This is a genomic window from Desulfosoma caldarium, assembly GCF_003751385.1.
Classification (GTDB): Bacteria; Desulfobacterota; Syntrophobacteria; order Syntrophobacterales; family DSM-9756; genus Desulfosoma; species Desulfosoma caldarium.
Window position 1 is genome coordinate 1 of sequence record NZ_RJVA01000014.1, and the last position, 56091, is coordinate 56091.

The window sequence follows — 56091 nt, forward strand, 5'->3', positions numbered from 1 at the left end:
ACCCCGGCAAAGGAGGAGAGCATGGAATGGAGGGCGCTGAACGAGAAACGACGCTCGGTCAATTACTTTGATCCGTCCGTGACGATCACGGTCTCGGATCTGCAAAAGATTTATGAAGCAGCCAAACTGGCTCCGTCATCCTTTAATCTGCAACCTTGGAAAGTGGTAGCCGTGCTTTCCAAAGAGGAAAAAGAAAAGCTGCGTGCCGTGGCCATGAATCAGCCCAAAGTGACAGAAGCGTCGGCCGTGCTGGTTCTTTTTGGAAATACGCGACAATTCTTGGAAAGCCAAGATGTTTTTGATGATCGAGTCGCCAAGGGGTACATGAAAGCCGAGGAGGTGCCACGGGCCGTGGCCATGGCGGAACGCCTTTACGCAGGGGATCGCGCCGTGGGCTACGCTTCCCGAAATGTCGGCCTCTTTGCCATGAACCTCATGTTCGCAGCCTTGGATCAAGGCTGGGACACGCACCCCATGGACGGGTTTGACGTCGAAGGAGTTCAAAAACTTTTCGGGCTGGACCCTAAATATGTGCCGGTCATGCTGCTGGCCATCGGCAAGAAACGCCCCGACGCGGCGCTGCTACCGCGAGGCATGCGCCGCTCATTTGATGAGGTGTTCATTCTTCGCTAGGAGTTTCTTCGGCGCTCCAAAGAGCGACGAAAAAAGCCTCTGCCCCATCAAGGACAGCTACAGCCCGCTTGGAAAGTGTGCTTGACAGCAACGCCCTCATGCCTATACTCAACGCTTTACTCGTGACCGAAAGAGGCGAGGATGAAAATTCGAGTGGACGAAATTCCAGACTCAGGGCGTTTGGTTCACGTTCATTGGACCCAGGATCGTTTAGAACGCCTTCTACCGCCTAACGATCCCCAAGGGTTTTCCTTGGCTCGTCCACTGAACGTGGATCTGGAAATCCACAAGAAGCCTGACCACATCGAGGTCACGGGCACCCTTGAGGGGCAGCTGACCCTGCGGTGCGATCGTTGCCTTGAGGAATACGCTTCGGTTTTGAAGCGCTCCGTGCGGGTGCTCCTTTTCCACGAAGTCCGCGGCCCTAAAGAGGAGGAGGTGGAACTGGAGCCGGATGAGCTGGAGTATGAATTTTTTGATGGGGAAATCATTGAAGTGGACCGCATGATCGCTGAAGAAGTGTTCTTAGAACTTCCCATGCGATGCTTGTGTTCCGAGACCTGTCGAGGATTATGTGCGGGCTGCGGGGCCAACCTCAACAGGGAAACGTGTACGTGTCAAAAAACCAGGGCCTCCTCGCCCTTTGATGTGCTTAAAAGCCTCACATTTTCCAATCCCTGAAGCGATGTCACAAGGAGATACACATCATGGCCGTACCCAAGCGAAGAACTTCCAAATCGAGACGAGACAAACGGCGGAGCCATCTGCACCTGACGGCTCCTTCCCTTACCACATGCCCCCAGTGCCATGAACCCGTCATGCCGCACCGCATCTGCCCCTCATGCGGGTCTTACAAGGGCAGGCCGGTTTTGGTCACGGAAGAAGTCTAGAGCGGGGGCGTTGACCTTTGAATGGCTGGGCCGATGGTCATCGCCGTAGATGCCATGGGGGGGGATGCGGCCCCCGATGCCGTAGTGCGGGGCGCGCTGCAAGCCTCGGCCCGCACCAACGCGCGTATACTTCTCGTTGGTGACGAGAAGCGTCTTCATCGGTGCCTAACCTCCGAGAGGCACTCACCGGCCATCGACGTCCTCCATGCCCCTGAAACCGTGGATATGGGGGACATTGGTCCCTTGGCCCTTCGAAAAAAAAGGCTTTCTTCCCTCTACGTGGCCATGGATCAATTGCAGCGCGGCACCGCTGATGCGGTGGTGAGTGCGGGCAACAGCGCGGCCATCGTGGCCACCGCATCGCACCATCTGGGGCTCATTCCCGGACTCAAACGTCCGGCCCTGGGCGTTCTTTTGCCTTCCTTCGGCCCTGACATCCTGTTAGCCGATGCCGGCGCTCACAGTGAATCCGGAAGCATTCATCTGGCGCAGACGGTTTTCTTGGCGATCTCTTTTTTAAAGCATTCGTGCGGCCGTCCTCATCCCAGCATCGGCATTCTCAACATCGGGCATGAACCCACCAAGGGCCCTCGCGCCATTCAAGGCGCCATGAAGCTCCTTGCCGAGTCTTTCACCCCCGCCCTGCGCTATGTGGAACCTCACACCCTTTTCCACGGCACGGTGGACGGCGTGGTGTGCGACGGTTTTGTGGGCAACGCCTTGGTCAAGCTTTTGGAAGGCGTTTCGGATGCCGCTCGCCAGTGCTTGGGGACTCTCGGAGGCGACAAGCTCGAACCCTCTGCGCACCGAAAAGCCCCTCCGCCCGAACAATGGTTGCACCGACTGGCCTCTAAGGAACTGGGGGCAGCTCCATTGCTGGGTGTGCGCAAGACCGTGCTCATTGCCCATGGGCGCTCTCAGGCCCGGGAAATCGCCAACGCCATACTGGACGCTGTAGGATACGTTCGGCAGGAACTCTACCCGCGCATGGAAAAGGATGGGGAACTTTTGGAGCACCTGGCGGCCGTTCGAAGCCACTACACGCGATGGATGCTTGCAGGACTCAAGGGCCCATGGCGACTCAGCACCAAGAAGCCGGAATCCGATAAAGGAGGACAGCCTTGAATTACTTTTTGACCGACGAGCAGAAGATGATTCAGGAATTGGCCGAACAAATTGCACGGGAAAAAATTCGGCCCATGAGAGCTCAGTTAGACGAGGCCGAAGAGTTCCCCACGGACATTTTAAAGACCCTGGCTCAGTCGGACTTGTTCGGTGTATATATTCCTGAAGAATACGGCGGTCTAGGTGGCGGCATTTTGGAAAACTGCCTGGCCGTCGAGCAACTGGCTCGAGCCTGCATCGGCGTGGCCACTTCCTTTGCCGCCAGCGGCTTGGGAGCATATCCCATATTGCTGTACGGTTCCGAAGCCCAAAAAGCCGCCTACCTTCCGGACATTGCGGCGGGAAAAAGGCTTGCCGCCTTTGCGGTCACCGAATCGGGCGCCGGAAGCGATGTGACGGCCATTCGCACCACGGCGATCAAAGACGGCAATTTTTACGTTTTGAACGGCACCAAGCAGTGGATCACCAATGGCGGAGAAGCAGACATCTACAGTGTGTTGGCGGTGACGGACAAGACCAAGGGGCCTCGAGGGGCCAGCTTTTTCATCGTGGAAAAGGGGGATCCCGGATTTTCTTTTGGAAAGAAAGAAAAAAAACTGGGCATTCGCGCCTCGGCGACGCGGGAACTGGTGTTTCAGGACTGCCGCATTCCCAAGGACCGCCTCATCGGCCGTGAAGGGATGGGGTTCATCATTGCCATGAAAACCTTTGACAAATCCAGACCGGGTATCGGAGCCTTAGGGGTGGGGCTGGCGCAAGGCGCTTTGGATATTGCTGTAGAATATGCACGAAAGCGCATTCAATTCGGCAAACCCATCATCACCTTTCAGGCGATTCAGCACAAGTTGGCGGACATGGCCATCAAAACGGAAGCCGCCCGCGCTTTGATTTATTGCGCGGCGCGCCATCTGGATACGGACCCGCCTGACGCCGGCAAGGTGGCCGCCATGTGCAAGGTGTTCGCCAGCGATACGGCCATGGAAGTGACTACGGAAGCCGTCCAAATCCTTGGAGGCTACGGATACATGCGCGACTACCCCGTGGAAAAGATGTTTCGCGACGCCAAGATTCTTCAGATCTACGAAGGCACCAACGAAATCCAACGAAACATTATCGGCCAGGAACTCAACAAGGAATACGCTCGCTTAAAGGAAAGCTTTATCTAAGGCCTCGAGCACGGCAAGCTGTGAAAGTGGCGCAGACAGCCACATGCCGTCGCGCCGTGCGGCGCTTCTTACTGAAGAGAGACGTGAGCCAGCGGATGGAGCCATGAAAATCGTTGTCTGCATCAAGCAAGTTCCCGATGCCAAGAACGTGCGCATCGACCCGAACACCCACACCTTGGTGCGCCAGGGGGTGGAGTCCATTATCAATCCTTTTGACCTTTTTGCCGTGGAAGCCGCGCTTCGCCTCAAAGACCAACATGGCGCCCATGTCACCGCACTCACCATGGGCCCCCCTCAAGCCGAAGAAGCTCTGCGGGAAGTGCTTTCCCGGGGGGTGGATGATGCGGTGCTGTTGAGTGACCGCGCCTTTGCCGGAGCGGACACCTGGGCGACAGCTACGGTTTTGGCGGCCGCCATTCGCAAAATCCAGGACGTCTCGCTGATTTTTTGCGGCAAACAGGCCATCGACGGGGACACAGCGCAGGTGGGCCCTGAATTGGCCACCTTGTTGGACATGCCTTATGCCACCTTCGTCAAGGGCTTGGAACTTCAAGGCGACGGTCACCTTCACGTGGTGCGCAAGACCGATGAAGGCATCGAGGAATGGCGGCTTCCCTTGCCCGCTTTGCTCACGGTCCTTCGCGATGTGGGCGATCCCAGACTTCCATCGCTGAAGCACAAGATGCGAGCCCGAAAGGCTGTCATTCCCGTGTGGGGCCTTGAGGATGTGGGGCTTTCGGAAGATCGCGTGGGTCTTCGAGGCTCCTTTACGCAGGTGGTGCGCGTGTTCAGTCCGCCGAAACGTTCGGACCGATGGATGCTGGAAGGTTCGGTGGCCGAGCAAGTGGAAAAACTTTACCAGTACCTAAAGGAAGCCAAGGTTCCCGGTCTATGAAAGCGTTGGTCGATTTACAAAAATGCACCGCCTGTGGCGTGTGCCAGGATGTGTGCCCCGTGGGGGCCATCACGGTTTCGGAAACCCATGCCGTGGTGTCCGACGACTGCACCCTGTGCGGCATGTGCGTGGACACCTGTGAGTTTCAGGCTATCACCCTTCCCGAAGTGGGCTCCGGAGCTCCAACCGATGCGGCCTCCTACCGTGGTGTCTGGGCCTTTGCCGAATGGCGGCACGGCCGGGTGCATGCTGTCAGTTACGAGCTCCTCAGCGCGGCGCGGCGCCTTGCCGACAAGAAAGGAGTTTCATGCGCCGCCGTGCTCTTGGGAGAAAACCTGAGGGATCGCGCCTCGGAACTTTTGCGTTACGGGGCCGATGTGGTCTATGTGGTGGACCACCCCGCCTTGCGACACTTTACGGATGAAGCCTACAGCCGATGCCTTGTGGAACTGGTGCGACGCCATAAACCCGAAATTCTTCTCGCCGGCGCCACGTCCATCGGCCGATCCTTCATTCCTCGCGTTGCCGCCATGCTGCAGACGGGGCTCACCGCCGATTGCACCGATTTGGACATCAGCGATGAGGGTTTGCTCCTGCAGACGCGTCCCGCTTTTGGCGGTAATGTCATGGCCACCATCATCTGCCCCTACGGTCGCCCTCAAATGGCCACGGTACGCCCTCGAGTCATGCGCCCTGTGCTGGACCCGCGCAACGGGCGCGTGGAATCGGTCACCTTGCCCGAAGAAGTGTTTCGCACCCGCGTGCAGGTGCTCCAGGTGATTCCCGAAGAGGATACCACGGCGAAACTTTCCGAAGCCGAGGTCATCATTTCCGGTGGGCGCGGCTTGCAGAAGGCGGAAAATTTTCGAATGGTCGAAGAACTGGCGCGGCTTTTCAAAGGAGCCGTCGGGGCATCGCGCAGCGTCGTGGAAGAGGGCTGGGTTCCGGTTTCCCATCAGGTGGGCCAGACGGGCCAGACGGTCTCTCCGACGCTGTACATGGCCATTGGCATCTCGGGCGCCATTCAGCACATTGTGGGCATGCAGGGATCCAAGATCGTCGTGGCCGTGAACAAAGACCCGGAAGCTCCCATCTTTGACGTGGCCTCCTGCGGCGTGGTGGCCGATTTGTTTGAATTCGTGCCGGCGTTTATCGAACGCATTCGACGAGGCGAATCTTAGAAAACTGAAACCGAGCGCGCCTTTGCGGGCTCACGCAGAGGGCCTTGACCTGGGCGAGCTCGGCAGGTTGCATGGCAAAGGGAGGTTCCCATGGCACAGGCCAAAGTGGTTGTGGTCACCGGCGCCAGTCGTGGTATCGGCCGAGCGGTCGCCTTGGCTTTTGCCGAACCCGGCACCACGGTGGTGGTCAATTACCGATCAGGACGTGAGGCTGCGGAAGAAACTGGGCGTGCCATCACGGAGCGAGGCGCCCAGGCAGTTCTCAGCCCCTTTGATGTGGCAGACCCGGAAGCCGTCAAAGCGGCGTTCAAAAACCTTACCGACACTCTGGGCCGCCTGGACGTCCTGGTCAACAATGCCGGCATCACCCGGGACAACATTTTCCCTCGCCTCAAAGAATCCGATTGGGATGAGGTCCTCAACGTGAATCTGAAAGGCGTGTTCTTGTGCTGCCAGGCCGCCATGCGCCCCATGCTCAAACAGCGCTATGGGCGCATCATCAACATCACTTCCGTTGTGGGCTTTACAGGAAACGCCGGCCAGTGCAATTATGCCGCTGCCAAGGCCGGCATCGTGGGTCTGACGCGCTCCCTTGCCCGTGAGGTCGTTTCCCGAAACATCACCGTCAACGCTGTGGCTCCCGGCTACATTGAAACGGAAATGACCCAGGCCCTTGGAGAAGAGGCCCGACAGGCTCTTTTGTCTCAGATTCCTGCGGGGCGCACGGGATCGCCCGAGGAGGTGGCCGCCGCCGTGCGCTTCCTAGCCTCCGACGCTGCAGGATACATCACAGGCCAGGTTCTCCACGTCAACGGCGGCATGTTCATGGGATAAGTAGCTGAGACAACACGCACCAATTTCTTGGCAGACATTGACGAGGGCATCATGGTAGAAGGCGCAAAGCGAAGGGTTGTGGTCACAGGATTGGGACTGGTCACACCTTTGGGGGTCGGCGTGGAACAGAATTGGACCAATGTGATCAACGGCGTTTCAGGCATCGCCCCCATCACCCGGTTTAACACGGAAGGCTTCGCCACGCGCATCGCCGGCGAAGTCAAAGGATTTCAGCCGGAAGAGTTTATCCCCAAAAAAGATTTGCGTAAAATGGACATCTTTCTCACCTACGCCATCGCCGCCGCACAATTGGCCGTTCAAGACGCCTCCCTGACCATCGATCCCTCAGAAAGTCCTCGAGCGGGCGTGGTCATGGGCTGTGGACTGGGAGGCCTCACCACTATTGAAGAATGTCATAAGACCCTCTTGCAGTCTGGGCCTCGTAAGATCAGTCCTTTTTTTATTCCCATGCTCATCGCCAATATGGCTCCGGGACTCATCTCCATTCAGCACGGAGCCAAGGGACCCAATCTGTCCTTTCAGACTGCCTGCGCGGCGGGAACCCATGCCATCGGCCACGCCTTTCACTTGATTCGAGACGGGGCCGCCGACATCATGATCACGGGTGGTGTGGAATCCACCATCACACCCCTTTGTGTGGGCGGTTTCAATGCCATGCGGGCTTTATCCACGCGCAACGACGAACCCGAAAGAGCTTCCCGACCTTTTGACAAGGACCGGGACGGGTTCGTTTTGGGCGAAGGCAGTGCGGTACTCATTTTGGAAGAGGCGGAACGGGCCAGGAAACGAGGAGTGCGCATCTACGCGGAGGTGATCGGATTCGGCGCTTCCGGAGATGCCTACCACATGACGGCGCCGCCGCCCGATGCCGAAGGCGCCGCCCTGTGCATGCGCGCGGCTTTAAACGATGCGGGCATCGACCCTCACGAAGTGGACTACATCAATGCTCACGGCACGTCCACAGATCTTAACGATCGCCTCGAAACCTTGGCCATCAAGACCGTTTTCGGGGATCATGTTAAGAAACTGGCCGTTAGTTCCACCAAGTCCATGACGGGCCATCTGCTAGGGGCCGCTGGAGGCGTGGAAGGGGCCTACACGGTGCTCACCCTCTATCACGACGTCATTCCGCCCACCATCAACTACGAAACGCCCGATCCAGACTGTGACCTGGACTACGTGCCCAACGTCGCCCGCAGAGCTTCGGTGCACGTGGCCCTGTCCAACTCCTTTGGATTCGGCGGAACCAACGGAACCCTGGTTTTCAAAAAATGGACCGAATAGGCCAAGGGCACGCTATGGGTTTGTTGACATGAAAATCATGATCGGCGCCGATCACGCAGGCTTTGAACTTAAGGAACACATCGTGGCCCATTTGCGCCTCAAAGGCCATCACGTGGAGGACATCGGGACCCACAGCTCGGATTCCGTGGACTACCCGGATTACGCCTTTACGGTGGCGCGCGCCGTGGCTCAGGGCATGGTGGATCGAGGCATTCTCCTGTGCGGCAGCGGCATCGGCATGTCGATGGCGGCCAATCGCGTTCCCGGAGTGCGGGCGGTCCTGGCTTCGGAACCCTATGCTGCCAAGATGAGCCGGCGCCACAACGACAGCAATGTATTGTGCCTCGGTGGGCGCTTCATCGGTCCGGATCTGGCTCGGGAAATCGTGGACGTGTGGCTGGCCGAAACCTTTGAAGGGGGCCGTCACTGTCGTCGCTTGGATTTGCTGGACAATCCTTCTTCGTGGAGAAACTTTCGATGAACACGAGCTCACTGGAAAGAACGGACCCGGCCATGGCCAAGGTCCTTCGAGACGAAGAAATACGGCAGCGCACCAAACTGGAACTGATCGCCTCCGAAAACTTCGTCAGCGACGCCGTGCGAATCGCTCAAGGATCCGTCCTGACCAACAAATACGCCGAGGGCTATCCCGGACGGCGCTACTACGGTGGGTGCGAACATGTGGATGTTGCCGAATCCTTGGCGCAAGAAAGGGCCAAGGCCCTTTTTCAATGCCGCTACGCCAACGTGCAGCCCCACTCAGGATCCCAGGCCAACATGGCCGTCTATTTCGCCTTGTTGCAGCCGGGCGACACCATCATGGGTATGGACCTGCGCCAAGGCGGGCATCTCACCCACGGCAGTCCCGTGAGCTTTTCCGGAAGGCTGTTTCGCGTGGTCTCTTACGGGGTGCATCCGGACACGGAAACCATCGACTTCGACCAGATGATACGACTGGCTCAAGAACACCGGCCCAAACTCATTATCGCCGGGGCCAGCGCCTATCCGCGCCTCATTGATTTTGCACGATTTCGCCATATCTGTGACGAAATTGGGGCTTATCTCATGGTGGACATGGCCCACATCGCGGGGCTGGTCGCCGCAGGCCTTCACCCCAACCCGCTCCCCCACGCCCATGCGGTGACCTCCACCACCCACAAGACGCTGCGGGGGCCTCGAGGGGGCCTGATTCTTTCCGACAACCTAGAATTGGGCAAGAAACTAGACAGCCAAATCTTTCCCGGCATTCAAGGTGGCCCGCTCATGCACGTCATCGCCGCCAAAGCCGTCGCCTTTCACGAAGCCTTGCAGCCGGCCTTCAAAGAATACCAGCAGCGCATTGTGGATAATTGCAAAGCCCTGGCCTCGGCCTTGATGAACCTGGGCTACCGCCTGGTTTCCGGAGGCACCGACAACCACCTTATGCTCGTGGACCTGAGAAACAAGGGCATTACGGGAAAGGCGGCCGAAGAGGCGCTGGATCGGGCGGGAATCACGGTGAACAAGAATTCCATTCCTTTTGATCCGCAAAAACCCAACATCGCCAGCGGCATTCGCATCGGCACGGCCGCTGTCACCACGCGCGGCATGGAACCGTCGCACATGCTGCTCATTGCGGATTTTATTCATCAGGCCTTGAACGCCGTGGACAACGAGAGCCGCCTGGCCGAACTCAAAAGGCATGTGGCGGCCTTTTGCCATCAGTTTCCGTTGAACGCCTGGGCAGGCGATGGCGCCCATGACCGGAATGCAGCGCCGGCGGCGGACGTGTCGTCAAAGGCTGGCGCGTGTTTGTAGGAAGCCACAGCGAAAACTCTCCTCGAGGCCTGCGCCACGCCAACGGGCGGCTTTGTGGGAAGGGCTTCTTTGGCCATGCGACGGCCATGCCCGACAAAAAAGGCGATTCGCCATGGTCAAAGGATGGCGCTTGGCCGCGATGGTTCCGCATCCATAGAAACCAATGACGTCATGATGGACCTCATGCCCCAGGACGAACATTTTATGCGGCGAGCCATTCGCCTGGCCCTGAAGGGACGCGGGCACACAAGCCCCAATCCCATCGTCGGGGCCGTGGTGGTTCGGGACGGACGCATCGTGGGCGAAGGTTTTCATCAACAATTGGGGGGGCCTCACGCAGAAGTGCATGCCTTGCGCCGCGCCGGAACCTCGGCGCAAGGGGCTACACTTTACGTCACCTTGGAGCCCTGCAACCATCACGGGCGCACACCACCCTGTACGGAAGCGGTGCTCCATGCGGGCATCACTCGAGTGGTCATCGGCATGGCCGATCCCAATCCCCGAGTGACAGGGGGTGGGGCGGATCGCCTGCGCCAGGCAGGCCTCTCGGTCACGGTGGGGGTGCTGGAGAAGGAATGCCGCGCCCTGAACCAGCCTTTCATCAAGTGGGTCACGACGGGCCGTCCCCATGTAACGCTCAAATGCGCCGCGACCTTGGATGGGCGCACGGCCACGCGCACAGGCGATTCCCGTTGGGTCAGCGGGGAAGATTCGCGTCGGCTCGTCCACAAACTGCGCGCCACCTTGGACGCCGTGCTCGTGGGTATTGGCACAGCCCTGACCGACGATCCGTTACTCACCGCGCGCCTCAGTAGGGCCAAAACCTTTCGACAGCCCCTGCGGGTCGTCCTGGACACTCAGGCACGATTGCCCCTGGCCTCGCAGCTGGTCCAAACGGCTCAACACAGCCCTGTTCTCTTAGCCTGCGGTGAAAGTGCACCAAAGCCTGTCCGCGAGCGCCTGGAAGCTCAAGGCGTTCAGGTGGTTGTGCTGCCGTCGCAAGAATCGGGCGGCGTGGATCTTCAAGTCCTTTTGGAAGAATTGGGGCGGCGTTCCATCACCAGCGTCCTGGTGGAAGGGGGAGCGCGCATTCACGGAGCGTTTCTGGATCACGGACTGGCCGACGATTTCTATTTATTTTTTGCTCCAAAAATTCTGGGCGATGCGTCCGGCGTGCCCATGTTTCAAGGCCAATGCCGACTCGCTCTGCGCGAAGCGGTTCCTCTTTATGCCTGTCAGTCGCGCCGCGTGGGCCAGGACATTTTGATACACGGACGTTTTTCGCCGCACTTGTACTAGGGCATTTCCAACAAGGCTCTCGGAAATCTATTTTGGGCCTAGGAGTTTTTTCCCAGATCGTGTCGTGATGAAGAGAGCCTGTTTGATATAGCCACGTGTTCAAGCCTCGCAAGCTCCCAATCATCGGCGCGCTTTGTGGGGCTCTCAGACAAGAACTCATAAGAAAACGGCTGCGGCGGGTCCGTGGCCACGTTTGAGGTTTTTCGATGTTTACGGGACTTGTGGAGTGCCGAGGAACCGTGCTCCGCTTGGAACGGCATGGCGTGGATGCCCGTATGATCCTTCGGTCGGAATCGGTTTTTTCCCACACGAGCCTTGGCGAAAGCGTGGCCGTGGACGGCGTATGCCTCACTGTGGTGTTTTTCGATGGCGCCGTCTTTGCCGTGGATATTTCCGCGGAAACCCTATCGAAAACCACTCTGGGAAGCAAGAACCCCGGGGCTATGGTCAATTTGGAACGGGCTTTGCGGCTTGGCGATCGGCTAGGAGGACACCTCGTGCAAGGCCATGTGGACGCCGTGGGCACGCTCAGCCAAAAGAGAATGGCGGGGCGTTCCTGGCGTTTTTATTTCACCGTTCCGGAAGAACTTTCTCCGTTTATCGTCCCTAAGGGGTCCATTGCCGTCAACGGTGTCAGTCTCACCGTGAACGGGTGCGCCTTGGGGCGCTTTGATGTGAATGTCATTCCACACACCGCCGAAGTCACCACGCTGGGCATGCTCTCTCCGGGCGATCCTGTGAATATCGAAACGGACATCATCGCTAAATACGTGTACAACATGTTGCGGGCGTGGAAGGCGGCGCCCTCGGATAACCCAAAGGTGCGAGCGGCAGGAGTCGACGAGGATTTTCTCAAACGCCACGGCTTTCTTTGAAACAACCCGTCTTGAGTCTCCACGGGCACCATGTTATAGGTCACGCGTTCCGGCGCCCGGTGCTGTCGAGTGCCTTTCCTGAGGGGTGAAAAACCACGGATCCCCTCGATTCCTTGTGTGAAGGGAGTTTTGTCATGCCGCTGGCAACCATTCCTGAAGCCCTGGAAGATATTCGTCAGGGCAAGATGGTTATTCTGGTCGACGATGAAGACCGTGAAAACGAAGGCGATCTGTGCATTGCCGCCGAAAAGGTGACTCCGGAAGCCATCAATTTCATGGCCAAATACGGCCGAGGGCTCATCTGCCTCGCCCTCACTCCAGAATGGGTGGATCGACTGCAACTGCCCATGATGGTGCAGAACAATAAATCGCCTTTTGGAACCGCCTTTACCGTTTCCATTGAAGCCCGCACCGGGGTCACCACGGGGATCAGTGCGGCCGATCGAGCCCACACCATTTTGACGGCCGTGGCCGATGACGCTCGCCCGGAAGATCTGGTCAGCCCCGGCCATGTGTTCCCTCTGCGGGCGAAAAAGGGTGGCGTTCTGGTGCGCACGGGCCAAACGGAAGGTTCCGTGGATCTGGCGAGGCTTGCTGGCTTAAAACCGGCGGGCGTGATCTGCGAAATCATGAAGGACGACGGCACCATGGCCCGCATGCCAGACCTGGAAAAATTCGCCGCCGAACACGACCTCAAGATCGTCACCATCGCCGACCTCATCGAATACCGCATGCGCACCGAAAGTTTCGTGCAGCGTGCTGCGGAAGCCCAATTGCCCAGCAAGTATGGCCAAGACTTTCGCGTGATCGTCTACACCAATACCATCGACGAATTCGTTCACCTGGCTTTGGTCAAAGGATCCTTTGGGCCTGACGACGAGGTGCTTGTCCGCGTCCACTCCGAATGCCTCACCGGCGATGTGCTCGGATCTTTGCGATGCGATTGCGGCGATCAGCTGCACGCGGCCATGAAGCAAATCGATCGGGAAGGTCGCGGTGTGCTGCTGTACATGAGAAACCATGAAGGGCGAGGCATCGGGCTCGTGAACAAGATCAAGGCCTACGCCCTTCAGGAACAGGGCTATGATACTGTGGAAGCCAACGAAGCCTTGGGGTTCAAGGCGGATCTTCGAGACTACGGAATCGGCGCGCAGATTCTCGTGGACCTGGGCGTGCGCAAGATGCGCCTCATGACCAATAACCCCAAGAAAATCGTCGGCCTTCAGGGCTACGGTATCACGGTCACCGACAGGGTGCCCATCGAAGTCGAACCCAACGCATGCAACGTCCATTACCTGAAAACCAAATGCAAAAAAATGGGACACGTGCTCCAGTGGTTCACGCCAGAAGGGGTCCAAAATGAAAGTGCATGAAGGAGAACTGCGCTCCGAAGGATTGTCGTTTGGCATCGTGGTCAGCCGCTTCAACGATTTCATCTGCGAACGTCTTTTAGGCGGAGCTCTGGATGCCTTGAAGAGGACGGGAGCCAGCGAGGAGCAGATCGAAGTCTTTCGAGTGCCCGGAGCGTATGAGATTCCGCTGGCCGCAAAGAAGCTGGCCTGCAGCGGCCGATTTGATGCCGTCATCTGTCTGGGGGCCGTTATTCGCGGCGCGACACCCCATTTCGACTATGTGGCCAATGAAGTGGCCAAGGGCATCGCCACGGTAAGCCTGGAAACCTCGGTGCCGGTCACCTTTGGAGTCCTCACCACGGACACCCTAGAACAGGCCATTGAAAGGGCAGGTTCCAAGGCCGGCAACAAGGGCTTTGATGCGGCCATGGCCGCGGTGGAAATGGCCAATTTAATGAAAAGCATGTAAAAGGCCTTATGGGAACACGTCGTCAAGCCCGAGAAATGGCGCTTCAGGTGCTCTACCAGATGGACCTCAACTGCATGGCTCCGGATCGGGCCTTTGAGTTGGTCTGTGCCTGCCTTGAACCACCTCAGGAACCCAGAGCTTTTGCCAAGCTTCTGGTGGACGGGGTCAAGGCCCATCAGCCTGATATCGACCGGCACCTGGCAGCCGCTTCCGAACATTGGCGGGTCGATCGCATGTCGCCGGTAGACCGAAACATTTTGCGTATCGCCCTTTACGAAATGCTGTATCAGGACGACATTCCACCGCGCGTGTCCATCAACGAAGCCATTGAACTGGCCAAGCGCTTTGGCTCCCAGGATTCCAGCGCTTTCGTCAACGGGATCCTGGATAAAATTTACCATGAAAGTACGGCCTTTGGGGACTGCGCCACCGACGGTTGAGCGGCACCAGAGGCCTTAACGGACCGTCCTGTGGGGCACGTGCCGCACGAACCTCGTCAAGGAACGGCCTTCACCTGTTCGAAAGGGTCACACCGTTGTTTGCGGGCTGGAGCGCTGCACGCCGCATCAACGCCAAGGACCATTTCTCTGCGCCCTTGGTCCTTCGTCTGGACGACCACGATGGGTTGTCAGTGCTGGTGTGACGTATTAAAAGGGCTGTGCAGTGCCCAAATGCTATTCTGTTCCATGGTGCAGGGAGGATAAACCCGTGAAGATTGCAGTCAGCGGCAAGGGTGGAGTGGGCAAGACAACGCTTTCAGCGTTTCTGGCACGTTGGTTTGCCGAACAAGGCACATCGGTCCTGGCCATCGATGCCGACCCCGACGCCAACCTGGGCCATGCCTTGGGCGTGGCTGATGCGGCGGCCATCACCCCCCTGTCTCAAATGAAAGCCTTGATCGCCGAACGGACCGAATCCGTGCCCGGAAGTTTTGGCGGCTTTTTCAAGATGAACCCAAAGGTGGATGACCTGCCAGAGAAGATCGCGGTCCCGTGCGCCCCCGGCCTTCGTCTCATGGTTATGGGTGGTGTCAAGAAAGGGGGCACGGGCTGCGTGTGCCCGGAGAGCGTGCTTTTGAAAAACCTCGTGCATCACTTAATCCTCAGGCGGGACGAAGTGGTCATCATGGACATGGAAGCCGGCATCGAACATCTGGGCCGCGGCACGTCCAAAGCCGTTCATGCCTTGATCATTGTGGTGGAACCGGGGCGACGCAGCATCGAAACGGCCTTGAAGATCCAACAGCTCGCCGCCGATATCGGCATTGCCAACATGACCGTGGTGGGCAATAAGATTCGAAACGAGAAAGACCGGGCTTTTTTGCAAAGCAGCTTGAACGGATTGTCGTTTCTGGGCTTTATTCCCTTTGATGAAGGCCTCATTGAGGCGGACTGCGCGGGGGTTTTTGCGGACCACATCGATGAAGCCACGCAAAAGGCCTTGGAAGCCATCGCCGAAAATCTCCGTCGGCTTCAACCCAAGTCCGAATAAAACCGTGTGACCATGATCGACGTCCAAAGTCTTATCGATCACCGAAACATTCACGTGGATAAGGTGGGGGTGAAAAACATACGCTATCCCCTCACCGTCATGGACAAGAAAAACGGGGTGCAGCACACCGTGGCCAGCATCAACATGTATGTCAATCTGCCACGGGAATTCAAGGGCACCCACATGAGCCGCTTTGTGGAAATCCTCAACGAGTTCTACGGTCATCTGGACATTCGTGAGTTTTCCAAGATTCTGGAAGCCATGCAATCCCGCCTCAACGCGCAGTCGGCTCACTTGGAAATCAGTTTTCCCTATTTCATCGAGAAATTGTCCCCTGTCACGGGCACCTCGGGGCTCATGGAGTATTTGTGTCGCGTGAGCGGGTCCTTGAACAACCAGAATGGCTTTGACCTGGTGGTAGAGGTGAATGTGCCCATTACCACAGTGTGCCCGTGTTCGCGCGAAATCTCAGAACACGGCGCCCATAACCAAAGGGGCATGGCTCGACTTGCCGTTCGTTTCAAGAAGTTTATATGGATCGAAGATCTCATTCGCATCGTAGAAGAAGCGGCATCTTGCGAAGTCTATTCCCTGCTCAAAAGGCCGGACGAGAAATTCGTCACGGAAAAGGGTTATGATAACCCCAAATTCGTGGAAGATGTGGTGCGGGATGTGGCCTATCGGCTGAAAAAAAATCCCCACATTCTTTGGTTTCAGGTGGATGTGGAAAACTTTGAATCCATTCACAACCACAGCGCTTATGCCTTTATCGAACGCGCTTTGTAAGGCGCCGTTCAGCCCATGAGGATACTGCTCCCATGGAAGACGCCATGGCGGCCTTTGAAACGGTGTGCCGCGCTTTTGCTGACCCCACCTTTTACCCTCACCCAGTGACCTCCGTTCATAGAATCGATACCCACATTTCGGCCGTCTTTCTCACGGGCCTTTGGGTCTACAAGCTGAAAAAACCTGTCAATTTCGGTTTTCTCGACTTCAGCCGTCTGGAGCTTCGTTGTCATTATTGTCACCGCGAAGTCCTGCTTAATCAACGATTTAGCCGAGGCGTTTATGCCAAGGTGGTAACCATTCGACGAGGCCCTTTCGGCACCCTGTCCTTGGACGGGCCCGGATCATTGGTGGAATGCGCTGTGGTCATGCGCCAGCTTCCTTTGCACCTAAGCCTTGAAGCCCTCTTGGCTCAAGGCACCTTGAAAGCCGAACATTGGCAAAAGCTCGGAGAGCGGCTGGCCGATCTCTACGCCCAAGCCGAAAGAAACGATGAAATTCGCCACTTCGGCACCCTCTCCGTGATTTCACAAAACGTCTTGGAAAATTTTGACCAGACCGCGCCTTTTGTAGGCGACCTTTTGGATGCGGAAAAGTGGCATCTCATTTACAATGTGAACGACGCCTTCGTGGAAAGCCATAGCGACCTGTTCGATACTCGGCTCAAAGAAGACCGCATCTGCGACGGTCATGGTGACTTGCGATCGGATCACATCTATTTCGCGGACGACGGCATTCAGATCATCGATGCCATCGAATTCAACGACCGATTTCGTTTCGGCGATGTGGCCGCCGACCTGGCGTTTCTTCACATGGATCTGGATCATCGAGGCGCCTTTTCCCAGAGCCTTATGGTGCTTCACGCCTATGCGCGCCGGGCTCACGACCCTTCCTTGTACCGTGTTTTGGATTTTTATGCGTGCTATCGAGCCATGGTGAGGGTGAAAGTGTCCTGCCTGAGGTTTCGGGAACTGGTGGAAGACGAAGGCCGAGATTTTCAGGATGCGGAAGCGACGGCCAGCCGACATGACGCGGCCAGATTCCTCGATCTCGCTTACATCTACGCGGCCACCATGACCCGCCCCACGCTGTACGTGTTTTGCGGCTTGCCGGCATCCGGAAAATCGTTCCATGCGCGACGTCTGGCCGAAGCATTTCAACTTTCTTATGTGGCGTCAGATGTTTTACGGCGGGAGCTGTTTCGGGAATTCCAGGAGGACTTACCGGAAAAGACGGCTTACGGCGCCGGTCTTTACCATAAGGATCGGCGCCGCGTGGTCTACGCCCATCTTCTCAACCGAGCCCACGAGCAGCTCAAGCACAGGCGCTCCGTGATCCTGGACGCCACGTTCAGCGAGCGCAAGTGGAGGGAAGAAGCCCTGCGATTGGCTCGGGACCAGGACGCCAACGTCATCTTGGTGGAATGCCGATGTTCTGAAAACACTTTAGCACGTCGCCTGGCCACACGCGATCACATGCCGGGCCTTTCTGACGCTCGAATCCACCATCTTCCTCATTTTATTCAAGAATTCGAGCCTCTGACCGAACCCGTACCTTCCCACAGCCATCTGGTGTGCGATACGGAGGGCAACCCGAACGACGTCTTTTATCAGCTTCTGTCCGATCTCTATGCCTTTCAATGCGCCCAATCCCGAATCCGCCTGGCGCAGTGACCCCCATTCCATTCACCCCGTACAGACACCCTATGCTGTGCAACCATTCCGAACGCGCCGTTGGATCCGTTCATCTTCAACCCGGTGAAGCCGAAGCGCGCCACCGCGATGCGGCGCGCGCCGTCTCGTCTACCGATCACAGCTTGGGCATGGTGCCGAACCGCCTTCGTCAGAAGAAGCGGGGGCCGAGCCGTTCTCGTCCTTTCCGAATTTCTTGACGATTTCGGCAATTTCTTTCAACCGGTCGTCGGCTCGACGAAAGATGGTCCCTTCCGGATACGTGCCGTCGGGCTGGAGTTCGCCGGCCGCCACACCGGTCAGAATCTCGATGCCCTCCTCGATACGGCTCACGGGCCAAATGTGGAACTTGCCTTCCTTCACCGCATCCAATACCGCTTGCTTGAGCATAAGATTGCGTACGTTCTTCTCGGGAATGATCACCCCTTGGTCACCGGTCAGGCCCTTATGGGCACAAATGTCAAAGAAGGCTTCGATTTTTTGGGTCACGCCCCCCACCGGCTGGATCTCCCCCTTTTGGCTGACCGAGCCCGTCACCGCGATGCCCTGCTTGATGGGCACGCCGGAAAGAGCGCTCAGAATGGCATAGAGTTCCGTGCTGGAGGCGCTGTCCCCTTCCACCATGCCGTAGCTTTGTTCAAAACAAAGGGTGGCGGTGAGGGAAATGGGCTTGTTGTGCGCGAATCGCTCCTTGAGGAAACTCGCTAGGATCATCACACCTTTGGTGTGAATATTCCCGCTGAGCTTGGATTCTCGTTCGATGGCCACCACGCCCTCTCGGCCCACCGACACCGTGGCCGTGATACGGTTGGGCTTGCCGAACTCGTGGTCTCCGGTCATCAGAACGGAAAGCCCGTTGACCTGGCCCACCTTGGCTCCCGTGGTCTCCACCCAGAAAATGTCTTTCTTAACCAGTTCCTTGACCCGCTCCTCAATGAGGTTGGCCCGATAGATGCGCTTTTGCACGGCCTGATGCACATGCTCTCGGCTAATGAATTCGGCCTTGTCCAAAGCGGCAAAGTAATTGGCTTCTCGAAGCAGGTCGCTGATATCGCCCAGCTCCAGGCTCAGCTTTTCCCGATCTCCCGTCACCTCCATGCTGTATTCCAACACGCGGGCCACACCCGTGCGGTCCAAATGGCGAATCTTGTTTTCCTCGCAAAACCGACTGATCATGCGAGCACACTGAAAGACGGTGTCTTCCTTACGGTCCATTTGGTCGTCCAGGTGGGCCTTGACCTTGAACAGCTTCTGGAATCGGTCATCGTAAATGTACATCAGGTGATAGAGGTAGGGATCGCCCGTGAGCACGATCTTCACATCCATGGGAATGGGTTCCGGGCGGATGGTGCGCGTGCTGAAAATGCCATACAATTCCCCAAGATCCTCGATCTTGATGACGCCGTCGCGCAGCGCCCGCTTGATAGCTTCCCAGGAAAGGTACCACTTCAAAAGGTCCAAGGCCTTCATGACCAGGTAGCCGCCATTGGCACGGTGCAGCGCTCCCGGTTTGATCATGGTAAAATCTGTAAACAGGGCGCCGAACCAGGCCTGACGCTCGATGCTTCCAAAGAGGTTAGGGTACGCCGGATTCGATTCAATGACCACCGGAGCCCCTTGAGTTTCGGAGTTGTCAATGAGCACGTTGACATCGTAGCGGCGCATGGCCGCTTCTCGAGGCGGCATGGGGAAAGGTCCCATCTGCTGCTGGCCTTCTGGCTTTTTCTTGAATTCCTCAATGTTTTCCAGAACGTCTTCTTGAACCGCCTTCAAATACTCCAGCACTTGCGGTTCATCCTCATATTTTTCCAGGTAGTGCTCAAGGAGTTGGCCGACCACAAACATGGCGATTTCGCTGTCGAGTTTGGCCTGCTTTTCCTTGAATTCGGCCTCGGCCTGGCGAATGCGCTTGATGGCCGCCTTCATCTTTTCCTGAAGCTCATCGCTTTTTTCCCGCAACGCCTTCTTTTCCTCGTCGCTGAGCTCACTGAGCTCCTCCTGGCTCATGGGTTGGCCTTCTTTGTTGGCCGGAATGATCACCATGCCTACTTGAGAAAACTGCAAAATGAAGCCTTCATTGCGAGCTATCTCAGACAGCTCGTCAATGATCTGCCTTCGACGCCGCTCAAAGCCCTGATGCACCTCCGCTTCCTTGGCACGATAGTCGTCGCTGTCAAACACCTCGGGAATCTTGGCCTGAAGCGTTTGAATAAATGATTCCATGTCCTTTTTGAGTTCCTTGCCGCGGCCGGGCGACAAGCGAAGACTTTTGGGCTCATCGGGTTGCTTGAAGTTGTAGACGTAACACCAATCGGGCGGAGTCGGTTCCTTTTTGGCCTGCTCTTCCAAAAAGGTGCGGGCGATGTAGGTGAGCCCTGCTTTGGCGGGGCCGGCAATGAAGATGTTGTAGCCCTTTTCCTTCATTCCCATACCAAACTTGATGGCGTCGATGGCCCGCTCCTGGCCTACAACACCCTCTTCCAGTGGGGTGAGAACCCCCGTGTGTTCAAAAGGAAAAGCGTTCGAATCCACGCTTGCTCGAAGCTCTTCCACCGTCAATTCCCTGAAACGTGTGGTCATGTCCTCTCCTCCGCATCCTTACAAAGGGTTTGCTGCTGCTCCACCCTGCGCGCCTTCAGCCGAGAACTTCCAAACGGCATTTTTTACCCACGCTGCTCGCTGCAAGCTGCACCACCGTCCTCAATGCCTCTATGGTCTTGCCGCTTCTGCCGATCACCTTCCCCATATCCTCCGGAGCCACGGACAGTTCAAAGAGCACTGCGTCACCGCTGGCTTTTTCTTCCAGAACCACCTTGTCCGGATGATCCACCAAAGCTTTTGCAAGATAATACACAAGTTCTCGCATGTCTTCTCCACCCCGATGCGTCATGGCGATGTACCTTTCAGTTTTTCCAGAACAGAATGCACTTTATCCGTTGGCGTGCTCACCCGATCACGGCGATCGTCGATCTTGATCTGCGTCAGGACCCTTTGCACGCCCCTTTGAAAACAACTTTCGTGCATAGCTCGAACGGTTTCCAGGATCTTGTCCAAATCTCCATAGATGATGGTTCCCATGGCTGTCAATTCGTAAGGAAGGCCGCTCGCCCGCAAAATCGCCACCGCGCTGGCCACTTCATCGCTCAGGCTCGTCTTTGCCGTACCCAACGGAACCACACTGACTTCCACAATGGCCATGCCGCCCTCCTGTGTTCACGGTATTGGCTCATGTCATCTTGAGGAGCGATGCACGCCGCACCACACCATCGCCCCTCCCACGGTGCTAAGGCAGAAATCATCCCCGAAAACCTAGACGGATCTCGAAAAGCTATCCCCAAACACATCTAAACGACCCATGTGCCGGGAAGGACTTTGTCCAGATTGACCAAGGTTTTCAGAAGATGCTCCCTGGTGTGAGGTTCCACCGTTAGTAGGGGTCTTCGTCCTTTGCGCATCAGGGTTTCAAAGAGATACGCAAAATCGATCGTCCCCATGCCTACGGGTAGATGGGCGTCCCGAGTTCCGTCGTTGTCGTGCAAATGCACTTCCATGAGGTGCCCGCTCAAAACCTCCAACCATTCCCTGAGGCTCGTTCGCGAAAACGCGTGCTGATGCCCCACATCTAAACAGAATCCGAAAACCGGCGAATCAAGCCGTGAAAAGATTTCTTCGTGAAGGGACGGATCTTCTTCCCAAACATTTTCCAGGCACAAACGCACATTCTGCCGTTGCGCGCGATTCACCAAAGGCTCCCACAACGCCAAAGCTCTTTGAATCCACGCCCCCCTTTGTTCCCGATGGTGGCGAGGATCATAGCCCGTGTGGCAAACAATCTGTATGGGTTGCACTCGAGCCGCCACATCAAACATCTGATGCCACCGTAGAAGGCTCACCTGGCGAATTAGGGCGTCGCAGCTTCCGGCACACAACTCCCAGAAAGGGCCGTGAAGCGTCAATCGACACCCCCAGGATTTCAGCAAAGCCACAGTGCCGTCTAGGGCCTTCCAATCCAAACGGTCCAGATCTTCTCCCGTAAAACCCAGTTCCAGATGAAACCGCTCCTCGCGAATGACATCCAGATACTTGGGCACCATGGTCCACGGCATGTTCACGTGCACCTGACGAACACTTTGAGGCGTCTGCGTGCCGAAAAACCGGCCCATGACTCCTTTTCCTTTCTTGCAGCCAATGCCAGCATGAAAAATGAATTTAGGCCCAAAGTTCAACCTTTATGGCCTGGAAGTGAGGTGAAGCAATGCCCTTGGGCTTTTTGTGGACCACCGAAGCCGCGGGTTTCGACCCTCCTAAAAGACGGGCGTTAACACCTCTGGTCGCGGCTTTCGCCGCTCCTAAAGCGTTGGTATCCTTGAAAGCTTTCTCGCCGAAACCCACGTTTCGCACTTCCACCTCTTTTCGGACCGGCAGGAGCCGGTCCCTTCGTCTGCTTGATGCATCATGCTTTTGCAGGATGGCGTTCCCTGCTCGCACCTTGTGCTTGCCGAGCCCACGAAAAACGTTTTTAATGAAGGGCGTCGTACCTCAACGCCCTCTCCTTCTGAACTCTATCTTACGGCACGGAGCGTGAACTATGAAAATTCAATCGTACAAGGATATTCCGGGCACCTTTTTTGACAACGAGGCCGCTCGAGGCGTCACGGGCCGCGTCCTCATTGGATCACGGGACGGCGCCCAGCGCTTTTGCATGCGCCTCTTCGAAATCCGTCCCGGCGGCCACACGCCTCGGCACTCCCACGACTGGGAACACGAGATTTTCATCCACGAAGGCCACGGCTCCGCCTACAAGGACGGCCGGTGGGTGCCCATCACTCAGGGCGACGCCCTCTTTATTCCTCCCAACGAAGAACACCAAATCAAGAACACTTCCGACAAGCCCCTGCGCTTCATCTGCCTTATCCCCTCAGGTCCTCCGGAACTCTAGGGCCCTCGGATGTTTGAAACGATTAACTTTTGTTCACATGGAAAATCTGCTAGTATAAGAACGTGTTTCCATTCGTGGCCGTCGATGCTCGTTTTCTTCCGCTCAAGCCTCAGAAACTCATCCCGCTCCTCCTCTTCAACGGATGGCATGCGGATGGAAGGCATGCAAAGGCATTCCAAGATGGACCACATTGACAAAAAACGGAGGCTTTCATGAGTCGACTGTTATGGCAACCTAGCGAGGAACGCATCCGCGGCACGAACATGTTTCATTTTTTGCAACATGTGAACGAAAAGCACGGTAAGGCATTTCGCACCTATGACGACTTGTACCGGTGGTCCATTGACCACATTCCCACCTTCTGGGCGACGCTGTGGGACTATGCAGACTTTTGCGTCCATCGCGGCTACGATCAGGTGGTGGACGACGTGCACAAGATGCCGGGAGCCCGCTGGTTTGAGGGAGCGCAGCTCAATTTTGCCGAAAACCTGCTGCGCTACCGGGACGATCGCATCGCGCTGAGTTTCAAAGGCGAAGGACGGCCTACGGTGCACACGACCTATGCGGAGCTCTACGATCGCGTGGCTCGGTTGGCCGCATCCTTAAGGGCCATGGGGATTCAGCCCGGGGATCGCATCGCAGGCTTTGTGCCCAACATGACGGAGACGGTGGTGGCCATGTTGGCCGCCACCAGTGTGGGTGCCGTGTGGTCCTCCTGCTCTCCCGATTTTGGCATTAAGGGCGTTTTGGACCGGTTCGGGCAGATTCAGCCTCGAGTGCTCTTCACGGCCGATGGATACCAGTACAACGGCAAGACTTTTGACTCGCTGGAACGCATCAGCGAAATCCTCAAGGAACTTCCCACCATCGAAAAGGTTGTGATCATGCCCTACATGCACGCCGAACCCGATCCAGGGCGCGTGCGCAACGGCATTCTGCTTGAGGACTTCATGGCCAAGGAATCGGGCCTCGACGTGGATTTTCAGCAGGTCCCCGCGAATCATCCCCTCTACATCCTATACTCGTCGGGCACCACGGGCATTCCCAAATGCATCGTGCACGGCACCGTGGGCACCCTCATTCAACATTACAAGGAACTCAAACTCCATACGGACGTCACCCGAGATGACACCATTTTCTATTTTACGACCTGCGGGTGGATGATGTGGAACTGGCTGGTGAGCTCTCTCATGCTGGGCGCTCGCGTGCTCCTTTACGACGGCTCGCCCTTTTACCCCCACCCTGGAGCCATGTGGCAAATGGCTCAGGATGAGAAAATCACCATCTTCGGCACCAGCGCCAAGTACTTGGCGGCGGTGGAAAAGGCCGGCGTCAAACCCAGGGAATCCTACGACTTAAGCCCGCTCAAGGCCGTTTTGTCCACGGGTTCGCCTTTGGCCATTGAAAGTTTTGAGTACGTTTACCGGGACATCAAGTCGGATCTGTGCCTGTCATCCATTTCCGGAGGCACGGACATCATTTCCTGCTTTGCACTGGGCAACCCCATGGGGCCGGTCTACGCCGGGGAACTGCAGTGTCGGGGCCTGGGCATGAAGGTGGAAGCGTGGAATGAAGACGGAAAACCGGTCATCGGGGAAAAGGGCGAACTGGTTTGCACGGCGGCGGCGCCTTCCATGCCCATCTATTTCTGGAACGACCCCGATGGGCAAAAATACCGGGATGCGTATTTTTCCGTATTTCCCGGCGTGTGGCACCACGGTGATTTCATTGAAATTACGGAACACGGCGGGGTGATCATCTACGGCCGCTCCGATGCCACCCTTAATCCGGGCGGTGTGCGCATCGGCACGGCAGAGATCTATCGGCAGGTGGAAACCCTTCCCGAGATTTTGGACAGCCTTGTGGTGGGGCAGGACTGGGACAATGACGTGCGCGTGATTCTGTTCGTGAAACTCCGCGACGGATGTGTTCTGGATGAAGCCTTGATCCAACGCATCAAGACCGCTATTCGCACCAACACGACACCGCGGCATGTACCGTCCAAAATCATTGCGGTGCCGGACATTCCGTACACCATCAGCGGCAAAAAAGTGGAGCTGGCGGTGCGCAAGGTCATTCACAATGAAGAAGTGAAAAACAAAGACGCCTTGGCCAACCCCGAAGCGCTGGAATATTATAAGAACCTTCCGGAACTGGCCTACTGAGATACGCCAACATCCCGTGGGGCCACATTGGCCCCGCCCACGGAACACCCCTTCGCCAAGGAGCGGCACGGGCAGCAACTCTCATCGCCCCGTGCGCGCTCCTTCAAGAGCCGCAAAACACATGGCCACGTTCGAACACGAGGCTCGGCTAAGGCACCTTGAAAAAAACCCTTTTTGACCCACCTCGCTACGCCGTGGTGTTGTCGGAACCTCCTTGAAGCATAGCCAGAGCCATGGCTTTCTCTTCCTGAAAACGTCGCAAGAGCGCGTCCCGCAGGCTTCCCCAGTGAAGGTGCCCCACCTGGCCTCGATCCCGATACACGGACTGAATGAGGGCCGATTCGTTGAGCGCCACCTCTCGCCCCCCCTGTCGGCTCAGGGCTCTTATGAACATGTCCGCCGCTCGACCGGGCCCGTGCTGCACGGCTGCGCTCCACAACACCTCCTGAACCGCCCGCGAGGCCGTGTTCACATCCACGCCGGTGGCGTCTTGGATGGCGCGCCGAGCGGGTTCGTAATGGGTTTCTCGAACAAAGGCGTGCTGCAACGCGGCAAACCGTTTCGGATCTTCCCTGGCAATGGCTTTCCAAACTCGAGGCATGGCCCCCTGTGAGCTTCCCGTATTGGCAGGTCCGGCCGCCCGAAGCCGCTGGGCCCACCGAGGCTCATGATCGGCGAGAAAATCTAGAAACCGCGCCATGGTGCCCGGTCTCGAGGCAATCTGGTATAAGCCATAGGATGTGCCGCCGCCGGGATCGTAACCTACGGCGTCCACGCCTGCACGGCCCGATTCAAAGCGGGCCGACAAGAAGCCGAGGCCTTCCGGAACCGATGAGGCGGCTCCGTCTTCCACCACGGCACCGCTCCCCGAATCGGCACCATTGTCGGCGACCAAACCGAGGGATGTTCCGTGCTGAAGGGCAGAACCCATGGGCGCCATGGCTTTCCATGCCGCGGAGCCAGATCCCATGGCCGCCGCCTTGATGTAGGCCGCCGTGATCATAGCTTGCCGACTGCCGGAATCCGCGTTTTGGAGATTCTCGCGAAGTCGCTGAAGGCTCTCGTTCTCCGCCGGCATGCGCGCCAGGGTCATCTCTGCTTCCACCGGCTGCATGGAACTCGGCGGCATTTCCACTTCACTACGAAGTGCATTTTCAAAAAGCCGCTGCCCCATGGCTCGAACGAGGGTGAAAGTTTGACCTGGCGATACCGCCGTCGGCGGCGTCGGTCTGGGTATCGTCTTTCGAATGAAGCTCACACCCATGAGGCTTTCCTCCTGTGCGGCACCTTTTTCCACCCCTTCCGGCGCCGACCTCCTTCTTGGCCGTTCCGCAAGATCTCCCTCCTTTTTCCAGACGCAGGGTCATGCTCGAAAAGGCTTTGTGCTCGGCAACCGTGGGCGTCTCGCATTCCCTTTAAGGAACCGCGCCCTTTCGTCCTACACCTTCACCAACGTCCCTTAAGGCTTTTGGTGAAGATTCCGTGAGCCGGCGGAAGGCTCACGGACACCCATGCGTGTTTTTTGACTTAGCAAACTTTAGACCCATTGCGAACTCCTTGCGTGGCTTTTCCACCGCCTCTCCTAGATTGGCGGGCACACCGCGAATCCGTATCGCACCGCGCAACGCCCTACAGCCCGCGCCAGGTGAAGACCAAACCATGACGGCGCCAATCGGCCACGGCATTGCCATGGGTCGCCATGTTGTCAGACTTTTGACGAAATGGCTGTCAGGATAGTGTGGGCTTGAGCCCCTCAGCCAACGCCTTTTCGATGGCCTCCGGACTGGCCACACCCAGGGACAGAGCGGCTTCTCGAACGGTGATCCCGTCGTCGTAAGCCTTTTGAGCTACCTGCGCGGCCCTGTCGTAGCCCACCAGAGGAACCAGATAGGTGGCCAGGGCCAGGCTCTGTTCCACATAGGCGGCGCACCGCGCCCGATGCGCCTCGATGCCCCGCACGCATTTTTCCGCCAGCACACGGGCGCTTCGCCCAATAAGCTCGATGGATTCCAAAAGGGTGTCGGCCAGGAGCGGCAGCATCATGTGGAGTTCCAAAAGGCCCGCCTGTCCGGCCAGGGTGAGGGTCGTATCGTTTCCCAAGACTCGGGCGGCAGCTTGCAGCACGGCTTCCAAAATGACGGGATTGACCTTGCCGGGCATCATGGACGATCCCGGCTGCAGGGCGGGAAGCTGAATTTCTCCAAGACCGCATCTCGGCCCGGATGCCAGCCAACGCAGATCGTTGGCGATTTTCCACAGGCTGACGGCGGCGGTTTTCAAAGCCCCACCGGTTTCCACCACGGCATCCTGGGCACTTTGGGCTTCAAAATGGTTTTCCGCCTCTCGAAACCTCAAACCCGTCTCCTCGTGGATGCGATCCAGCACTTCCCGGACAAAATCCGGCGGCACACCGACACCGGTTCCCACGGCCGTCCCGCCCAGGGCCACCTCGCACAGACGCGGTTCGACCGCACCAAGCCGCTGCGCAGCCAAGGCTATTTGTCGAGCGTACCCGGAAAATTCCTGCCCCAGAGTGACCGGTAGAGCGTCTTGAGCATGGGTGCGGCCGATCTTGAGCACATCGGCAAAGGCGTCAGCCTTTTCTCGAAGTGCCTCTTCAAGGAGGCTCAGGGCCGGCAACGTCGTTTCTTGTAGAAGGCGCCAGGCGGCAATGTGCAAAGCCGTGGGAATCACATCGTTGCTGGACTGCGCCATATTGACGTGGTCGTTGGGGTGGACGGGATGCTTTCCGCCGCGGCGCCCGGTGAGGATTTCGTTGGCGCGCCCCGCCAGGACCTCGTTCATGTTCATGTTCGTGGAAGTTCCCGAGCCCGTCTGGAACACATCCACGGGGAATTGGTCCCAGTGCTTTCCCGCGCGGACTTCCCCAGCGGCCTGAATGATAGCGTCCGCAACGACCGAATCCAGCCTGCCGTGGGCCGCATGAACCTCCGCGGCCTTTTGCTTGATCAGCGCCAACGCTTCCAGAAAAGGTCTGGGCATGGTGCGCCCGCTCAAGGGAAAGTTTTCGACGGCTCTCTGAGTCTGCGCGCCGTAATAGGCCGTCTTGGGCACAAGGATTTCTCCTAGAGTGTCCCGCTCCACTCGAAAGCCCTTCTCGTCCATGCTTTCTCCCTTGAATCTCCCTGTCCGTTTTGTAAGAACGGTACAGGTGGCGATCCGCTTTCGCGCATCGCGCCGTTGTTTTGGCTTGTTTTCAAAGCCACAAGGCCAGGGACGCGTCAATCGAAGCGTCGATGCAAGTCTTGAAGATTTAGCAAACCATATTTGACGCTCTTTTGAAAGATCTGGACGATGCGTTGGGGCGGAAGTTTTTGCAGATTTTCCCAGGTCGCATGAAAGTGACGCTGTTCCTGCTCGATGGCCTGATACAGGGCCCGCTCACGTGCCTGCGTGCGTCTTTGGCGTTCTTCTTCAAGGGAAATGACTTTCATGAGGCGCCCTTTCTCCAAAGGGATGGTCAAACCGTTAAAAACCGGCTCTGGAAAGGCCGGAGGAACCGTTTCACATCGCACTTTTTCATGGATGCGAAAGACCGGTACATCGGCCCCTTTGCTTTTTCTGTTTAGCATAGGCCGTGCCAGAACCCCTTTTGGCAATGCGGACGGTCACGACGCCGTCCTTATGACACAACGGGCCGAAGCCCTCGCTTCCCAAAAGAAATGGGCAAAGGAGACGGCGTCGGCCGGTGCGCCTCTTTCTCATCACAGGAAGGTTGTGGCTTTCAACGAGGTGTGGGGGCCGGCGTCCGGTCTTGCTGCGGACCAAAGGCCCGCGCTGTGAGGGATCAACGCCGGCACGGGCTGCATTTGACAAGCTTGTCGGTGCGTGTTCGAAAACGTTTTCTTCAAAGGACCCGCCGTGTGAAAAGGGTCCTCACGAAAATCGCTACTGTGAGGAGTTGAATCCTGGCGGTCCACCGCGTTCACCCTGAAGGAACGCTGCACGGCGCGATGAAGGGCACGCCAAGGGTTCCATTTTCCATTTTCATTACCCGAAAAAAGGGGTTAAGAGCCAATGGGGGTGGGGCACGCCAGCGTGGGGTTTGGCCTTGTCATCGTCCTTTTATGGAAAACGATGGGTGCAGCCATGGATCGAGAGCTTCTGATCGGCCATTCTATGGATTTGGCTGCCGTGGAAAAGGCTTTGCGGCGTCATGTGCAGGTCCTGACGGTGGAAATTGGGGAGCGCAGCGTTCTGGAACCGTCCGGGCACGCGCGGGCCGCCCGTTACATTGCCGAAACACTGCAATCGGCGGGGCTTCGTGTGTGGGAGGAACCTTACCCTTATGGACCCATCACGGTGGCCAACATTCTGGCCGAAACCGGCCCTGAAAACGCTCGACGCCGTTATATCCTTGGAGCCCACTACGATTCTCTGGTGGGAACGGTGGGTGCTGATGACAACGCCAGCGCCGTGGCCGTGCTTTTGGAAACAGCCCGCACGCTTCAGGCCTTGGAGCCGACACTTCCGGTGTCCGTCCAGTTCGCCGCCTTTGCCTTGGAAGAACCTCCGGCATACGGAACACGTTCCATGGGAAGTCGCGTGCGGGCTCGCCACGCCAAAAGGGTCGGAGAACACATTGACGGCATGATTTGCCTAGAGATGGTGGGTTACACGTGTCGAGAACCGGGGTGCCAAAGATATCCCTTTCCTTTGGGTTTCATGAATTACCCGTCCACGGGCGATTTCATTGGAATCGTGGGCAACTTTGCTTCCCGCTTCCTGGTTCGCGCCATGGAACGATCCTTTAAGAAGAACCCCTCGCTTCCTGTGATCACGCTGACCGTGCCGTTCAACGGCTGGCTGATTCCGACAGTACGCTTGAGCGATCATGCGCCTTTTTGGGATGCGGGCTTTCCCGCCGTCATGGTTACGGATTCCGCCTTTTATCGCAACCCCCACTACCACACCGTGCACGACACCATGGATACCCTTGACTTTGCTTTTATGGCCCGGCTGGTGCAAAGCCTCGTGATCTTCCTCGGTGAGCCCATGGTCTGAAAAACCGCCCATGACAATATTGGGAAGGGCGCATGGATCGGGCCCTTCCCCCTGCGGTTTACAGCTTGAGATAAAAATCGACGGTGGCATTGTCATACATCATCGACGCGCGAATGGTGCCGCAGTCGTACTCCCCGTCGTCGTAATGCTCGTCCAGACCTTGGCCCACATCCCCCGGCACATCGGTGAGAAGGATCCAGTGGCCCTCTGGGATACTACCGCTACCATCCATGTAACCGATACCGATTACCCCTCCGTACGCATGTAGGGGGTTTTCCCTTCCCGCTCCCGGGATCAATCCAGCCATCCGCATATGTTCCCATGCAGTACACGTTTCATTATCACTGCTATCCGTGCAGTTCGTCAATATATCATCACCAGCGCCAATCTTCCCGTCATGGTTGCCATCTTTAGCACCCGGCCAACGCTTACTCGCCTTATGATCATCTCCCGGATACTTGTGGTAGCGGTCGTAATAGGTATAGACGGCCGCAAAAACTCCGCGATAGTCGTTGTATAGCTGTTTAATCTTGGCATTGTTGATGATTTCCTGGCCCTTGAGCACGGTTCCGAGAATCAACCCAATAACGACCAGGACAATGGCCAGTTCCACAAGCGTAAAACCTCTTTGATCCGAACCCTTTCCTTTCATGATCGCCCTCCTCTGTCCGACACTGTGTTTACATTCAGGAGGTCGGTTGCGCCACTCGTTGAAAGCCGCGCCGCCATGGCGCCCATATCGGCGCGCGCGGCCGAACGCCCTCCACAGGACCCTTTCGACGCCCGCCCTTTCCCCGGCCATGGCGTCGACCATTCAACACGCAGGATCTATGCCTACTTTTCTCTTTCTAAAACCTGTCGCGCATTTGTCAACAAAAAACTTAACGCACTACAGGCCTCCTGCCGTTAACTCATTTTCTTCAAGGGAGCGAAATAGGCTGCATAACGCCTCGTTTTTCCACTGAAGCCAATAAAAGGTTGCCAAGTTGGCCGCTATGTCGGGGTCGGTAGAACGATGGCGCGCCTGCTTCAGAATCTCCTCCGCTTCGCCATAACGGCCTTGAGCCATCAGGGCCGCTCCCAGGTTGTTCATCACGTCGGGATCATTTCTTTGGGCCAGGTATTCTCGGTATGCTCGCACGGCCTCTTCCCAGTTTCCCGCACGACGGGCTTCTTCCGCAATGACCAGCATGAAACGGGCCGACTCCGTCGCCCCGTCCCATGGCGTCGGTGCCCTTGAGGGTCTGGTCCACGCGTAGCTTCTTCTTGCTCATAGAGGCTACCCCCCCCGGCCGTGCTTCTCAATCCGGCCTGATGCGCCGTCGGCAAAGCCAGGACCGCCGCGTCGCGCAGCAGTTCGGCTGCAACATCCGAAGGCTTATTCGCCTGAAGAAAAATCCCTCCCTTCCTGTGATCACCCTGACCGTGCCCTTCAACGGCGGGCTCACTCCCTCCGTGCGCCTGAGGGATCATGCGGCCTTTGGGGATGCAGGCTTTTACGCGGTCATAGTCATGGTTTCCGCTTTTTATGGCTCCCCCCACAAGCACATCGTGCACGACACCATGGATACCCTGGATTTCGCTTTTATGGCCCGGCTGGTGCAAAGCCTCATGATCTTCCCTGGTGAGCCCATGGGTTGAAAAACCGCCCATCACAACATCGGAAAGGGCGCATAGATCGCGCCCTTCCCTCGCGGTTTACATATCGAAACATAGAGGGACACGCCAGTTGGGATGTTCATAATAATTTTGAATGCTCCAAATGTTGCCTTTGTTATATTTTCCGTCGTCGTAATGCTCCTCCAGCATTTGAGCCACACGCCCCGGCACGTCATGAAAGCAGATTATGTGTTTGCCAAACTCATACGTGATAATAATGTAACTTCCGTACACATGCTCCGGCGCTCTAAGATCCTCATATGGATCATAAGTCTTCGGTCCCCCCAAGATGCCGGCCAGCCGCATGTGCTCCCATGCCAAACACCCTTCACCTGTGTAGCCAGCAGGGCATGTCTCTTCCCCCTGTTCCACTATAAGGCCGTCACCGTTACCGCTATGTGTCGAGCTCCAACGGTCGCCGGCTTTGGGGTCATCTCCCGGGTACCAGCCGTACCGGTCGTAATAGGTATAGATGGCGCCCACAATTTCCCGATACTGGTTGTATAGCGTATGGGCTTTGGCGTTGGTGATAAGTTCCCGGCCCTTGAGCACGGCCCCGAGAATAATCCCAATAATGACCAGGACAATGGCCAGTTCCACAATGGTAAAACCCCTCTGATCCGAACCCTTTCCTTTCATGATCACCCTCCTAAGCTCACCATGTTCCCTACCTCTTAGGAGGTCGGTTGCGCCACTCGTTGAAAGCCGCGCCGCCATGGCGCCCATATCGGCCCGCGCGGCCGAACACCCTCTTCGACACCCTCTTGGCGCGGTGCCCTTTTTCCCAAACGCCGCATCCCCTATTCCATCGGCTTCATGAACTTTTATGCGAAGAACTCATTTTCAAACCTCTCAATGGGTTCTTATGGTTTCTGATGACATTGGTTCACAAGCAGCCCTACGGTCTGAACGGCACCTCCTGTCAACAGGTTTTCTTCAAGGGATTGAATAAGGCTGCATGCCGCCTCTCTTTTTCCCTGAACCCAATAAGCGGTGGCTAAATTGGCCGCTATGTCGGGGTCGGTGGATCGACGGTGCGCCTGCTTCAGAACCTCCTCCGCTTCGCCATAACGGCCTTGAGCCATCAGGGCCGCACCCAGGTTGTTCATCACGTCGGGATCATTTCCTTGGGCCAGGTATTCTCGGTATGCTCGCACGGCCTCTTCCCAGTTTCCCGCACGACGGGCTTCTTCCGCAATGACCAGCAAGAAACGGGCCGAATCCGTCGCCCCGTCCCGTGGCGACTGTGCCCCTAAGGGGTCCAGTCCACGCGTAGCTACTTCTTGCTCATGAGGGCTACCCCCGGCCGTGCTTCTGAATTCGGCCTGAGGTGCCGTCGGCAAAGCCAGGACCGCCGCGTCGCGCAGCAATTCGCCTTCGGCGTCCATAGGTTTTTGTGCCATGGATTCGTGTTCAAAACCCGGAACCGTGGCCGAGGTTTCATCGCGAGTCGAAGGAGATTCTTCCGTTGAGGCGCCCTCGACCAAAGAGGAGACTGTGGTATTCTCGAAAGCCCTTAGTGTTTTTTCAGAAGGCGCCGTCTGGGGCGATTCAAAACGGTCAGACGCCGTCTGGTTCTTCGCTACAGGTAAGGCGTCTTTTTGGGATGTGCTACCGGATTCATCTGTTACGGTTTCCAGCGCCGCCTTGTCCTTGGCGGCGTTCCCCTTGATTTGAGATTCCCTTTCCTGGGCGACATCGCTCCGCTTGGGTGTCTGCTCTGCCCGAAGCCTTAAATCCTCGGGCGGATGTTCCCGCACATGGATCGGAACCCTTATCGTGGCTTCACGCTTGGTTGTTACCACGTTCCGAGAGAATTTCTGCACGACCACGACGGCGCCTGCCATCAGCAGGCCGAGAACCAAGCAGGAAATGGAAAGCGCCAAGAGTCGGCGTTTGGAGCGCTTGGCCGCAGGAGAGGCTTCGCTTGGCTTTCCATAGGTGGGTAGAGGAACGCCGGCGTTCAGTATCTCTTGGTGTATTTCTTGAAGCTTTTGAAGATGGTTGTAGAGCTCGCTCATCACATCTGTCGGGCTTCAAGGAAGATGATCATTTCGGCTTTCTTGGATTCTCTGCGCTCCGTGCTAAAAAGCGTCCCCACCACGGGCAAGGAACCTAACACAGGCACCTGGGTTCGGTGCTGCTTGCTTCGATCCAATAGAATGCCCGCTAAAATGACCACGTCTCCGGGTCTGACCTTGACCACGGTGGCGCTGCTGCGCATGTTGACCGCCGGTAAAGTGATCGTGTTGTTTCCCACGACTTCGCGGTTTAAGGCGACCACGTCGCTTTTGATGGGAACAATGCTCAGCAACACATCGCCGTCGGGCTGCACATAGGGGGTGACCCCGAAGGTCAACCCATCGAACACAGAAGACGTTTCTGCCGTGATCGTGACGGTCGTTTGGCTAGGGCCTGTGGATTCGCTGCGATCTATGGATTTGATATAGGCAATGGACGTCCCCACGGTGATGACCGCAGGTTGTCCGTGCATGACACGTATCTTGGGGTTAGAAATGACATTGACGGTGCCGAAAGTTTCAATGGTTTTCAGGATTGCGTCCAAATAATTTCCCGCGGAAAGCTGCATGACAAACGTCTTATCCGACGTCTCCGGTCCGTACATAGACCGTATGACGCCCCTCCAGTCTGGACCTCCCAAACCCTCCTGGAGCACCGTCTGCCATTCCACGCCGTATTCATGGCTTCGGGAAAGCTCCACTTCCACGATGCGTGCTTCAATGGTCACCTGATTTTCGTAGCGCTTTCTGAGGCTTTCCACAAGGTTTTCGACGCGGCGCACGTTTGCGGGAAAGTCCCGAACCCACAATGTACCGGTAAACCGATCCAAAGCATATTTGCCTTGAGGTGAAAGAAGGCTTTCTCCCAGAGCCTGTTCTAAAAATTTGTAGAGATCCCCATGTTCTTTGGCCGATTCGCCTTCCAGCTCCAAAACGCCCTTGAGCGGGCTGGTGACAGTCTGGCCGCCTTGACCCACACTCCCAAGAACATCGCCTCCTAAAGCGTAGCGCGAACCGCGCGCCGTGAGAATGAAGCTTAGGTTGAACATCTTCTCTACGAATGCTTGAACGCGAAGCACGCCTTTGTCGACCCGATAGGTCACGCCCACCATGTCGCTCAGAGCATCCAAGGCCCGACGCAGGCTCACCTGCTCAAAGGATATGGTGACGAAACGGCTTTCGGGTGATATTAGTTCTTGCACTTCTTTGTCAATCACCAGGGGCAGGCCGGCTTCCTGGGCCAGGAGCAAAAAAATCGTTTGAAAATCTTCCTGGATGAAGGTTAGCGTGACTTTTCGAGCATCCAGAGGGGATATGTCCTTGAAAATAGGCTTGTAAACGTCGGCCTTGCCGGCGGGCACCGCGGGCTTTCTCACCGGTGGCATGGATCGACCCAATTCGCTCTTCTTGTCCATCCCAGAAGAGGCGCACCCGGCCATACACACCAAGACCAACACACAAAGAACATTAGATATCCGCCCTTTCCCCAACGCCCACAAAGAACCTTTGTCCGTTTTCCCCAACAATCGTCACCCCCCAATTGTGCACCGTTTCCACACGCCCCGCTTCGGGGACCTCATCGCCTTCCGCATACGGCACGCCGTTGATCACCCCTGCACGCCGTCGAGATCCCACCAACACCCCGGAAAGCCGCACCGTCACCCCTTGTCGCACGGGTTGTTCCAATTCCACCGGCTTCGGCGTCAATTTCTCTTCCGCTGCCGTTTCACGCGGCCCCAAGAACGCCTCCCCGTTTGCAGAGGTCCACACTTTCTTTTGGGGGGCCGTTCTTGCCAGGGCGGAAAAGTCCCGCGGTGGCTCCCGCGTGACCCACTTCGGTGGCTCATGGGACGGCCCGGGAAGGGTGCGCACCCACAATACGGCAACGATAAGCACCAAGCACCATGGCAACCATAGGAAAATCCAAGGGCGAATGTGGCCAGACATCTTCATGGTTGAAAATAGACCTTTTTGCCTCGCACGTCCGCATGGGGCCGACATGCCCCGGCTGAGCGCGACGGGGCCGACTTGTTGCCCTCTGCGTCACAGGTTTCCAACACAAAAGAATCCATGAAAAAATATCCTTGATCCGTATAGATGCGCGAAAGCTTTTCCACAAAGGCACTAAAGGGTTCCAGCGCGATTTTTTCTTCCACGACGGCTTCTCGAGGGGGTGTCATGCTGAAAAACCCGGGATCGATGTGGGCCAGAGTTGCTGCAAAGGCCTCCAAGTGGCGGACTTTTTCTTCTTCGGCTTGAACCGCCCGCCAGTATTCTTGGGCATGGCGATAACGACGGTGCTCCAAAATCCCAAGGGCCAGAGTGATGACGAAAAGAAGGGTCGCCGCCAAGAGGAGCCCTAGAGGGCGAAAATAGCCCTTGAGGAAAACAGATTCTTTTATGGCCGCTCCGCGCTCCATCGTCATGCCTTACATCTTGAGTTCAAAAGAAAAAACGGCTTGGTTCGCCCGTTCGTCGTAGTCGAATCGCCCGGAAACCTCTTTTTGCCGTTCTTTCAAGGTGGCCAACAACACCCCGAAGTTGCGGTGCGCTTCCTCAAATCCCACCGTCCCTTTGACGACCAGGGAAAGCACCGAAGCCGGGGCCGTTTCGGTGTGACTTTCAGGACGCCGCTGAGGCCGCCGAGAAACCGTCGGACCCGAACGAGAGCCCCCGCCTGTTTTCGAGAGAGTACAGCGCACGACCCGAAAATTTTTAGGCACAACTTTAGAAAGCCATACCATCCAGGCATCCATGCGCGGTTCTCTCTCGAACGCTTCCAGCACCTGCCGGTGCTCCTCCAAAACGGCCACGCGATCCCAAGGAATGGTTTTTTGTACGCTGTCAGCTCGAGAAGCCACCTCGGCTGCAAACCCCCGAGTCTTCTTTTCCAACACCTGAGTGCGATGCTTCATAACTCCCCAAAACCCGGCCTGGGCCAGGGAAACCACAAGAAGCGCCACCGCTGCGCGCCTGGCCCACGGCATGTGCCGGTTCCACGCCTGAACCTGGTCGGGAAGCATGTTAAATGCCGCCGGCACATAGAAAGCGCCGAACCACTCCGGATGCTCTATCGCGGCCTCCTGCACCGAGGAGGCCATGGTCGATGACGCCCATAAAGCCTCAGAGGAGTCCAACAAATGGCGCAAGGGGCCGCACGCCTGAACCCTTAACGGACCCGGCTCGCCGGCGCGTTCAAACTGGTCCCGAGTAAAAGCCACTTCCTCTTGGACCAGGTTTTCCATTGGGCCGGTGAAGGCATCAAAGGCCACGAAACGCACGGCCCGAATCTGAGCCTTCTCTGTGACCGCCAGGTAAAAACCGCGCTCTTTTATCCATACGGTCAAGGTCCGTTCCTCAAAACTTTGGGCCGCCAAGAAAGCCACCGCCAAAGCGGGATGATACACCGCATGAATTCGGGCTCCATGGCGCCACAGGCTTTTCATCTTCTCATCCAAACCGGATGTTTCCATGGCCACAATGCCCACATGGACCACCTGACCTTCCTCACGCTCCACCTGGTAAAAGATCGAAGGCGGCGTGCGAAAGAAACCCGTGCGCTCCACTTTTTCCTGAATCTGCAGGGCGAGGACATCCCCGGGGCCTCGAAAAACCTGCTCGCGCAGAAAATGCATCATCGGCGGCTCCCAAAGAAGGACCGTCCGCACACCAGAAAGATCGGAGAGCTTCCCAGGCCCCTCAGCCCAGCTCACGATGGCTTTGCCCCGCGTACGCACCGTCACCGCGTGGAAGGTCTCCCCTGTAAAATGCACCACCACGGTCTGCATTACGGCCGCCTCCCCAACACCCACCATACCCCCAGCACGGCCAGGCCAACCGTCACAGCCAAAACCCCACCCCACAGCCACGAACGTCCCGGCCTTAAAGACGGCACGGACGCTTCCAAGGTGGGCTCCAGGGTTTTCAGGACCTCTCGAAGGGTTTCCACACTAATGCGTCCTTCCAGTCGTGAGGCGGCCACCAATAAAGCTCGATCCATAATTTTGTTGATGAGCCTGGGAATGCGTCCACTGGCATCGCACAGAAGCTTTTCGGCCCCCTTTTCAAACGGTATGGACGCCCCTCCGGCTCGGGTCATCCGATATTGGGTGTACCAGGAGACTTCATCTGGGGACAGCGGCTCGAGTCGCTCCCACAGGCTGATGCGCTGTTTCAGTTGGCTTAGCTGCGGCATGTGGAGTTTATCTTCCAACGAACGTTGGCCGACCAAAAGAATCTGAATGAGCTTCTTGTCCTCGGTCTCCAGGTTGGAAAGCAAGCGGATTTCTTCGAGACTCTCCGGGGGAAGGTTTTGGGCTTCGTCGACCACCAAGAGAAACTCTCGGCCCTGAGCCGCTTCGTGAAGCAGATAGCGCTGAAAGATTCGCAGCAGCCTTTCCTTGCTGTCGGACGCCTTGACCGGCAACTGCACATCTTCCAGAATGGCTTGCAGCAGTTCCTTGGGTTCCAAGGTCGGGGTCATGATCAGCGCCGTTCGGTAACGGTCATCGGCAAGTTCTTTGAGCAAGATACGCAGCAGCATGGTCTTGCCGATGCCGGGGTCGCCCACAAGGACCAAAAATCCTTCCCCTCGAGCAAGGGCGTAACGGATCGTCTCCAGCACCGCCTTGTGTTTCGAGGATGGGAAAAAGTAGCGCGTGTCGGGTGTCAAACGAAAAGGATAGTCCTGAAAACCAAAAAACCGCAAGTAATCGGGAACGCTCATCGCATCTTCCCTAATGCCCCAACCAATTCATAAACGGGGCCCAATAAAGCCAACACGATGCCCAGAAAGACCACTCCGGCGACGCTCAAAAGAACGGGTTCCAAAACTTTAGGCAACGTTTCCACAAAGGTGAGCAACTGCTTGTAGTAGTAAGAGCCTAGCAGTTTCAATTGGTCCACCAGCTTGCCCGATTCTTCACCCGTCTTGATCATGCGCAGTTCCATAAGGTTAAAAAAGCCCACCGCCTCACATGCTTCGGTCAAAGTCGCGCCTTGGCCGATAGATTCCGCCACAACGGGCACCAGGGTTTTCACCTTTCGGCTGGGAACACTCTGACGCAGGACTTCCAAGCTTCTCAACATATCTAACCCCGACCCCAGAAGAAGACTCATGTATTCGAAAAAGAAGGCCAATGTGGACAACCGCCAGGCCCGGCCCACAATGGGAGTCCGCAACAGGACGCGTTCCGTTGCAAGCCTCAGTCTTTCAGATTTCCGTGAAAAAACCCATAAACTGATAAGTACAAAAAGGCAGACCGGCAACACCGGCCAGTAGTGTTGGATGACGTCGACGGCTTTCATGAGAAGCCGTGTGGGCAAGGGCAGACTCAAATGCATCTCTCTGAACATGGTGAACACTTTCGGAAGCACATAGGCGAACCATACAGCCAAAGCGCCCACCATGGCCGCCACGATGAAGCAGGGGTACCACAGGGCCCTCTTGGTCTGGGAAATAAGCTCGTCCACGCGAGTCAAATGCGCGGCGGCATCTTCTAGGGTCTGGTCCAAATGTCCCGTCTCTTCGCCGATTTCGGCTAAGCTGCACAGAACCGAAGGAAAAACCTTAGGATACTTCTTGAGGCTTTCCGCAAAGGAAAAGCCTTCCTGCAGCAAGCCGAGCACACCCCGCAGAGCGTCCCTCAACAGGGCATTGCCCGTACTCCGACGCAGATCCTCCAACGCCTGCACAATGGGCACCCCGGCAACCAGAAGAAAAGACAGATTGCGGCACCATTCGGCCAGTTCCGGCCGCCGCACCTTGGCGAAGAATATCCGTCTGGTCTCTTTGCGGACCCGATAACGCACGAGGATGCAGTTACGGGCCCGAAGGAATAAGAACAGTTCCTTGAGGTCCCGAAATTCTCCCCGATCGTCAATGGTTCGGCCCGTCTGCACATCCAAGGCTCTGTAGGTAAAAAGCGGCATCAGCCCAACACTCTCTCCGCCTCCTCCACCGTGGTCTGCCCGGTGGCGATCTTTTGCGCCGCACTGTGGCGCATACTCTGAAAACCTTCCGCCGCCAGGAGATTCAGGAATTCCTGGAGCGATTTTCCTTCGGCAATGAGGGCTCGGCATGCATCCGAGACTTGCAGGATTTCCGTGACGGCCGTTCGCCCCAAATAGCCGCGGCCCCGACACGCTTCACAACCCGTGCCGTGCAGATAATCCCGGTCGGCGGAAAGCCCGTATCGGGCTAAAAGTTTGCCGTCGGGGCGGTAGGGTGCCCGGCAAAAGGGACAGACTTTGCGCACCAGCCGCTGGGCCGTTGATCCCAACAGCGTTGCCGCAAGCACATCTGCGGAAACATTCATGTCCCGCAACCGAGCGATCACAGCCACAGCATTATTGGCATGGACGGTGGACAACACCAAATGGCCCGTCAACGCGGCTCGAAGGGCCATGGTCGCCGTTTTTTCGTCGCGGATTTCCCCGATGAGAATCACATCCGGATCTTGGCGCAAGAAGTGGCGCACCGCATCGGCGAAATCATAGCCGATGTCTTCGGCCACCTGGGTTTGCCGAATGAGCGGGAACCGGTATTCCACAGGGTCTTCCGCGGTCAGGACGTTGAGGTGAATGACATCGAGCATGCGCAGGGCGCCGTAAAGCGTGGTGGTTTTACCGCTTCCCGTGGGCCCGGAAATGAGGACCATGCCGTAGGGCTTTCGAAAAAGCGCTTCCATGGCTTGAACCTCTTCGGGGCTGAACCCGAGGGAACCCAAAGGGAACACCACAGCCTGCGTGGGCAAAAGGCGTATGACCAAGTTTTCGCCGAAGGGAGACCGAACCGTGGAAATCCGAAGATCGTAGATTTCTCCCATGAATTCAAACCGCCAGCGACCGTCCTGCGGCAGCCTCTGTTCGCTGATATCCATGCCCGCCCGGGCCTTGAGGGCACTGACCAGGCGTTGGTGGATGGACAATGGAAACACAAAAGCCAAATCCAGGAAGCCGTCGATGCGTGTAAAGAAGCGCGTCGTTTGGTCCGTGGGAGACAGATGGACGTCGGTGGCCCGATGCAATATGGCGTAGTTGAGGAGATCCGCCCACAACTCGTCCATGGAAAAGGCAGCGTTGGGGTTGGTGGCCAAACGGCTCTGAAGATTTTGCACGTTTTGTTCGGGAGGATTTTGCAAAAAGTGATAGTGTCTTTCGGCCAGTTTTCGAATTTCCGCCGAAGGACCCACGTAGGCTTTGAATCGTGACCCCACAAAGGAGGCCAATCCGTCTCGAAGGCCGCGATCCATGGGATCCCCTACCGCCACATGAAGGACGCCGTCGGTCAACTTAAAGGGCAAGACCGTTCGATCCCGCGCAAATCCCGGCGGTATCTTGAGCAGCGCCCGCGATTCGGGAACCACGCCTCGAGGATCCCAGAACGGAAGACCAACCTGATCCGCCAGCACCTCAGCCATTTCGAACTCGGTAACAATCCCTAACCGCGTCAGCACTTCGCCCAGCCGTTCCCCGGTGGCCTTCTGCTCTCTGAGGGCAAAGTCAATCTGCTCCTCCTTGAGATAGCCCTTTTCCTTCAGAAGCTGACCGATGGGTTTCTTTGGCGCCTGAGCGGTGTCCACTTTGTCTCATCCTTTCTTGCCACGCCTCGGGACCGCAGGGTGGCCGCCCGGCCCAACGGCTGCCCTTTCATGCGCTACATGGGCCCTTCCGGCCGGCCATAGGTATCGCGCTCTAAGATGCAACGAACATAAGGGCTGCGTGATAGTCCGAAATCACGATCACACTGTTTTCGTAGGCAACGAGACAAGCTCTCCTCGCTCGCCGATGGGCGATGCCCATCCCTTCCGTCGTCATGCCTTGGGGCCCCACCACGTCTTACCACATCATGGAATGACCGCGCGGAAAATGCCCCTTAATCTGAAAAAGCCCTTAGGGGCGACGAGATTTATGTTTGCCCTTGACCATCGCCTTGCCCAGGGGGTGCCCAAGGGGGTGGCCCGGGTGCCCAAGGGGGTGGCCCTGGGGGTACCCAAGGGGGTGGCCCTGGGGGTACCCAAGGGGGTGGCCCTGGCCCTGGCCCTGGTGACGCCGGTTGAATCGTCAAACCAAAAGTTTTTTCCACCTCCTGCTCGCAGTTATTGTCCAAAACCTTGACCGTCACCTTATACGCCCCCGATGTTCCCGTGTCCGGAACACCACTCACCTCGCACTGTTCGGTATACAATTGCAATCCTGTGGGCAACTCGGTGTCGGTGTCGTTGTCCTCAGACAGTTCGCAATAATACTCCCCAGAGCCTCCATCGGCGGCAATCTGCGCCGAATAGTTTGAGCCCTCATATCCCACGGGCAGCTCCACAGTGGTGATCGTCAAGGGTTTTCGACGCACCGGCAGCCATCCATGCCACTCTACACTCTGTCCCGGCCAGTCGCAGACGGTCGCCGTAAAGGTGAGTTGCTTATCACACCCTGGCAGAACCGCCCCGGAGAGAATCCCTTCGGGGCTCAGATTAAGGCCGTCCGGGGCTGAACCAACCCACGTATAAGGTGGAACCCCGCCCTCGGCTTGCATTGCGTAGGAATAGGGCTGACCTTCCTCGGCCGACGGCAACCCCTCCGGAGTCACGACTACGAGCCTCCGGCATCCTCTGAGGGCTTGAAGTTCGTCCAGCGCCACATATTCCACCACGTCGTCGTAAGGTTCCGGTCGATTTCCATCATCCGGAAAATCATCGATGCCGGGAAAGTCGATTCCGTAAATCTCGGTCTTAGTTTGAAGATTTTGATTTTCTCCGGCACTTACGATCATGAAGGCCACATTGTGCCGCTCCACCCCTTCCTGGATTACGCTAAGAGAAGTTGCTGTTTCGGCGCAAAGATCAACACGCAAAGGGGTATTGCAGTCGCTCATATCCTCCAGAGGTGTGCTGTTATCCCATTGGAGTTCCGGAGCCGCCACATACCGAAGGGCCCGCCCATAAGCATCTGTTCCTTTGGCTCCTGCAACCTGAAAGGCCGTGGCCGGTTGGGTCGCGTCGTACGAACTGTCCTCAGGCAAATAGCCGTGTCGAACTGCGAAGCCCACCAGGGCTTCTTTGGCCTCTTTGACGTTTTCTCGGGTTTCCACCAACTTGGAACGCTTGACCAGCGGCCCGATAAGGCTCACCCCCAACCCCAAAAGCAAACCCAGCACGGCCAGCATCAAGGCCACCTCGATCAACGTAAATCCACGCCGTCCTCTCATCGCTCCGGCCCTCCCACCGTTGTGAGGCTTTCATTCCCGTAATGCAATACAATATCACTATATATTTTATCGACCAATAAGATAAAAGGCTAAAACCCCTGCGCCCCGACAGACTTGCCAGCCAACGGGCGCCTGTGATACGGTCATCCACGTGCCTGGGTGGTGGAATAGGCAGACACAAGGGACTTAAAATCCCTTGGGACCTTGTGCCCGTGCGGGTTCGATCCCCGCCCCAGGCACCAGGCTCATTATAATAGAGCCATGATGTCCTTCTGCCGCGGAAAAAGAGGAAGCCTTCATGCCGGCAAGGCTTTTTGCCAAAGCAGTGTTTTGATCCGTGGCCACCCTTTCGCATCGTTGCCTGTGCCCTATGGAATCGAAGCGCAAAACTTCACGGTGAAACCAGCGGAACCTTGCCCTAAAAAGCCACCATGACATATGAGCGTGGTGGGAAAAGCCTTGGGGCACTTCTCATGAGAAGAAGCGCTCCAGTGGTACATGGACCGGCTCCCTTTCCTCACGCCCTGAGGTTTTCACGCTGTGTGGCCTGGCACGCACTTGTCCATGGGCAGGCAAAGGCAAAACCAAGAAGCGGTTCTCTGAGAGCACGCTGTCCGTATCAGGAAGAGGAGCGGATGAATGACCGCCACGTGGTGGCTTATGGTTTTCAGCGGTATTGCGGTAGGCATCGGCGCAGCGTTCACAGGCCTGGGGGGTGGATTTCTCATGGTGCCCTTGCTTCTTTTTTTAGGTTTTTCCGCTCAAAGGGCTGTTGGGACTTCCTTTCTCGCCATTTTGGTCATTTCCATTTCGGCTCTGGTCGCCCACAACAAACTGGCCAATGTGGACTATCGCGCCGGTCTGCTCCTGGGCATCGGCGGCATCATCGGAGCGCAGGTGGGCGCGCGTCTGGTGGAACATGTCTCCACAGCCCATTTCAAAAGAATCTTTGCTGCTATTTTGGTCGCCTTGGCCGCCTACCTGTTCTTTAAGAAGTAGAGACAGGCGGCGTGGTCCCTGCCGTGTGTTCTCCATGGAGCTTGCGCACCACGTAGGGCAGAATGCCTCCGTGGCAAAAGTATTCCACCTCCATCTCCGTCTCCAGTCGCGCCGTTACCGTAAAGGATACGGCGGATCCGTCCACCTTGGCCGCAGTGACCTGGAGTTTCTTTCGAGGCATCAGATTTTCCAGCCCTCGAATGTCATAGACTTCGGTGCCGTCCAATCCCAGGGACGCAGCACTCTGACCCTGTTCAAAGACCAAAGGCAACACGCCCATGCCCACAAGATTGCTTCGATGAATCCGTTCAAAAGACTGGGCGATCACGGCGCGCACGCCAAGAAGCGCCGTCCCTTTGGCCGCCCAGTCCCGAGAAGACCCTGTGCCGTACTCCTCGTCGGCCAAGACCACCAAAGGTGTCCCTTCCGCGGCATAAGCCATGGCCGCATCATAGACAAACATGAGGGTCCCTTCGGGAAGCTTGCGCGTCCACGACCCTTCTCGGCCGTCGGCCATATGGTTGCGCAAACGAATGTTGCCGAAAGTGCCTCGAAGCATCACTTCGTGATTGCCGCGCCGCGCTCCGTAGGAATTGAAAGCCCCCGGGTCCACACCCCGCTCCATAAGGTAACGCCCCGCCGGATAGTCTTTGGGTATGGATCCCGCCGGTGAAATGTGGTCGGTGGTGACCGAACGACCCAAAACCAGCAGGGCTCGAGCCCCAATGATATCGCGGGGCGCTTCGGGAACGGGCGATAGGGCGTCAAAATACGGTGGCTTGCGAATATACGTGGAATCCGCATCCCACGGAAACGTGGTGCACTTCGAAACCTCAAGCCGCTGCCATAGATCGTCGCCTTCGTAAACGGCACCATAGGCTTTGCGAAAAAAGTCCTCCTTGACCGAGGCACGCACCATTTGAGCGATCTCGGCCTCAGAAGGCCACAGGTCTTCCAGATAGACCGGATCTCCGTTGGGGTCCAACGCCAGTGGTTCCCGGTCCATATCCACATCCACGCGCCCGGCTAAGGCAAAGGCCACCACGAGCATGGGGGATGCGAGAAAGTTGGATCGCACGCGAGGGTGAATGCGCGCCTCAAAGTTACGGTTTCCGGAAAGAACCGCCGCCACGTTGAGTTTTTCCTTTTCGATCACCTTTTCCACTGCCGGGTGCAATGGTCCACTGTTGCCGATGCACGTGGTGCACCCATACCCCACACAATGAAACCCCAGGGCCTCCAAGTAGGGCAAAAGTCCCGCGTGAGCCAAATAGTCCACGACCACACGGCTGCCGGGGGCCAGAGATGTCTTCACATGGGGCGCAACACGCAGACCTCGGCGCACCGCATTGCGTGCCAAAAGGCCCGCCCCGATCATCACCGACGGGTTCGACGTGTTGGTGCAGGACGTGATGGCCGCCAGCACCACGGATCCGTCGCCAATGTGGGATAGGCGCCCGTAGACTTCCACCGGGTAAAAGCGCTGTCCCAAAGGCATGCAGGCTTTGAGCTTTTCCGTCGTGCATCCCGATTCATTCATGAAAACGGATTCCTGCGCTTTCGCCACGTGCGAATCGTAGCGACACCCTAGAAGCTCACCAAAGCGGGCCTTAAGGTTTTTTAGAGGGATACGATCCTGGGGTCGAGCGGGACCGGCCACACAGGGTTCCACCTCGGCCAAATCCAGCTCGATGACATCCGTGTATTGTGGCTCAGGGCCTTCTGCAAAAAGTTTAAGCGCCTTCGCCGCAGCTTCCACAAAGCCCGCTCGGTCCCCTCTTCCCGTGGCCCGAAGATACTCCAGGGTAACCGCATCGATGGGGAAAAACCCCACCGTGGCGCCGTATTCCGGAGCCATGTTTGCCACGGTGGCCCGATCCGGAAGGGATAGGAACCGCAGACTGGGTCCGAAAAATTCCACGAATTTTTCCACCACGTTGTACGAACGCAGCCTCTCGGTTATAAAAAGCACCAGGTCCGTGGCGGTGACCCTTGGGGCCAGCCGCCCTACGAGCCGCACACCGATGACTTCTGGAAGCGTCATCCAATAAGGTTGGCCCAACATGACCGCCTCGGCTTCAATGCCCCCTACACCCCAACCCAAGACCCCCATGCCGTTGATCATGGTCGTGTGCGAGTCCGTTCCTACGAGGGTGTCCGGGTAAGCCCTCATGATGTCCCCCAATGTACCGGGGTCAAGGACAATCACCTGGGCCAAAGATTCCAAATTGACCTGATGACAGATGCCCGATTTGGGCGGAACCACCCGCAGGGTTTCGAAGCTTTTTTGAGCCCATTTGAGCAGCGCGTAGCGTTCCGCGTTTCTTTCGTATTCTTTTACGACGTTGCGCCATAAGGCGCGCTCCGTGCCGTAAAAATCCACCTGGACCGAATGGTCCACGACCAAATCCACGGGAACCAGCGGATTGATGCGGCCGGGATCACCGCCCAAAGCCTTCATGGCATCGCGCATGGCCGCCAAATCCACCACAGCAGGCACACCGGTAAAGTCCTGCATGAGGACTCGGGCCGGGTAAAAGGCGATTTCCACGGGACTCTCATGGCGAGAAAGCCATCGAGCCGCTTTTTCCACATCTGACGGTTTCACCGTCACTCCGTCCATCTTGCGGGCAAGATTTTCCACAAGCACACGAATACAAAAAGGAAGGCGCTGCACCGCAACGCCCAAATCCTTTTCCAAGGCATCCATATCGAGGAGTTCGATTTTTTTTCCAGACAGTTCCAAGGTCTTGGTAGGATAAGGCTTCTTCATAGAGAATTTACCCTTTCCGATGTGGGTCATTGGATCTTTGGGGCGTTGACGTGGGGTGTGTTGAGGCTTTCCCGCAAACTGGAGCGGACTCGGCCTCGCCCTCTTTTGTGGCTGTTGACAACGGAGCTGCAAAGCGTACATCAACCCCATCGGGGCCTTTGATGATAAAATCTCGCAGCCCGTAGTAGCGGTCTTCCAAAGGCGTCACGATGGCATAACCCAGCTCCTGGACCTTCTTGTAAACGGCGTCCACATCAGAGACCATGACACGGATATTGCCAACGGGTTGCGCGGGCGGGCTCAGCTCGTGCCGCTCCACCACAAAGAGCAAAGAATCTTCCCAGCGCAATTCTGCAAAGGGTCCATCCCGGCGGCTTACGTGAAAGCCTAAGTCCTGAAAAAATCGGCACGACGTTTCCACATCACGGACGTACAAAGCAAAGACCAACTGCTCGCCAGGGGAGACCACACGCTTTTCCATTGCATCTCCTTTGGTGCGGCGTCGAAGGAATTCCTTTACGGCAGGACCTGTGCCGGCATTCCACGGTTTGACCTGTTCCGGAGGCAGCACCTTCGCTTCGGCGATTTCGTGGCCAAGAACCAAAGTCCCTTCTGCGCGCACGTGGAAAGCGGCAATGGTTTGGTTTTTTTCTGGAAAGTCATAGTGACCCAGGAAATCCACGATGCGCCCCGTAAGCCCCAGCTCTTCGGCGACTTCACGAAGGATTCCCTCTTCCGGCGTTTCCCCCGCTTCGAGAAAACCGGCCACAATGCCGAAAAACCGCTGAGGCCAGCCTCGACTGCGCACCAGTATTACCCCGCCGTTCCATTCCACAACGCCGGCCACCACAGGGGTGGGGTTGTTCCAGTAGATATAACCGCAGAGGGAATCCGGGCAAACTTTTCGAGGACGTCCATCGATGAAGGCATGGGCAAGGGGTTTTCCACATTCCGGGCAAAATTTCACGTCTCTTTCCTATGCGCAGCCCGCCTCCAAGACATATTCCAAAACGATGCTCCTTGCGATGCGTGTGCGCAACCACCTTAATGAGGGAATGTTCGCCTTTGCCGTCCTTTCCAAGGAGAACAACGTCCTTTATCTCTCCCAGGAAAGCATCCCGGAACACCGCGCTCGGCATGCCCTCAAAAGTAGAAGTTGTATATTGGCATGATGATGGCCCGCCATCAAGAGCCTTGCGTGCCTCTCCTGTGAACCGATCGCCGCGAGACACGAACAGTCACGGCGTCTTCATTCCTTTTTGGCACGTCGTTCGCCGTGAAAGCGGCCAAATGTGCCCCAAAAGCCCTGATGTTCGTTCCGTTCTTAGTCGGAGCGTCGCCCCCTCCACATAAACCATCGGGAATCCACAAAGCATCCCTCCTTCCAAAGCGCATGGTGGGTTGCCATACTCCTTTTGAGTTAAGGCACTCCGCGGCGACCCCTTTCATCCTTGGGGCGAGAAAGCTTTCTCATAAACGTTGAGGCATTATGACCTGATAGGCTGCGGAGTTGGAGATCAGAAGGCTGTGCGTTGCCCCTCAGGCGATCGGTGTTTAAAATGACTGTTATAAGTGAACCAAGGCAAGAGCATCGACGGGATAACTTTTCAAAAAATTCGGAGGACGCCACGATGGAAAGCAAGGAAAAGCGACGCGAAAAAGTCATCGACGTGCTCAACAAGGCTCGGGCCATGGAACTGCTGGCCATTCATCAGTACATGAACCAGCACTACAACTTAGACGACCTGGACTACGGGGAACTGGCGGCCAAGATGAAACTCATCGCTATCGATGAAATGCGCCATGCCGAGATGTTTGCGGAAAGGATCAAAGAATTGGGAGGAGAACCGGTCACGGTTTATGACGGCCAGGTGGTTAAGGGTCAAAACGTGCGGGAGATTTTTCCCTTTGACGCCAATCTGGAAGACGAGACCATCGACATCTACAACCAGTTTCGTCTGGTGTGTCAGGAAAACGGCGATGCCGTCAGCATGAAACTCTTCGAAGACATCATCAATGAAGAACAAATTCACTACAACTATTTTGATAACGTGGATGCCCATATCAAAAAATTGGGCGACACCTACCTTGCCAAGATTGCAGGCACACCCTCGGAAACGGGCCTTCCTCCTCGAGGATTTGCCGTGGGTACCGGCGCTCAGGCATAAACGCCGTAAAGGAACGAGGACCGGGGCACAACGACGCCACCTTCAGATACGGATCCTTGTGAATTAAAAGACCACGTCCATCCGTGAAGCCCGCGCAAGCGGGGGATTCAAAACGAGCCATACGTTTTGGACTCCCGCCTGCGCCAATAAAACAGAGTGCCCCCTTCTCGGACAATCTTATCGTCAAAGCCGTTTACATCCCCAATACAGATCATCAATCCAGGGCCGGCCATTTTTCAGGTTCGCTTTTCTGACCGGCGGCTTCTGTCCGAAGGTGCTTGGCTGCGCCCTCATAAGTCCTGTATCCCGCCGCAACCTTGGTCCTTTTTGTCGTGCTCGCTGGGCCTGCCGTCGCTCCGGCGCCGTCTCCCACCGTTAACTGTCGGCTAGAATCCACGGAAATGCCCACGAAGGCACCAAGGTGGCCAACATGTTCGGCCAAAAGACGGCTCTGCGCGTCCAGCTCCTCCGCAACCGATGCAAGCTCCTCGGATCGGGAGGCGTTATCCTGCACGACTCCATTCAAGTCGTTTATGGCTTGATTAAGTTGATCCACACCCCTGCTCTGTTCCTCCGCGGCATTCCGAATTTCATGGATAATGTCGGTGACTTTTTTCGCATGCTCCCCCATGTCGTAAAAGCCACCCACTGTCTCTTTGGTCAGCTCGTCAACCCGCCGCACCGCTTCCATGACCGTTTCAATAACCTGCTGCGTTTCCTTTGACGCCCCGGCCGCTCTCATTGCGAGATTGCGCACTTCTTCGGCCACCACGGCAAATCCGGCCCCCACCTCACCGGCTCGAGCAGCTTCCACGGCCGCATTCAAAGCCAAAAGGTTGGTTTGAAAAGCAATTTCGTCGATATGCTTGATGATCTTCATGGCCGCTTCGCTGTTGACCACAACCTGTTTGATCGCCTCGGCGGTCTGTCGAAGAGCCTTGTGGCTTATTTTCATACTCTGCGCCGTTTGATCCGAAAACCTGTTGAGCTCTCTTATCCGTTCGACGGTCATATTAAGCTGCGAGGTCATCTCTTCCGATGTGGCGCTACTTTCTTCAATGGCCGCGGCCTGCCTTGAAGAGCCGTCAGCCAGTTGGGCACTGGACGAAGCAAGCTGGAAAGAGCCGCTCAGGATTTGTTTGGAGGCTTCGTTGAGTCCTTGCAACCCGTGATGGAGTCTTTTCACCGTTGATCTGTAGGTCCATAGAGAGAATATTATGACAAATATGATGGCCGATAGACCACCGACAATAATTCCAATGGATGTGCGTTTAGCCCTCTGAGCGACGTGGTCAGAATACTGCGTCACACTATCAGCCGCCCCTTGTATCACCCCATCCATCTGAGAAATAACACGAGTCCACAAATCGAAGAATTTTTTTGCTTCTATGCTAAAGGATCCGCTCGGCGCCTCTTTAAAAAAGATATCCGATACATTCTGGGCAGATGCCAAGGTGTCGCCGGAGATAATCGATTGAAATTGTGCCATCATATCCTTCGGAAGTATAATCAGCTGAGATCGAAGAAGAGATTGGAGACTTCCGTACCATGTTATAAGCTTGGAGAGTTCATTGTCGGAAATAGGTTTTCCCCTGGCGATTAGCCCGGAACCAAAGCCTCGCAGTTTTCCGGCGTTTTCCTTGGCAAGATCCAACACATAAAGGCTCAACATGGTCTTACCAACGCCACCAGTTGTTTTGGCCCGCGCTGTGGCGATTTCCACAGCCAAAAGCATGTCAACCAAATCGGTATAGCGAAAAAACATATTTTTTCCCGCCTGGATTCCGCTCCTGATTTCGGCCAACTGTTGTGGAATTTTTTCTGCCCGTTTGGCTGGTTCCGCCGCAATGGATCCCTGTGACAAAGCCGCCACGAAACGCTGAAGGGCTTCATCGGTCTGTGCCCTTGGGCCCTTCAGTTCTTCTGCGGATATTCCGCCGCTAATAAATATGGCACTGATACCCCTTTCCTTTTGAATGCATGTAATAAGATGTGATGTTGCGCTCAGAAGATTAACATTGGACATTTGGATCCTAGAGATCCTATATTCGGACTGAAGTCCAAGCACGACCCACACGATTAATAGAGCCATCAGACACACGGGAACGATCCACATCACCATCATTCTCGTTTTCAGACTCATCAGAAACACCTCCTTGGCTTTTAGAAAACCTAGCTGACGATGGCAAAGACATGGGTGGCCAGAGGTCCCAGGGATCCGACGACCGCATAGCCTGCAGACCTTGGGTCACCCGTAAAGTTTTTTCGGGCCTCCGCGGCATGCATTCGGCGCATGAGCCTATCGTTCCTTGTCCTTGATGGCTTTGTCTTGATGGTGACGGCACCATTCCTCATAGAGCATGTGCCTCATTTTATGCTGCAAGTCTTCTGGGAGCACAAAGTGCGGACATGTCTCAAAGATATCTTGGGGTTCACACAGTTCAAACCAGGCGCAATCCATGCAGGTGATCATGCCCCTTCCCGTCCCAATCCGTCCAACTGACACAGGACCCTAGGATTCTTGGCCTCACTGAGGGTTATCGGCAGGACATGATCCCAGCTTGAGTTTTTTCCTCTTAAAAGTCACCGAGGTTGTGCACATACCCGCGAATCAGCGCATGGGCTCCTTCGGGCGCGGCCAGCAAAGGGCCGTCGACGCGCCGCGTTTCGAAATACTCATTGAGATGGAACGGTTTTCCGTCGAGAAACTTCAGGTTTCCTCCGGCCGCCTGAAGAATGATTTGGGCGGCCGCAAGGTCCTGATAGGACACGTTGCGCATCAAGGCTCCTTCGGCTCGCCCCATGGCCACATAGCTCACGTGGGCGGCCGTACATCCTAGGTTTCGAATTTTTCCTGGAAAATTCGACCGGAAATGCTCATGCATGCGCGAATAGGTCAACAGCAGACTCTCGTTGTTGATCTCGCCCGAATAGGCGATGCCGATGGGCATGTTGTTGAGAAACGCACCCCGGTCAGGTTCTCCGTAGAAGCATTCGCCCGTTACGGGCATGTGAAAGATTCCGAGCACGGGCCAGAAGTTTTCAAACAGGGCCAGGGAAGTGCCCCAAAGAGGAATACCGGCTTGGAAATTGGCCACACCGTCCAACGCATCGTAAACCCAAAGGTATCCTTTGTGGCCGTGCACATAGTCTTTGCGGGCCGGGGCATCCCCGAAAACTTCGTGTTCCGGAAAGCGACTTTGGAGCGTGTCGTGGAAAAATCCGATGAGGTGCAGTTCCGCTTCCGTGACCAAATCTTCGTCGAACTTCACGTCTTTTCGGCCTTTACCGTAAAAGCGAAGGGCTTCTCGACCGGCCTGCCGAACCACGTCCAAAGCGAATTCTCGAAGCTCTTCTATCCCGGCACCCTCTTGACTCATATCGCTCCCTCCTTTTTCTGACGGTGCTTCATTTCCATTCTTTTTTCCAGACCTTGCCCCATGGACCATAAAAGGTTACCGCGTGCTTGTCAAAGGATGACACGGCACGCAGCGCCCTCTTTTATGTATGGCACCAATCCGTCGCTATGCGCCCTCTCTTGAAGCCCGTTGAGCACGGCCATCTGGAGAAGCGGCGCGAGCCGCCACATTTCCTATGGCCTACGGTTCGCGGCGGCGGCGTTTGCAACCCACCGGCGAATGTGTTATGAACACATTCGCTTGAAAAAAAGCGTAATTAGAGGTTTTCCTTGGGCATGAGTCACCCGTATCAGGACCATTACTTTCATCGAGCCAAGAAAGAGGGGTACCTTGCGCGTGCGGTTTACAAGCTGGTGGAGATTCAAGCCAAGTATCGACTGGTCCGGCCTGGGGACCATGTTTTGGATCTGGGCGCGGCGCCGGGGTCCTGGATGCAGCTCACCAGCCGCATCGTGGGGCCAAAAGGCTTGGTGGTGGGCATCGATCTTCAACCCATCGCCCATGCTTTTCCTGACCATGTGGTGACCCTGCAGCAGGATATCTTCGATGAAACGATCGCAGAAGAAGTGCTGCAGCGCTACGGCCCTTTTGATGTGGTGCTGAGCGACATGGCCCCAAAGACCTCAGGGATCAAATCCGCCGACGCCGCGCGCTCGGAACTACTTTTTGAAAGGGCTTTGGATTTGGCCTGCAGGTCGCTCCGCCCTGGCGGAAAGTTCCTTGCGAAAATCTTTCAAGGCGACGAGTTTCATCAGTTGCTTTTACGGGTCAAGATGTTTTTTCGGCGTGTGAAGGTGGTCAAGCCGGACGCCTCACGCAAGCAAAGTCGAGAAATTTACGTCCTTGCCATGGACTTCAAGGACGCCAACGGTTGAACGGAGGACAGCATCATGTCCGGACATTCCAAATGGAGCACCATTAAGCACAAGAAAGCCGCTCAGGATGCCAAGCGCGGAAAGGTTTTCACCAAGCTCATCAAGGAACTGACGGTCGCCGCTCGATTGGGAGGCGGTGATCCGGACGGAAACCCTCGACTGCGAGCGGCCATTGCGGCGGCCAAGGCCGAAAACATGCCAAAGGAAAACATTGAACGGGCCATCAAGAAAGGGACGGGGGAACTGGAAGGTGAGGCCTATGAGGAAGCCATCTATGAAGGTTATGGACCCGGCGGCGTGGCCATTTTGGTGGAAGTGACCACGGACAATCGGAACCGAGCGGCCAGTGAAATCCGCCATATCTTCAGCAAAAATGGAGGAAGTCTGGGTGAGGCGGGATGCGTGGCCTGGATGTTTGAAAAGCATGGCCTGATCGTCTTCAACAAGGACAAGGTCGAAGAGGACCACCTCATGGAAGTGGCCTTAGAGGCGGGTGCGGAAGATGTGCGCGATCAGGAGGATCAATTTGAAGTCATCACCACGCCGGGCGATCTGGAAAAAGTGAAGGCTGTGTTCGATGAGAAAGGTATGGTTTACGAAATGGCGCACGTGACCATGGTGCCGCAGAGCACGGTGCGCGTGGAGGATGAAAAGACCGCGCAACAGCTTCTGAAGCTCATGGATGCATTGGAAGACAACGACGACGTGCAAAACGCTTACGCCAACTTCGATATACCTGACGAGATTCTGAATGCGGTGGCCTGAGGCGCTCAAGGATAGGGCATGCGCGTTTTAGGCATTGACCCCGGATCCCGCCATACAGGCTACGGTGTGGTGGAAAACGTTGGAGACCGTTTGGTTCCCGTGCTTTTTGGGTCCCTTTCTCTGCCGGCTTCCATGGAACTACCCACGCGCTTGGGGTCTATCTTTACGGGGATTCGGCGCATCATCGAGCAGGCCAGCCCCACGGAAATGGCCGTGGAGGCGGTCTTCGTTTCGCGCAACGCCCGCAGTGCCCTCATTCTGGGACACGCTCGCGGAGCCGCCATGGCAGCAGGCATTCATGGTGGCCTTCAGGTTTTTGAATACAGTGCGTTGGAAATCAAGCAGGCGGTGGTGGGCTACGGAAAAGCCGAAAAAAGCCAGGTAGCCCGCATGGTTGGGCTCCTATTGGGTCTCCACGACCTTCAGGACCCTCATGCCGCCGATGCCCTGGCCGCCGCCGTCTGCCACATCCACGCACGCTCCTTTCCCACCCTTTATTCGCCGGCTCAGCGCCCATGATTGCTCATCTGGAAGGTCGACTGCGCCATAAAGCTCCGGATCATGTCATCGTGGACGTCCATGGCGTGGGCTTTTGTGTCCACGTATCGTTGAGCACCTTTTATGACCTGCCGGAGGTGGGCGCTTCCACCAGCCTTCACGTGCATACCCATGTGCGCGAAGAAACGCTGCAGCTCTTCGGCTTCGGCACATTCGCCGAAAAAGAGATGTTTCTGCACCTGATTGCCGTTAACGGCGTCGGCCCCAAAATGGCTTTGGGCATCCTTTCAGGGATTCAACCCGACGAATTGCGCCAGGTGGTACTCTTTCAAGATCGCCAACGCCTGCAAAAGATTCCCGGCATTGGTAAAAAGACGGCGGAACGCATCCTGCTGGAACTCAAAGATCGATTGCACGCTCCTGTGCCGGAAGCGGCCGCCACTCCGTCGTTGCCGCCGGTGGAAGACGACGTCTTTGCCGACGCCTACTCCGCTCTGTTGAACTTGGGCTATCGTTCGGCGGAAGCCGCCAAAGCTCTTAAAAAGGTTCGACACTTGATGGCTGCCGCCACGGAGAAGCCCTCCCTGGAACAGCTCCTAAAAGAAGCCCTGCGAATTTTGGCCTAGAAGGCTATCTGAGAACCCCTCAATCCATCGCTCCTGAGCAGCGGGGATTCGATAACGTCAAGCCATCCTGGCTGGCGCCGATTCTAAAAGGCTCTTGTCCGCCTTGCAGAAGCGCCCAGGGCGCGATACGTTTCTCACGGCCGCCCGTGCCTTCACGCTGTTTTTTGGGCGTGTCATGGACGTGGGATCGCCATACGATATGATACTGAGGTCGTGGCACCGAAGGCGTCCATCCGTTGGTTCACCCTAAGAAGCGCCCAAGGGGCGACCCTGCATGAGCGTACGTGTTTGTTCTGGAAGAGCGCCGCGTCGCGCGATAAAGTGTCGTGGTTTGAGCCGCATCATTAGGTGACTTTGTCGGTCACGTTGTGCAGGAAATCTCACCGCCAGGCACGGGATAAGGGAGAAATGCGACAATGGCGGATCGATTGCTGGAGCCGAGACCCAAGGACGAAGACCTGCCCTTGGAGGCCGGCCTCAGGCCCCGCACCCTTGAAGAATACCAGGGCCAGAGCGAACTTAAGGAAAAACTAAGGATTTTCATTCAGGCAGCCCTGCAGCGGGACGAGCCCCTGGACCACGTCCTGCTTCACGGCCATCCAGGACTGGGCAAGACATCCTTGGCGGGCATCATCAGTCGGGAACTGGACGTCCCCTTTCGCGCCACATCGGGTCCCGTCATCGAACGTCCGGGCGATTTGGCCGCCATTTTGACAAACTTGGAACCCCGATCCGTTCTATTCATCGACGAAATTCATCGACTGAACCACGTGGTGGAAGAAATTTTGTATCCGGCCATGGAGGATTTTCAGTTGGACATCATCATCGGTCAGGGGCCATCGGCGCGCACCATCAAACTGGATCTTCCCCCGTTCACCTTGGTGGGAGCCACCACGCGGGCGGGGTTGTTGTCTCCGCCGCTGCGAGACCGATTCGGAGTGGTGTTGCGCCTGGAATTTTACCGTGTGGACGATCTGAAACAAATTGTGCTGCGGGCCGCGCGCATCATGAGTCTGGCCATCGATGATGAAGGAGCTGAGGAAATCGCCCGCCGCTCGCGAGGAACACCGCGTATCGCCAACAGACTTCTGCGCCGTGTTCGAGATTTTGCGGAAGTGCGGGCTCAAGGATTCATCACGCGAGATGTGGCGGATATGGCGCTCAA

At 56.7% G+C, this 56091-nt stretch carries 55 protein-coding genes and 1 tRNA gene (1 of these 56 only partly in view); 31 read left to right on the forward strand and 25 right to left on the reverse strand.

The genetic code is table 11. The annotated features are described in order from the left end of the window. The first annotated feature begins 21 nt into the window (after nt 1-21). The 19 genes from EDC27_RS12520 to EDC27_RS12610 all read left to right on the forward strand — a co-directional run bounded on the left by EDC27_RS12520 (nt 22) and on the right by EDC27_RS12610 (nt 17771). Nucleotides 22-633, forward strand: coding sequence for a nitroreductase family protein (locus EDC27_RS12520; protein ID WP_148045757.1), 612 nt, complete (start codon nt 22-24; stop codon nt 631-633). 141 nt (nt 634-774) lie between these two features. After that, complete coding sequence (locus EDC27_RS12525) at nt 775-1314, forward strand: YceD family protein (protein WP_123290980.1); 540 nt, start codon at nt 775-777, stop codon at nt 1312-1314. Nucleotides 1315-1340: 26 nt separating this feature from the next. Next, a complete protein-coding gene (gene rpmF / locus EDC27_RS12530) occupies nt 1341-1523 on the forward strand; it encodes a 50S ribosomal protein L32 (RefSeq protein ID WP_123290981.1) in 183 nt (60 codons plus the stop codon). A gap of 21 nt (nt 1524-1544) precedes the next feature. Continuing rightward, nucleotides 1545-2648, forward strand: coding sequence for a phosphate acyltransferase (locus EDC27_RS12535; protein ID WP_123290982.1), 1104 nt, complete (start codon nt 1545-1547; stop codon nt 2646-2648). After that, complete coding sequence (locus tag EDC27_RS12540; protein ID WP_123290983.1) at nt 2645-3814, forward strand: acyl-CoA dehydrogenase family protein; 1170 nt, start codon at nt 2645-2647, stop codon at nt 3812-3814. The genes EDC27_RS12535 and EDC27_RS12540 overlap by 4 nt, the downstream gene beginning before the upstream one ends. A gap of 103 nt (nt 3815-3917) precedes the next feature. Beyond that, complete coding sequence (locus EDC27_RS12545) at nt 3918-4709, forward strand: electron transfer flavoprotein subunit beta/FixA family protein (protein WP_123290984.1); 792 nt, start codon at nt 3918-3920, stop codon at nt 4707-4709. Beyond that, a complete protein-coding gene (locus EDC27_RS12550; protein ID WP_123290985.1) occupies nt 4706-5890 on the forward strand; it encodes an electron transfer flavoprotein subunit alpha in 1185 nt (394 codons plus the stop codon). The genes EDC27_RS12545 and EDC27_RS12550 overlap by 4 nt, the downstream gene beginning before the upstream one ends. A 90-nt stretch (nt 5891-5980) precedes the next feature. After that, entirely contained in the window at nt 5981-6724 is a 744-nt protein-coding gene (gene fabG / locus EDC27_RS12555) for a 3-oxoacyl-[acyl-carrier-protein] reductase (protein ID WP_123290986.1), read from the forward strand. A gap of 51 nt (nt 6725-6775) precedes the next feature. Next, nucleotides 6776-8029: a beta-ketoacyl-ACP synthase II gene (gene fabF / locus EDC27_RS12560; RefSeq protein ID WP_123291160.1), complete on the forward strand. Its 1254-nt coding sequence runs from the start codon at nt 6776-6778 to the stop codon at nt 8027-8029. 28 nt (nt 8030-8057) lie between these two features. Next, the gene (gene rpiB / locus EDC27_RS12565) at nt 8058-8510 is read left to right on the forward strand and encodes a ribose 5-phosphate isomerase B (protein WP_123290987.1); all 453 of its coding nucleotides are present in this window, start codon (nt 8058-8060) and stop codon (nt 8508-8510) included. Then, nucleotides 8507-9826 carry a serine hydroxymethyltransferase gene (glyA, locus tag EDC27_RS12570; RefSeq protein ID WP_123290988.1) on the forward strand — a complete coding sequence of 440 codons (1320 nt, stop codon included), beginning with the start codon at nt 8507-8509 and terminating at the stop codon, nt 9824-9826. Before rpiB ends, glyA begins: the two co-directional genes overlap by 4 nt. Before the next feature lie 123 nt (nt 9827-9949). Further along, nucleotides 9950-11125 (forward strand): bifunctional diaminohydroxyphosphoribosylaminopyrimidine deaminase/5-amino-6-(5-phosphoribosylamino)uracil reductase RibD, encoded by a 1176-nt coding sequence (gene ribD / locus EDC27_RS12575; RefSeq protein ID WP_245994552.1) that lies wholly within the window; start codon nt 9950-9952, stop codon nt 11123-11125. Between the two features lie 206 nt (nt 11126-11331). Next, on the forward strand, nt 11332-12000 hold the full coding sequence (locus tag EDC27_RS12580; protein WP_123290989.1) for a riboflavin synthase: 669 nt from the start codon (nt 11332-11334) through the stop codon (nt 11998-12000). A 134-nt stretch (nt 12001-12134) separates the two neighbouring features. Further along, nucleotides 12135-13373: a bifunctional 3,4-dihydroxy-2-butanone-4-phosphate synthase/GTP cyclohydrolase II gene (locus EDC27_RS12585; RefSeq protein WP_123290990.1), complete on the forward strand. Its 1239-nt coding sequence runs from the start codon at nt 12135-12137 to the stop codon at nt 13371-13373. Then, nucleotides 13360-13821, forward strand: coding sequence for a 6,7-dimethyl-8-ribityllumazine synthase (gene ribH / locus EDC27_RS12590; protein ID WP_123290991.1), 462 nt, complete (start codon nt 13360-13362; stop codon nt 13819-13821). Before EDC27_RS12585 ends, ribH begins: the two co-directional genes overlap by 14 nt. A gap of 8 nt (nt 13822-13829) precedes the next feature. Next, nucleotides 13830-14261 carry a transcription antitermination factor NusB gene (nusB, locus tag EDC27_RS12595; protein WP_123290992.1) on the forward strand — a complete coding sequence of 144 codons (432 nt, stop codon included), beginning with the start codon at nt 13830-13832 and terminating at the stop codon, nt 14259-14261. A gap of 268 nt (nt 14262-14529) precedes the next feature. Next, on the forward strand, nt 14530-15312 hold the full coding sequence (locus tag EDC27_RS12600; protein WP_123290993.1) for an ATP-binding protein: 783 nt from the start codon (nt 14530-14532) through the stop codon (nt 15310-15312). A 12-nt stretch (nt 15313-15324) separates the two neighbouring features. Continuing rightward, a complete protein-coding gene (gene folE2 / locus EDC27_RS12605; RefSeq protein ID WP_123290994.1) occupies nt 15325-16098 on the forward strand; it encodes a GTP cyclohydrolase FolE2 in 774 nt (257 codons plus the stop codon). Between the two features lie 32 nt (nt 16099-16130). Beyond that, nucleotides 16131-17771 (forward strand): bifunctional aminoglycoside phosphotransferase/ATP-binding protein, encoded by a 1641-nt coding sequence (locus EDC27_RS12610; RefSeq protein ID WP_123290995.1) that lies wholly within the window; start codon nt 16131-16133, stop codon nt 17769-17771. A gap of 129 nt (nt 17772-17900) precedes the next feature. Here EDC27_RS12610 and EDC27_RS12615 read toward each other — a convergent pair whose 3' ends face one another. The 4 genes from EDC27_RS12615 to EDC27_RS12630 form a co-directional block, all read right to left on the reverse strand. Next, nucleotides 17901-20369, reverse strand: coding sequence for a Lon protease family protein (locus EDC27_RS12615; RefSeq protein ID WP_123290996.1), 2469 nt, complete (start codon nt 20367-20369; stop codon nt 17901-17903). A gap of 55 nt (nt 20370-20424) precedes the next feature. Beyond that, nucleotides 20425-20679 carry a KH domain-containing protein gene (locus EDC27_RS12620; RefSeq protein ID WP_245994556.1) on the reverse strand — a complete coding sequence of 85 codons (255 nt, stop codon included), beginning with the start codon at nt 20677-20679 and terminating at the stop codon, nt 20425-20427. Further along, a complete protein-coding gene (locus EDC27_RS12625; RefSeq protein WP_123290997.1) occupies nt 20676-20987 on the reverse strand; it encodes an MTH1187 family thiamine-binding protein in 312 nt (103 codons plus the stop codon). Before EDC27_RS12625 ends, EDC27_RS12620 begins: the two co-directional genes overlap by 4 nt. Nucleotides 20988-21133: 146 nt before the next feature. After that, nucleotides 21134-21952, reverse strand: coding sequence for a sugar phosphate isomerase/epimerase family protein (locus tag EDC27_RS12630; protein ID WP_123290998.1), 819 nt, complete (start codon nt 21950-21952; stop codon nt 21134-21136). 425 nt (nt 21953-22377) lie between these two features. Between EDC27_RS12630 and EDC27_RS12640 the strand changes: the two genes are divergently transcribed. Together EDC27_RS12640 and EDC27_RS12650 are read left to right on the forward strand one after the other, a co-directional pair. After that, on the forward strand, nt 22378-22728 hold the full coding sequence (locus EDC27_RS12640) for a cupin domain-containing protein (protein WP_123291000.1): 351 nt from the start codon (nt 22378-22380) through the stop codon (nt 22726-22728). A 212-nt stretch (nt 22729-22940) separates the two neighbouring features. After that, nucleotides 22941-24893, forward strand: coding sequence for an acetoacetate--CoA ligase (locus EDC27_RS12650; protein ID WP_123291002.1), 1953 nt, complete (start codon nt 22941-22943; stop codon nt 24891-24893). Nucleotides 24894-25080: 187 nt separating this feature from the next. On the opposite strand, the gene EDC27_RS12655 is transcribed toward EDC27_RS12650, so the two are convergent. From EDC27_RS12655 to EDC27_RS12665, 3 genes are all read right to left on the reverse strand, one after another. Beyond that, complete coding sequence (locus tag EDC27_RS12655; RefSeq protein ID WP_148045758.1) at nt 25081-26157, reverse strand: VgrG-related protein; 1077 nt, start codon at nt 26155-26157, stop codon at nt 25081-25083. 464 nt (nt 26158-26621) lie between these two features. Beyond that, the gene (locus EDC27_RS12660) at nt 26622-28019 is read right to left on the reverse strand and encodes a class II fumarate hydratase (protein WP_123291004.1); all 1398 of its coding nucleotides are present in this window, start codon (nt 28017-28019) and stop codon (nt 26622-26624) included. A gap of 116 nt (nt 28020-28135) precedes the next feature. Beyond that, nucleotides 28136-28486 carry a hypothetical protein gene (locus EDC27_RS12665; RefSeq protein ID WP_148045759.1) on the reverse strand — a complete coding sequence of 117 codons (351 nt, stop codon included), beginning with the start codon at nt 28484-28486 and terminating at the stop codon, nt 28136-28138. A gap of 445 nt (nt 28487-28931) precedes the next feature. On the opposite strand from EDC27_RS12665, the gene EDC27_RS12675 reads away from it, so the two are divergent. Then, complete coding sequence (locus tag EDC27_RS12675; protein ID WP_245994561.1) at nt 28932-29918, forward strand: M28 family peptidase; 987 nt, start codon at nt 28932-28934, stop codon at nt 29916-29918. Nucleotides 29919-29976: 58 nt separating this feature from the next. Here EDC27_RS12675 and EDC27_RS12680 read toward each other — a convergent pair whose 3' ends face one another. Both EDC27_RS12680 and EDC27_RS12685 read right to left on the reverse strand, forming a co-directional pair. After that, nucleotides 29977-30570 carry a type II secretion system protein gene (locus EDC27_RS12680; RefSeq protein ID WP_123291164.1) on the reverse strand — a complete coding sequence of 198 codons (594 nt, stop codon included), beginning with the start codon at nt 30568-30570 and terminating at the stop codon, nt 29977-29979. Nucleotides 30571-30807: 237 nt separating this feature from the next. Continuing rightward, a complete protein-coding gene (locus tag EDC27_RS12685) occupies nt 30808-31110 on the reverse strand; it encodes a tetratricopeptide repeat protein (RefSeq protein ID WP_123291007.1) in 303 nt (100 codons plus the stop codon). 122 nt (nt 31111-31232) lie between these two features. On the opposite strand from EDC27_RS12685, the gene EDC27_RS12690 reads away from it, so the two are divergent. Next, nucleotides 31233-31559, forward strand: coding sequence for a zinc-binding metallopeptidase family protein (locus tag EDC27_RS12690; RefSeq protein WP_123291008.1), 327 nt, complete (start codon nt 31233-31235; stop codon nt 31557-31559). Between the two features lie 57 nt (nt 31560-31616). Here EDC27_RS12690 and EDC27_RS12695 read toward each other — a convergent pair whose 3' ends face one another. The 10 genes from EDC27_RS12695 to EDC27_RS12740 all read right to left on the reverse strand — a co-directional run bounded on the left by EDC27_RS12695 (nt 31617) and on the right by EDC27_RS12740 (nt 42803). Further along, a complete protein-coding gene (locus EDC27_RS12695; protein WP_123291009.1) occupies nt 31617-32216 on the reverse strand; it encodes a prepilin-type N-terminal cleavage/methylation domain-containing protein in 600 nt (199 codons plus the stop codon). A gap of 224 nt (nt 32217-32440) precedes the next feature. Then, entirely contained in the window at nt 32441-33598 is a 1158-nt protein-coding gene (locus EDC27_RS12700) for a tetratricopeptide repeat protein (RefSeq protein WP_123291010.1), read from the reverse strand. Further along, nucleotides 33598-35013: a hypothetical protein gene (locus EDC27_RS12705; RefSeq protein ID WP_170161802.1), complete on the reverse strand. Its 1416-nt coding sequence runs from the start codon at nt 35011-35013 to the stop codon at nt 33598-33600. The genes EDC27_RS12700 and EDC27_RS12705 overlap by 1 nt, the downstream gene beginning before the upstream one ends. Nucleotides 35014-35065: 52 nt before the next feature. Continuing rightward, the gene (locus EDC27_RS15815) at nt 35066-35338 is read right to left on the reverse strand and encodes a hypothetical protein (RefSeq protein WP_148045760.1); all 273 of its coding nucleotides are present in this window, start codon (nt 35336-35338) and stop codon (nt 35066-35068) included. A 209-nt stretch (nt 35339-35547) separates the two neighbouring features. After that, a complete protein-coding gene (locus tag EDC27_RS12715; protein ID WP_148045761.1) occupies nt 35548-36024 on the reverse strand; it encodes a hypothetical protein in 477 nt (158 codons plus the stop codon). Nucleotides 36025-36027: 3 nt separating this feature from the next. Further along, on the reverse strand, nt 36028-37386 hold the full coding sequence (locus EDC27_RS12720) for a hypothetical protein (protein ID WP_123291014.1): 1359 nt from the start codon (nt 37384-37386) through the stop codon (nt 36028-36030). Next, nucleotides 37386-38324, reverse strand: a complete 939-nt coding sequence (locus EDC27_RS12725) for an ExeA family protein (RefSeq protein ID WP_123291015.1) — start codon at nt 38322-38324, stop codon at nt 37386-37388. The genes EDC27_RS12720 and EDC27_RS12725 overlap by 1 nt, the downstream gene beginning before the upstream one ends. Further along, complete coding sequence (locus tag EDC27_RS12730) at nt 38321-39529, reverse strand: type II secretion system F family protein (RefSeq protein WP_123291016.1); 1209 nt, start codon at nt 39527-39529, stop codon at nt 38321-38323. Before EDC27_RS12730 ends, EDC27_RS12725 begins: the two co-directional genes overlap by 4 nt. Continuing rightward, on the reverse strand, nt 39529-41181 hold the full coding sequence (locus EDC27_RS12735; protein ID WP_123291017.1) for a GspE/PulE family protein: 1653 nt from the start codon (nt 41179-41181) through the stop codon (nt 39529-39531). Before EDC27_RS12735 ends, EDC27_RS12730 begins: the two co-directional genes overlap by 1 nt. 326 nt (nt 41182-41507) lie before the next feature. Next, nucleotides 41508-42803: an Ig domain-containing protein gene (locus EDC27_RS12740; protein WP_123291018.1), complete on the reverse strand. Its 1296-nt coding sequence runs from the start codon at nt 42801-42803 to the stop codon at nt 41508-41510. Nucleotides 42804-42956: 153 nt separating this feature from the next. Between EDC27_RS12740 and EDC27_RS12745 the strand changes: the two genes are divergently transcribed. Both EDC27_RS12745 and EDC27_RS12750 read left to right on the forward strand, forming a co-directional pair. Next, nucleotides 42957-43045: transfer RNA gene (locus EDC27_RS12745), tRNA-Leu, on the forward strand. Nucleotides 43046-43442: 397 nt separating this feature from the next. Continuing rightward, complete coding sequence (locus tag EDC27_RS12750; protein WP_123291019.1) at nt 43443-43802, forward strand: sulfite exporter TauE/SafE family protein; 360 nt, start codon at nt 43443-43445, stop codon at nt 43800-43802. Here EDC27_RS12750 and acnA read toward each other — a convergent pair. Both acnA and EDC27_RS12760 read right to left on the reverse strand, forming a co-directional pair. Then, a complete protein-coding gene (gene acnA, locus EDC27_RS12755) occupies nt 43792-46575 on the reverse strand; it encodes an aconitate hydratase AcnA (protein WP_123291020.1) in 2784 nt (927 codons plus the stop codon). The two genes, EDC27_RS12750 and acnA, sit on opposite strands and share 11 nt — an antisense overlap. A gap of 7 nt (nt 46576-46582) precedes the next feature. After that, the gene (locus tag EDC27_RS12760) at nt 46583-47542 is read right to left on the reverse strand and encodes an NUDIX domain-containing protein (protein WP_123291021.1); all 960 of its coding nucleotides are present in this window, start codon (nt 47540-47542) and stop codon (nt 46583-46585) included. Nucleotides 47543-48206: 664 nt separating this feature from the next. Here EDC27_RS12760 and EDC27_RS12765 point away from each other — a divergent pair. Next, nucleotides 48207-48743: a bacterioferritin gene (locus tag EDC27_RS12765; protein WP_123291022.1), complete on the forward strand. Its 537-nt coding sequence runs from the start codon at nt 48207-48209 to the stop codon at nt 48741-48743. A gap of 214 nt (nt 48744-48957) precedes the next feature. On the opposite strand, the gene EDC27_RS12770 is transcribed toward EDC27_RS12765, so the two are convergent. The 4 genes from EDC27_RS12770 to EDC27_RS12775 form a co-directional block, all read right to left on the reverse strand. Then, nucleotides 48958-50886: a methyl-accepting chemotaxis protein gene (locus EDC27_RS12770; RefSeq protein WP_123291023.1), complete on the reverse strand. Its 1929-nt coding sequence runs from the start codon at nt 50884-50886 to the stop codon at nt 48958-48960. Nucleotides 50887-50915: 29 nt separating this feature from the next. After that, nucleotides 50916-51038 (reverse strand): hypothetical protein, encoded by a 123-nt coding sequence (locus EDC27_RS16800; protein WP_281273154.1) that lies wholly within the window; start codon nt 51036-51038, stop codon nt 50916-50918. 4 nt (nt 51039-51042) lie between these two features. Beyond that, a complete protein-coding gene (locus EDC27_RS16070; protein WP_170161803.1) occupies nt 51043-51216 on the reverse strand; it encodes a hypothetical protein in 174 nt (57 codons plus the stop codon). 103 nt (nt 51217-51319) lie between these two features. Further along, nucleotides 51320-52123 carry an inositol monophosphatase family protein gene (locus tag EDC27_RS12775; protein ID WP_123291024.1) on the reverse strand — a complete coding sequence of 268 codons (804 nt, stop codon included), beginning with the start codon at nt 52121-52123 and terminating at the stop codon, nt 51320-51322. Nucleotides 52124-52437: 314 nt separating this feature from the next. On the opposite strand from EDC27_RS12775, the gene EDC27_RS12780 reads away from it, so the two are divergent. From EDC27_RS12780 to ruvB, 5 genes are all read left to right on the forward strand, one after another. Then, nucleotides 52438-53037, forward strand: a complete 600-nt coding sequence (locus EDC27_RS12780; protein ID WP_123291025.1) for an RlmE family RNA methyltransferase — start codon at nt 52438-52440, stop codon at nt 53035-53037. 15 nt (nt 53038-53052) lie between these two features. Beyond that, complete coding sequence (locus tag EDC27_RS12785) at nt 53053-53802, forward strand: YebC/PmpR family DNA-binding transcriptional regulator (protein ID WP_123291026.1); 750 nt, start codon at nt 53053-53055, stop codon at nt 53800-53802. A gap of 18 nt (nt 53803-53820) precedes the next feature. Further along, nucleotides 53821-54321: a crossover junction endodeoxyribonuclease RuvC gene (gene ruvC, locus EDC27_RS12790; protein WP_123291027.1), complete on the forward strand. Its 501-nt coding sequence runs from the start codon at nt 53821-53823 to the stop codon at nt 54319-54321. Beyond that, entirely contained in the window at nt 54318-54926 is a 609-nt protein-coding gene (gene ruvA, locus EDC27_RS12795) for a Holliday junction branch migration protein RuvA (protein ID WP_123291028.1), read from the forward strand. The genes ruvC and ruvA overlap by 4 nt, the downstream gene beginning before the upstream one ends. 416 nt (nt 54927-55342) lie before the next feature. Beyond that, nucleotides 55343-56091: the 5' portion of a Holliday junction branch migration DNA helicase RuvB gene (ruvB, locus tag EDC27_RS12800; RefSeq protein ID WP_123291029.1), read on the forward strand. 271 nt of this gene lie beyond the right edge of the window; only the first 749 of its 1020 coding nucleotides appear in the window; it begins with the start codon at nt 55343-55345; the stop codon falls past the right edge of the window.

Excerpts from the sequence above, each read along its gene's own strand:
- EDC27_RS12770 (WP_123291023.1), bottom strand. The coding sequence starts at position 50,886 with ATGAGTCTGAAAACGAGAATGATGGTGATGTGGATCGTTCCCGTGTGT.
- EDC27_RS16070 (WP_170161803.1), bottom strand. The coding sequence starts at position 51,216 with ATGATCACCTGCATGGATTGCGCCTGGTTTGAACTGTGTGAACCCCAA.
- EDC27_RS12680 (WP_123291164.1), bottom strand. The coding sequence starts at position 30,570 with ATGAAAGGAAAGGGTTCGGATCAAAGAGGTTTTACGCTTGTGGAACTG.
- EDC27_RS12780 (WP_123291025.1), top strand. The coding sequence starts at position 52,438 with ATGAGTCACCCGTATCAGGACCATTACTTTCATCGAGCCAAGAAAGAG.
- EDC27_RS12750 (WP_123291019.1), top strand. The coding sequence starts at position 43,443 with ATGACCGCCACGTGGTGGCTTATGGTTTTCAGCGGTATTGCGGTAGGC.
- EDC27_RS12705 (WP_170161802.1), bottom strand. The coding sequence starts at position 35,013 with ATGGACAAGAAGAGCGAATTGGGTCGATCCATGCCACCGGTGAGAAAG.
- EDC27_RS12675 (WP_245994561.1), top strand. The coding sequence starts at position 28,932 with ATGGGGGTGGGGCACGCCAGCGTGGGGTTTGGCCTTGTCATCGTCCTT.
- ruvC (WP_123291027.1), top strand. The coding sequence starts at position 53,821 with ATGCGCGTTTTAGGCATTGACCCCGGATCCCGCCATACAGGCTACGGT.
- EDC27_RS12520 (WP_148045757.1), top strand. The coding sequence starts at position 22 with ATGGAATGGAGGGCGCTGAACGAGAAACGACGCTCGGTCAATTACTTT.
- EDC27_RS12700 (WP_123291010.1), bottom strand. The coding sequence starts at position 33,598 with ATGAGCGAGCTCTACAACCATCTTCAAAAGCTTCAAGAAATACACCAA.
- EDC27_RS12715 (WP_148045761.1), bottom strand. The coding sequence starts at position 36,024 with ATGACGATGGAGCGCGGAGCGGCCATAAAAGAATCTGTTTTCCTCAAG.
- fabF (WP_123291160.1), top strand. The coding sequence starts at position 6,776 with ATGGTAGAAGGCGCAAAGCGAAGGGTTGTGGTCACAGGATTGGGACTG.
- EDC27_RS12550 (WP_123290985.1), top strand. The coding sequence starts at position 4,706 with ATGAAAGCGTTGGTCGATTTACAAAAATGCACCGCCTGTGGCGTGTGC.
- EDC27_RS12585 (WP_123290990.1), top strand. The coding sequence starts at position 12,135 with ATGCCGCTGGCAACCATTCCTGAAGCCCTGGAAGATATTCGTCAGGGC.
- rpmF (WP_123290981.1), top strand. The coding sequence starts at position 1,341 with ATGGCCGTACCCAAGCGAAGAACTTCCAAATCGAGACGAGACAAACGG.
- glyA (WP_123290988.1), top strand. The coding sequence starts at position 8,507 with ATGAACACGAGCTCACTGGAAAGAACGGACCCGGCCATGGCCAAGGTC.
- EDC27_RS12655 (WP_148045758.1), bottom strand. The coding sequence starts at position 26,157 with ATGGGTGTGAGCTTCATTCGAAAGACGATACCCAGACCGACGCCGCCG.
- ruvA (WP_123291028.1), top strand. The coding sequence starts at position 54,318 with ATGATTGCTCATCTGGAAGGTCGACTGCGCCATAAAGCTCCGGATCAT.
- EDC27_RS12630 (WP_123290998.1), bottom strand. The coding sequence starts at position 21,952 with ATGGGCCGGTTTTTCGGCACGCAGACGCCTCAAAGTGTTCGTCAGGTG.
- fabG (WP_123290986.1), top strand. The coding sequence starts at position 5,981 with ATGGCACAGGCCAAAGTGGTTGTGGTCACCGGCGCCAGTCGTGGTATC.
- ribH (WP_123290991.1), top strand. The coding sequence starts at position 13,360 with ATGAAAGTGCATGAAGGAGAACTGCGCTCCGAAGGATTGTCGTTTGGC.
- EDC27_RS12785 (WP_123291026.1), top strand. The coding sequence starts at position 53,053 with ATGTCCGGACATTCCAAATGGAGCACCATTAAGCACAAGAAAGCCGCT.
- EDC27_RS12620 (WP_245994556.1), bottom strand. The coding sequence starts at position 20,679 with ATGACGCATCGGGGTGGAGAAGACATGCGAGAACTTGTGTATTATCTT.
- EDC27_RS12535 (WP_123290982.1), top strand. The coding sequence starts at position 1,545 with ATGGCTGGGCCGATGGTCATCGCCGTAGATGCCATGGGGGGGGATGCG.
- EDC27_RS12640 (WP_123291000.1), top strand. The coding sequence starts at position 22,378 with ATGAAAATTCAATCGTACAAGGATATTCCGGGCACCTTTTTTGACAAC.
- EDC27_RS16800 (WP_281273154.1), bottom strand. The coding sequence starts at position 51,038 with ATGCGCCGAATGCATGCCGCGGAGGCCCGAAAAAACTTTACGGGTGAC.
- EDC27_RS12690 (WP_123291008.1), top strand. The coding sequence starts at position 31,233 with ATGCGCCGTCGGCAAAGCCAGGACCGCCGCGTCGCGCAGCAGTTCGGC.
- EDC27_RS12725 (WP_123291015.1), bottom strand. The coding sequence starts at position 38,324 with ATGAGCGTTCCCGATTACTTGCGGTTTTTTGGTTTTCAGGACTATCCT.
- rpiB (WP_123290987.1), top strand. The coding sequence starts at position 8,058 with ATGAAAATCATGATCGGCGCCGATCACGCAGGCTTTGAACTTAAGGAA.
- EDC27_RS12615 (WP_123290996.1), bottom strand. The coding sequence starts at position 20,369 with ATGACCACACGTTTCAGGGAATTGACGGTGGAAGAGCTTCGAGCAAGC.
- EDC27_RS12610 (WP_123290995.1), top strand. The coding sequence starts at position 16,131 with ATGGAAGACGCCATGGCGGCCTTTGAAACGGTGTGCCGCGCTTTTGCT.
- EDC27_RS12525 (WP_123290980.1), top strand. The coding sequence starts at position 775 with ATGAAAATTCGAGTGGACGAAATTCCAGACTCAGGGCGTTTGGTTCAC.
- EDC27_RS12730 (WP_123291016.1), bottom strand. The coding sequence starts at position 39,529 with ATGCCGCTTTTTACCTACAGAGCCTTGGATGTGCAGACGGGCCGAACC.
- EDC27_RS12660 (WP_123291004.1), bottom strand. The coding sequence starts at position 28,019 with ATGGACGAGAAGGGCTTTCGAGTGGAGCGGGACACTCTAGGAGAAATC.
- EDC27_RS12775 (WP_123291024.1), bottom strand. The coding sequence starts at position 52,123 with ATGAGTCAAGAGGGTGCCGGGATAGAAGAGCTTCGAGAATTCGCTTTG.
- folE2 (WP_123290994.1), top strand. The coding sequence starts at position 15,325 with ATGATCGACGTCCAAAGTCTTATCGATCACCGAAACATTCACGTGGAT.
- EDC27_RS12545 (WP_123290984.1), top strand. The coding sequence starts at position 3,918 with ATGAAAATCGTTGTCTGCATCAAGCAAGTTCCCGATGCCAAGAACGTG.
- EDC27_RS12625 (WP_123290997.1), bottom strand. The coding sequence starts at position 20,987 with ATGGCCATTGTGGAAGTCAGTGTGGTTCCGTTGGGTACGGCAAAGACG.
- acnA (WP_123291020.1), bottom strand. The coding sequence starts at position 46,575 with ATGAAGAAGCCTTATCCTACCAAGACCTTGGAACTGTCTGGAAAAAAA.
- EDC27_RS12695 (WP_123291009.1), bottom strand. The coding sequence starts at position 32,216 with ATGAAAGGAAAGGGTTCGGATCAGAGGGGTTTTACCATTGTGGAACTG.
- EDC27_RS12765 (WP_123291022.1), top strand. The coding sequence starts at position 48,207 with ATGGAAAGCAAGGAAAAGCGACGCGAAAAAGTCATCGACGTGCTCAAC.
- EDC27_RS12685 (WP_123291007.1), bottom strand. The coding sequence starts at position 31,110 with ATGCTGGTCATTGCGGAAGAAGCCCGTCGTGCGGGAAACTGGGAAGAG.
- EDC27_RS12740 (WP_123291018.1), bottom strand. The coding sequence starts at position 42,803 with ATGAGAGGACGGCGTGGATTTACGTTGATCGAGGTGGCCTTGATGCTG.
- ribD (WP_245994552.1), top strand. The coding sequence starts at position 9,950 with ATGGCGCTTGGCCGCGATGGTTCCGCATCCATAGAAACCAATGACGTC.
- EDC27_RS12720 (WP_123291014.1), bottom strand. The coding sequence starts at position 37,386 with ATGCAGACCGTGGTGGTGCATTTTACAGGGGAGACCTTCCACGCGGTG.
- EDC27_RS12665 (WP_148045759.1), bottom strand. The coding sequence starts at position 28,486 with ATGCTAAACAGAAAAAGCAAAGGGGCCGATGTACCGGTCTTTCGCATC.
- nusB (WP_123290992.1), top strand. The coding sequence starts at position 13,830 with ATGGGAACACGTCGTCAAGCCCGAGAAATGGCGCTTCAGGTGCTCTAC.
- EDC27_RS12580 (WP_123290989.1), top strand. The coding sequence starts at position 11,332 with ATGTTTACGGGACTTGTGGAGTGCCGAGGAACCGTGCTCCGCTTGGAA.
- EDC27_RS12650 (WP_123291002.1), top strand. The coding sequence starts at position 22,941 with ATGAGTCGACTGTTATGGCAACCTAGCGAGGAACGCATCCGCGGCACG.